This is a genomic window from Bacillus sp. GbtcB10, assembly GCF_019091365.1.
In the GTDB taxonomy this organism is placed as follows: Bacteria; Bacillota; Bacilli; order Bacillales; family Bacillaceae; genus Bacillus; species Bacillus altitudinis.
On sequence record NZ_JAGXJP010000009.1, the window covers coordinates 1 to 55392 of the forward strand.

Consider the following 55392-nt stretch of genomic DNA (forward strand, 5'->3'; position numbering starts at 1 on the left):
CTTCAGCGCCGATGGTAGTTGGGGGTTTCCCCCTGTGAGAGTAGGACGCCGCCAAGCTTTTCAAAGGATCAGTTCCAGTCGGAACTGGTCTTTTTTGTATTTTAAAAAAGGAACAAACACTCGATCTGGCATGGATACATATACTAAACTATCATCTAAAACATTCTTAATTTTGTATACAATTGAAAGCGCTAGGGCATACTGAAGCTATAAGTGGAGGTGTCACAATGAGCAAAAAAGAGCGAGAAGCAATTTGTTTGATTTGTGAAGAGAAAAAAACAAAGGGAATTTATTTATATCATCAGTTTTTATGCCGAGATTGTGAACGGAAGTTAATTTCTACATCAACCTCGGATCCTAGTTATGCTGATTATGTAAGAAAGCTTAAAAATCTTCATACGCCGCCTTTGTATTCATAGACCATTAGATGGTCTTTTTTTATGGGCAATCGGGGATTGGGCCTGTTTTTTGGAACTTAGTTTGGACATCAACCGTAATAAATAATAAGATAAACAGAGAGCCTGATTATTCATAGGAGTCGATGAACATGAAATCAATTTTTTACACATTTGTATGGGCCGTTCTCTCTACTCTTTTTTCGCTGGTGATTATAACTGTCAGTATTGGTGTTTTTCATCATCATGTTGGATTGTCGATACTGTATGCGATGATTGGGTGGGGTGTGATGTTTGCAGGAAGCCGATGGGCTGCCTTCCAGTTGTTTTTGAAGAAACACGGACTGTCTCGCAGTGATTATGTATATATTAAACAGCACTTAAAAGAAGCTGGGCAAAAGCTGGTTCGTTTGAAGAAAGCTTTATTTGCTGTGAAGAACGTACAGACGATCAAGCATAATTATGAAATTCTTCGGCTTGCACGACGCATCTATACGATAACAAAAAAGGAACCGAACCGGTTTTATGATGCACAGCGGTTTTATTTTGAGAGTTTGGATTCTGTTGTTGAATTAACTGAGAAATATGCACTGCTGTATAATCAGCCCAATCGTAGCCATGAGCTTGAAATGACATTAAGCCAAACTCGAGTCACGCTGACTGAACTGCAAAAGCAATTAACGATTGATTTACAGCAAGTTTTAGGAAGAGATATAGAAGCACTTCATATTGAACTTGAAGTGGCCGATAAAATGATTAAAAAATAGACATGAAAGGAGTCAAACTCGATGAAACCAGAAGATCAAGTCATACCACCAGCCCCATCTACTACAGATCTTCCGTTTCGGGTGTTTGATACCTTATCTGATGAGGAAAAGCAGGAGGCGCTACAGCGAGCTGAGAAGATCCCTGACCATCCACAAAAACTGCTTTTCTATGGCACACGTGTGCAGGAACGATTGTTAGAACAATCAAAACAAATGATGCAATATGTGGAGAAAAAAGATATTGAGCAAATCGGAGATGTTCTCGAGTCCTTTTTACAGCAACTGCATTTAGTGGAGCCAGAGGATTTATTGCCAAAGAAGCGAGGCTTTTTTTCAAGGTTGTTTCAGCGAGAAAAGCGTTCGACTCAGGAGATCATATCTCGTTTTAAACAAGCGGAAGCACAGATAGAAAGATTGTCAGCAAGGCTTCGTTACGCAAGAGGCGTGCTAATTTCGGACCATAAGTTATTAGAGCGTTTATTTGAAGAAAATCAATCATACTTTCAAGAGATGACGTTACAGGTTGCAGCAGTTGAAGCAAAATTGATTCTGTTAGAGCAACATGCCCTAACAGAATCACATTCACATGATCGGACATTAGAGGAACAATTGATGAGTCGGGAAGTCGATGAAGAAGAATATATGGAGAGATTAAAAGAACGGAAGTATGATTTGTTGTTGAGCCGTCAAATCGCACTGCAATGTAATGCCCAAATTCGAATGATTCAGCATACAAACCATACTTTAGCCAATCATATTCAATCAACTGTTTCCGCATCAATTCCTTTATGGATCAACCAAATGTCGATTGCGTTCAATCATATTCAGCAGCGAGCCAATTCAGCGCTTGAGCAGCGTATCCAGCAAACATATGAACAGGTATCGAAGCAGCAAGGACAGCTGCTTGAAGATGCATCCTTAACGCCTATAGATACGTTGAAAAAGGTTCAGCGCCAATTGGCCGAAACATTGCAGGAAACGTTGCAGGTAAAAGAACATGGGAGCCAAGAACGAGCTCAATTAAAAAGTAGCATGCATGAGGCAGAGCAAAAGCTGGTGAATCATAAACCAATAAAGGAATGAGAATCCATCTTTCAGTTCACTTGTTTGAACGTTATAATAGATATAAGATATCGTTTAAGTGAAAAGGGTCGATTTGTTTGAAAACACCTTTATATACAGCATTATCACAACATGCGGAAAAGAAGCCCTATTCTTTTCACGTTCCGGGACATCACAATGGAGATGTCTTTTTTGATGAGGCACGGTCCTATTATGAATCCATTCTTCAGCTGGATGTGACAGAACTTGAAGGTCTAGATGATCTTCACCATCCGACTGGGGTGATTCAAGAGGCAGAGGATTTATTGGCAAAGCTATATGGAGCTAAACAAAGTTTTTTCCTTGTGAATGGCACAACCGTTGGCAATTTGGCAATGGTGATGTCTGCGTGTCAGGCTGGGGAGGGCATTTTCGTTCAGCGAAATTGTCATAAGTCTGTGTTCCATGCGATTGAGCTTGCGGGAGCGACGCCTATTATGCTAGAAACCGAGAGTGATCCGTACTTGCACGTCCCAACCCATGTGACGGAGGAAACAGTCAAACAAGCTATGGCTACACATCCTAACTGCCGGGCAATCGTTTTGACATATCCGAACTACTACGGACATGCAGCTGATTTATCAGGGCTCATTCAAATGTGTCATGAAGCTGGCATCATTGTATTAGTTGATGAGGCACATGGTGCTCATTTTGTATTAGGCGGTGCCTTTCCTCCATCTGCCCTTTCCTATGGAGCAGACGTGGTGGTACAATCAGCACATAAAACCCTTCCGGCAATGACGATGGGGTCTTATCTCCATCTTCAAGGAGACCGAATGGATGTGAAGCGGATAAAGACGTTATTAACGATGCTTCAAAGCAGTTCACCTTCCTATCCAATTATGGCTTCGTTAGATGTGGCGAGAGCTTATGTGGAAGAGTTGAAGGGAAAAGGGTTAATGGATGAAATCATGAGAGACTTGGCAAAGCTGAAAGCACAGTTCAATATGATCTCCAATCTCGAAGTGGTTGAGTCTGACTCTTTACCTATGGATCCATTAAAATGTGTCATTCGTTCAACAAAAGGGCTGACAGGCTATGAACTAAAAAAGGTGCTTGAGTCGGTGGAGGTTCACCCAGAACTTGCGGATGAACATCAAGTGTTACTCGTTTTTGGTCTAAGACATACAAAGGACATTCCTTTTACAGCTATAGAGCAGGCTCTTCAGCAAAGTGATTCATTGCTTGTAAAAAAAGAGCCTCAAACGGGATCGCTCTTCTTAGAGGACGATCAGCAAAAGCGAGATGTAGAAGCTGTTCCATTCGAAAAAGCAGCAGGCCGGATTAGTGCAGAATCGGTCATTCCCTATCCGCCTGGCATTCCTTTGATGATCAAAGGAGAACCTATTGAATCAGATCAAGTTGCGACGTTAAGCCGTTTGCTTGGGCATCAAGTTCATGTGCAAGCAAGTCAGGTGATTCACCAGAGAAAATTATATGTTTATATAGAAGAGGAGACACTATGAGCGGTATGTTTATTACGTTTGAAGGGCCAGAGGGTGCTGGAAAAACGACAGTGATTCGAAAAGTGTACGAAGAAATGGAACGTCAAGGCTATGCAGTGATGGCGACACGTGAGCCCGGAGGCATTGATATTGCAGAGCAAATTCGTGAAGTCATTTTAAATGAAAAAAATACAAAAATGGACGCAAAAACAGAGGCATTGCTTTATGCAGCAGCTAGAAGACAGCATTTGGCTGAGAAAGTAGAACCGGCATTGAAGCGGGGGGAAACTGTTTTATGTGATCGTTTTGTAGACAGCTCCCTTGCTTATCAGGGCTATGCGAGAGGGCTTGGGATTGAAGAAGTCAAATCCATTAATGATTTTGCCATTAATGGCACGATGCCGCAAATGACCATTTACTTTTCCATTACACCAGAGGAAGGTCTAAAGCGAATTGATGCCAATCAAGGAAGAGAAAAAAATCGATTAGACATGGAAACACTGAATTTTCATCAAATGGTCAGAGAAGGATATGAGCAGGTGATTGCGCAATCACCAGAACGATTCCGTGTAGTAGATGCGTCTCAGCCTGTTCAGGATGTCTTTAATGAAGTGTTTCAGCTGGTTCAGGACACATTAAAGAAAAATCAAATATGACCTCATTCCCAATCGTTGTTATAATATAGAGGAAGACATCGGCATGTCACCTGTGCCTAAAATGAAGGAGGCCAATCAAATGAAATTAATTGTTGCCGTTGTACAGGATCAAGATAGCAGCAAGTTATTGAAAATATTGACCGAACATCAATTCGGCGTGACAAAATTAGCTTCGACTGGTGGATTTCTAAAGTCTGGTAATACGACTTTTATCATTGGTTGCGATGATGTCCGAGTGGATAAAGCGTTACAGCTAATCAAGGAAAATTGCCGTAAACGTGATCAAATGATCGCGCCTGTATCACCAATGGGTGGAAATGCAGATTCATATGTACCATACCCTGTTGAGGTTGAAGTTGGTGGAGCTACCGTCTTTATTCTGCCAGTTGAACAATTTCATCAATTTTAAGGATGGGTTGCTGTGAAAATTAATCAAGATATGCGGCTGCTTTTAGAAAAGCGTGAACTTCAAGCGATGAAAGGAAGCCAAACTTCAGCATCGTTTAAATCATCGATGGAGACACAAAGTGGTAAAATGCGTTTAGAGCAGCTGACAGTCATGCTGAGCGATATCGAAGTCTTCGGCAAGAAACTGACAAAGTCACGAAACCTTAAAGATTTGGCTAGGTTTAAAGGACTTGTGAAACGCTTTGTAAAAGAAACAGTCGATAATGGATTAAATATAGAGACATCAAGGAGCTTTGACATTTATGGCAACACACGAACACTCGCTTTAGTCAAAGCATTAGATGAAAAGCTGATTGAGTTAACAGAGGATATGATGAATCAGGAGAAACCCTCGATTGATTTGCTTGAACGTATTGGAGAAATAAAAGGTTTATTGATTAACCTTTACACATAGAGAGTGATAACATGGCAATTAGCTGGGATGACATGAATGATTTACAGCCGCGCGTCATGCGGCTGATTTTTAATAGTATTGATAAAGACCGACTGGCTCATGCTTACTTATTTGAAGGAAAAAAAGGGACCGGAAAGCTAGATGCTGCGATGCTTTTAGCGAAGAGCTTTTTTTGTTTGGAAGCAGGAGTGAAACCATGTGAGTCCTGTCAAAACTGCAAAAGAATTCAGTCTGGCAACCATCCAGATTTACATCTAGTGCAGCCTGACGGTCAATCAATTAAGAAGGCGCAAGTGCAGGCTTTGCAGGAGGAATTTACAAAAGCAGGCGTAGAATCGCATCGGAAAATGTATATCATTCTCCATGCGGACAAAATGACGGTCAATGCTGCGAACAGTTTATTAAAGTTCCTAGAGGAGCCCAACCGGGAAACGATGGCAGTTTTAATCACTGAACAATCGCATAAAATGCTGGATACGATTATTTCAAGATGTCAGATGCTTAGCTTTAAGCCGCTGCAGCCGCAATCTTTGGAGCAGCAGCTTTTACAAGAAGGCGTGTCTCAGGATCTTGCAAGGCTTTTGTCGAATTTAACCAATAATTTAGCAGAAGCACTCGAATTAAGTCGAAATGATCAGTTTGCAGAGTCTAGAGCGAAAGTGATAAAATTGTATGAAGTCTTACACCAGCGAAAAGAACATGCATTTTTTTATATACAAGATCAATGGATGCCTTTTTTCAAAGAGAAAGACCTTCAAGAAACTGGTCTTGATATGCTTTTATTTATATATCGTGATGTATTGTCGATTCAAATAGGAAATGAAGATAAAGTCATTTATCAAGACTTATTCCAGACAATGAAGCAGCACGCGCTGCATTCCACACAGCAGATGGTGACGAATCAGATCCTTGCTGTATTAGAAGCGAAAAAGAGACTTCAATCCAACGTGAATGCCCAAGGGCTAATGGAGCAATTGGTGTTGATGTTGCAGGAGGGATAAGCTTGTACAACGTAATTGGTGTTCGCTTTAAAAAAGCGGGCAAAATCTATTATTTCGATCCTAATGGATTTCATATAGAAAATGATAGTTGTGTCATTGTAGAAACAGTCAGAGGTGTTGAGTACGGGCAAGTGGTCATCGCCAATAAAAAAGTAGATGAACACGATGTGGTTCTTCCTTTGCGTAAGGTGATTCGCGTCGCAGACGAACGAGACCGGCTCATCGTTGAGGAGAACAAAGAAGCAGCGATGGCAGCCTTTGACACATGTCTTCAGAAAGTAAGTGAACACGGCCTGGAAATGAAGCTGGTCGATGTCGAATTTACATTCGACCGCAACAAGGTCATCTTCTATTTTACAGCGGATGGCAGAGTAGATTTCCGTGAGCTGGTCAAGGATCTTGCATCTATTTTTAAGACGAGAATTGAACTTCGTCAAATCGGTGTAAGAGACGAGGCAAAAATGCTAGGCGGCATTGGTCCGTGTGGACGTATGCTTTGCTGTTCAACTTTCTTAGGAGATTTTGAACCTGTGTCCATTAAAATGGCAAAAGATCAAAACCTCTCGTTAAACCCTACCAAAATTTCAGGGCTTTGCGGCCGTTTAATGTGCTGCTTGAAATATGAGAATGATGAGTACGAAACAGCAAAAGAACAATTACCGGACATCGGTGAAACGATTCAGACGTCTAATGGCTCTGCAAAGGTAGTAGGGCTTAATATTTTAGAACGAATTTTGCAAGTTGAATTAACCGGGCAAGAAAAAGTGATAGAATATACTTGGGAAGAATTATTACAAGAAGGCGTTGTATCTGCACAAACAACTGAGTAACGAGGTGTGCCACCTTGGATAAAAAGGAACTATTTGATACGGTGATTAATTTAGAAGAACAAATCGGTTCTCTTTATCGCCAGCTAGGTGATTTGAAAAATCATATCGGTGAAGTGATTGAAGAAAATCATCAGCTGCAGATGGAGAATCAGCACTTGCGTGAACGTCTGGATCAATCCGATCGAGATAAATCGTCTGAGGCAGAGCATGATTCTGCCCAGAAGCCAAGTCATTCTGATATAGGAGAAGGTCATGATAACCTAGCTCGTTTATATCAGGAGGGCTTCCATATTTGTAATGTACATTATGGGAGCATTCGGAAAGAGGGAGACTGTTTGTTCTGTCTGTCATTTTTAAATAAAAAATGAGAAAAGGCTTCCGCTGAATCGGGAGCCTTTTTCACAGGAAAAGAAAGGATACATCATGGTTTCGTTAAGAGAAGATGAACGTTTAGACTACTTGCTTGCAGAAGATATGAAAATTATTCAAAGTAAAACGGTGTTCGCCTTTTCATTGGATGCAGTGTTATTAGCAAAATTTGCGTATGTGCCGATTCAAAAAGGGGAGATTATTGATCTTTGTACGGGAAATGGCATTGTTCCATTGCTGCTTTCGACGAGATCTAAAGCCTCTATTACAGGGGTTGAAATTCAAGAACGCCTGTTTGATATGGCAAAGAGAAGTGTGGCGCATAATCAACTGGAGCAGCAGATTGAGTTGATCCATGGTGATTTAAATGATATGCCTAAACGGTACGGAAACCACAAAGTAGACGTGATTACTTGTAATCCGCCATATTTTAAGACTCCTTCTAAGGATGAAATCAATGAAAATGAGTATTTGGCGATCGCACGTCATGAGATTCATTGTACATTAGAAGATGTCATTCGTGTTTCTTCCACTTTGTTAAAGCAAGGAGGCAAACTGGCAATGGTTCACCGCCCTGGACGGCTGCTTGAGATTGTTGAAATGATGAAGAAATACCGAATTGAGCCAAAACGAATTCAATTTGTATATCCGAAACAGGGAAAAGAAGCGAATACCATTTTAGTGGAAGGGATGAAAGATGGAAAGCCGGATTTGAAAATCCTCCCGCCGCTTTTTGTTTATGGAGAAGACCAAGAGTATACAAAAGAAATCAGGACGATACTGTATGGAGAAGCATAGTCATTATTTCTATGTATTGAAATGTGCAGATGGCAGTTTGTACGCTGGGTATACAAATGACTTACAAAAAAGGCTGACTGCCCATAATAGTGGGAAGGGTGCAAAGTATACGAGAGCTAGACGGCCAGTGGAACTCTATTACCACGAATGCTTTTTAACCAAAAGAGAAGCCATGCAACAGGAATATCGTTTCAAAACGTGGACACGTCGAAAAAAGGACATGTATATAGAAGAAAAGCGAATCAAAAAGGAGGCGGCACATGAAAAAGACACAGAAAAGCTTTGATGGTCAATCAGAAATGGGTATTCTTTATCTCGTACCAACCCCGATTGGAAACTTAGAAGATATGACGTTTCGAGCGATACAAACGTTAAAAGATGTAGACTATATTGCCGCAGAAGATACGAGACAAACGAAAAAGCTTTGTCATGTCTATGAAATTGATACCCCTTTAACGAGTTATCATGAACATAACAAAGATAGCAGTGGTCATAAGTTAATCGAATGGTTAAAAGAAGGAAAGAACATTGCACTCGTGAGCGATGCCGGTTTACCGACGATCTCTGATCCAGGAGCCGAAGTGGTTCGCGACTTTACGAACATCGGAGGCTATGTCATTCCGTTACCTGGTGCAAACGCAGCACTTACGGCGCTCATTGCGTCAGGAATCGCACCACAGCCATTTTTCTTTTACGGTTTTCTTGATCGTCAAAAAAAGGAAAAGAAAAAACAGTTGGAAGCATTGAAGAAACGCCAAGAAACAATTATTTTTTATGAAGCGCCCCATCGGTTAAAAGAAACGCTGACTGTGATGAAAGAAGTGTGGGGGAACCGGAATATTGCCATTACGAGAGAATTGACAAAGAAATTTGAAGAGTTCATTCGTGGAGATTTAGAATACGCGTTGACTTGGGTGACAGAACAACAAATCCGTGGTGAGTTCTGTCTCGTCGTACAAGGAAATGATCAGGATGAAGAAGAACTGAATGAAGAAGCTTGGTGGAATTCTTTATCTGAAAAAGAGCACGTGATCCATTACATAGAGGAAGGGTTAACGTCAAAAGAGGCTATTAAACGTACTGCGGTCGAACGTGGTGTGCCAAAGCGGACGATCTATGATGCGTATCATATTGAATAATAAAGAAAGGTTCTTGCAAACGGTGCAAGAACCTTTTTATATAAAACTTATTTTTGTGATTGAAGTTGGTTTTGGATTTCGTTAATGATTTGCTCTGCACCTTCACGGCTAAGAACTAATTTACCATTAGCAAGTTTAAGGTTATCGTCTGATACTTCACCTGTTACTTGGCAAGTCATGTTTGGTTTATATTTTTTTAGGATAATTTTTTCATCATCAACATAAATTTCCAAAGCGTCTTTTTCTGCGATTCCTAACGTACGGCGAAGCTCGATTGGAATCACCACGCGTCCTAATTCGTCAACTTTACGTACAATACCTGTAGATTTCATCTTCATTCTCCTCCCAAAAAGTTCTTATTCTTAATATAATATTATCTTCGTCATTATTCGACAAATTCCTTACATTCCTAGCATAACAAGGTTTCCATAAATCGTCAATCATTTTGTTTACTATTGTTTGTAAAATATGACTCTTAAAGTCAAAGGACCTTGAAACTACCGGTGTATAAGGATTTTTCAGAATTTATCTATAAAAATATGAAAAATGACGATAACAGATTAACAAGACTTTTGCCCTAATTTAGCCAATTGTAAATCTGGAAATAGATTTCATACGACAATATTCGACAAAATGTCGACGGGTTTGTCGTTTTTTTCGAAAAACTCATCTTTTTCGTTCATTTCAATCTGTTCTATGTATATATGCTTGATCTTAAAGGCTAAGATGGTATCATAGAGAAAGCACAAGTGCAAAACATAATGAAATGATCTGACACATTTTAATGAAGTATGATGACCGCTCTCGTCCATTGGGCGGGAGTTTTTGACATTTACACACAAGCAGGAGGTTCCGACATGCCGGAAAAGAAAAAAACGTTTTATCTGACTACACCAATTTACTATCCGAGCGGAAAATTACATATTGGACATGCTTATACGACAGTGGCAGGGGATGCCATGGCTCGTTATAAACGTCTGCAAGGCTATGATGTGATGTATTTAACGGGTACTGATGAGCACGGACAAAAAATTCAGCAAAAAGCTGAAGAACAAAATATTACACCGATTGAGTATTTAGATCCGGTCGTTGCTGACATTAAATCATTATGGAAGAAACTCGACATTTCAAACGATGATTTCATTCGTACAACGGAAAAAAGACATACGAAAATCATTGAGCAAGTCTTTCAAAAGCTGCTTGATCAAGGAGATATTTATTTAGATCAATATGAGGGCTGGTACAGTATTCCTGATGAAACATTCTATACGGAAACACAGCTTGTTGATGTTGAGCGAAATGAGAAAGGGGAAGTCATTGGAGGGAAAAGCCCAGACAGTGGACACCCTGTTGAATTGATTAAAGAGGAATCATATTTCTTCCGTATGAGTAAGTATGCTGATCGCTTACTAGACTATTACGAAAAGAACCCGTCGTTCATTCAGCCTGAATCAAGAAAGAATGAAATGATTAATAACTTCATTAAACCGGGGTTAGAGGATTTAGCTGTATCAAGAACAACCTTTGATTGGGGCATTAAAGTACCTAATAATCCGAAGCACGTCATCTATGTATGGATTGATGCGTTATTCAACTACTTAACAGCGATTGGCTACGGAACCGATCAAGATGAAAAATATAAAAAATATTGGCCTGCCAACGTACACCTAGTCGGGAAAGAAATTGTACGATTCCATACAATTTACTGGCCAATTATGCTGATGGCACTTGATCTGCCGTTGCCAAAACAAATTTTTGCACATGGCTGGCTGCTCATGAAAGATGGCAAAATGTCTAAATCAAAAGGGAACGTAGTAGATCCTGTTACGTTAATTGATCGCTATGGTCTTGATGCTCTTCGTTATTATCTGCTACGCGAAGTACCATTTGGTGCAGACGGTGTGTTTACACCAGAAGGATTCGTGGAACGTGTAAACTATGACCTTGCCAATGATTTAGGAAACTTGCTTAATCGTACAGTGGCGATGGTGCAAAAATACTTCGACGGTACATTAAGCAGCTATAAGGGACCAGTCAATGAGTTTGATGAGGAACTAAAAGCTGTAGCTGAACAAACGGTGAAAGCCTATGAAGAAGCGATGGAGAACCTCGAATTCTCGGTGGCTCTTTCAAATGTTTGGACATTAATCAGCAGAACAAATAAATATATTGATCAAACAGCTCCTTGGGTATTAGCGAAGGATGAAACAAAACGAAAAGAATTGCATTCTGTAATGTACCATTTAGCAGAATCACTCCGAATCACAGCTGTATTGTTAACACCATTCTTAACAAAAACACCTGAGAAAATCTTCTTCCAGCTTGGAATTGAAGAAGAGAAACTCAAAAGCTGGGAAAGCATTCTTTCTTTCGGTGCGATTCAAAAAGCGACGGTTCAAAAAGGTGAGCCATTGTTCCCTCGTTTAGAAGTTGAAGAAGAAGTGGCATACATTAAAGAGAAGATGCAGGGAAGTGCGCCTAAGGTAGAAGAAGAGACAGTTGAAATAGAAGAAACTGAATTACCTGAGCTGGGTGCCGAAATCGCCTTCGATGATTTTTCGAAAGTTGACCTTCGTGTAGCACAAGTATTGGAAGCAGCACCAGTGAAAAAAGCTGACCGTCTCTTAAAGCTTCAGCTTGATTTTGGATTTGAAAAGAGACAAATTGTCTCAGGGATTGCCAAGCACTATCAACCAGAAGAATTGGTAGGGAAGAAGCTCGTCTGCGTAGCGAATCTCACACCAGTTAAACTAAGAGGGGAAATTTCCCAGGGAATGATTTTAACTGGAGAAACTAGTGGTAAATTGCAGGTTCTTGAAGTAGATCAATCTCTAGCAAATGGAACGAAAATTTTATAATTTAACAAAGGTGTTCCACGTGTAACATTTCGTCGAACACCTTTTGTTTTTCAGAAGAATTGTCGAAAGGAGCAATCAACCATGTTATTTGATACACATGCCCACTTAAATGCTGAACAATATAATGAAGACTTAGAGCAGGTGATTGAAAGAGCCAAAAGTGAAAAAGTAGAGAAGATTGTGGTGGTCGGGTTTGATCGTCCAACCATTACGAGAGCGATGGAGCTAATTGAAGCATATGATTTTATGTATGCAGCCATCGGCTGGCATCCTGTTGATGCCATTGATATGACAGATGAAGATTTGGCTTGGATCAAAGAATTATCTCAGCATGAAAAGGTTGTTGCCATTGGAGAAATGGGTCTAGATTACTATTGGGACAAGTCGCCAAAAGATGTGCAAAAAGAAGTCTTTAGACGTCAAATTGCTCTTGCAAAAGAAGTGAATCTGCCAATCATCATTCATAACCGTGACGCTACGGAAGATGTAGTGACGATCTTAAAAGAAGAAGGAGCGGCAGAAGTCGGAGGAATTATGCACTGCTTTACTGGCAGCCTCGAAATTGCAAAAGCGTGTATGGAAATGAACTTTTATATCTCATTCGGTGGACCTGTGACATTTAAAAATGCGAAAAAACCGAAAGAAGTTGTAAAGGATATTCCAAGTGATCGTCTTCTGATTGAGACAGACTGCCCGTATTTAACTCCAGCGCCATTTAGAGGGAAACGAAATGAGCCGAGCTATGTGAAATATATCGCAGAACAAATTGCTGAATTGCGAGAAATAAGCTTTGAAGAGCTTGCTGCATTGACAACAGAAAATGCGAAAAAAGTTTTCCGTATAAACTGACAGTATATGATGTCAATCCTTGTTTAAGCTTGTCCAATTGTGAAACATAACGAAAAAGTTCTACACGTTTGCGCCTCTTCATAGGATAAGTTGTCGATAAGTCTTTCTTCCCTTCCTTCCAAAAATCTCCCATAATAGGTTTACAATCGAGCATTTTTGTACAGTGGGTGGAAGGGTTGACAGGTTTTGAGATACTCTATATAATCTCTCCGAGGAGAAGGAGGCGTTTTTCATCGTACAAAAAATGAAAAATCTGTTTTCTGTCAAGCTAGGAAAAGGCAAGGTTTTATTTCTAGTCGCTTGCTTGCTTTTAGCTGGAACTGGGACGGCTTACGGTGCGCATGAGCTCACCAAGCAGTCTATTACCATTTCAATCAATGGCAAAGAGAAGACAATTCGTACACATGAAGAGACAGTAGCACAGCTGCTTTCAGACCTTGGAATAAGGACCAGGGCGGAGGATCATATCTCTCCAAGTCTAAATACAAAGATTCAAGACAACATGAACATTGTGTATGATGCGGCTATACCGGTTCATCTCACCCTAGATGGGAAAGAGAAAACGATATGGACAACAGATCAGACGGTTGGAGCATTATTGAAGAATGAGAAGATAGATATTAGGAAGCACGATCAAGTAACTCCAGGAAAGAATGACAAGATTAAAAAGAATATGGATCTTGTGGTTCAGCAGGCATTCCAGGTCAGCTTAAACGATGGAGGAAAGGATAAGAAAGTGTGGACCACTTCGACTACGGTCGCTGACTTTTTAAAGCAACAAGAGCTGAAGCTCAAGAAGCACGATAAGATCAAACCTGCGTTACAAAGTCACCTTTCTAAAAAAAGCGCAGATGTGAAGATCACTCGGGTGGAAAAAGTCACCGATGTAGTGGAAGAGAAAATTGCTTTTGATACCAAACATAAAAAGGATCGATCTCTTGAAAAAGGAAAAGAGAAGGTGCTTGAAAAAGGTGAAGAAGGTAAATTAAAGAAGCACTATGCCATTGTGAAAGAAAACGGCAAAGTGGTGTCTAAAGAATTAATTAAAGAGGTTACTGCAAAAGACAGCAAGGATCGTTTAGTGGCAGTTGGTACACAAGTGTCCAAGAAGGAACCTAAAGCGTCACCTGCGGTTTCAAGAAGTAATGAATCTTCAGGAAAAGAGTTCTATGTGACGTCTACAGCCTATACAGCGAGCTGTGCTGGATGTACAGGTAGAACGTCTACAGGCTTTAATTTAAAAGCAAATCCGGGTGCAAAGGTCATAGCAGTAGATCCGAGTGTCATTCCGCTGGGCTCTAAAGTGTATGTGGAAGGCTATGGGTATGCCGTTGCATCAGACACTGGATCTGCTATAAAAGGGAATAAAATTGATGTGTTCGTCCCAAGTAAGTCAGCAGCTTATCAATGGGGAAATAAACGAGTGAAAATTAGAGTGCTCAAATAAACACACCAAATCATTTATATGAACAGAGGGCTTTGCGCACCCTCTGTTTTTTTGGTTATAATAGAAGCACTGTTTTCTAATTAATTAGACGCAAAAACAGCGTGGAAGGTTTCATTTTTTGACAAAAAAATGTAGATTGTTTTTGCAAGCGGAGGAATACATGAAAATCAAAGAAATCATTGTGGTGGAGGGTCGTGACGACACTGCTAGAGTAAAGATGGCCGTTGATGCAGATACGATTGAAACGAATGGATCTGCCATTGGCGATACAGTCATTCAACAAGTGCGTCTTGCTCAGGAGACGAGGGGGGTTATCATTTTAACTGATCCTGACTTCCCTGGGGAAAAGATCCGTAAAACCATCGCAGAGGCTGTCCCTGGCTGTAAGCACGCCTTTTTACCAAAACACCTTGCGAAAGCGAAGCGGGACAAAGGAATTGGTGTCGAGCATGCTTCCTTGGATAGTATTCGAGAATGCCTTGCACATGTCCATGAGGAAATGGAAGAATCAGAAAGCGAGATTACGTTAGACGATTTATTTGACGCAGGCCTTATCGGAGGCGAAGCATCAAAACGCCGCCGCGAACGACTAGGTGTGCTTTTAAATATAGGATATACAAATGCGAAGCAGCTGCAAAAGCGTCTTCACATGTTCCAAATAACGAAAGAGGATTTTATTGCGGCCTTAAAGACCGTCATGCAGGAGGAAGCCGATGAATAAAGATATTGCGACGCCCATCAGAACGAAGGAAATACTGAAGAAGTACGGTTTCTCTTTTAAAAAGAGCTTAGGGCAAAACTTTTTAATTGATACGAATATTTTAGATCGCATTGTTGATCATGCAGAGATTACGGATGAGACAGGTGTGATTGAAATTGGCCCTGGTATCGGTGCGTTGACTGAACAGCTCGCTAAACGGGCAAAGAAAGTCACGGCTTTTGAAATCGACCAGCGCCTATTGCCGATTTTAAACGATACGCTTTCTCCATACGATAATGTCACCATTATACATCAAGACGTATTGAAGGCAGATGTAAGAAAGGTGATTGAAGAACAGTTTGCTGACTGTAAAGAAGTAATGGTCGTAGCAAACCTTCCTTACTATGTGACGACACCAATTATTATGAAATTGCTTGAAGAAAACCTTCCATTGAAAGGAATCGTTGTCATGCTGCAAAAAGAAGTAGCAGATCGCATGGCTGCTGTTCCTTCATCAAAAGAATACAACTCTTTGTCGATTGCGGTGCAATTTTATACAGAAACGAAGACGGTAATGGTTGTGCCGAAAACGGTTTTCGTCCCACAGCCAAATGTGGATTCAGCCGTGATCAAACTAACTGTTCGTGAAACACCTGCGGTCTCAGTAGACAATGATACGTTTTTCTTTCAACTGATTCGTGCGAGTTTTGGCCAGCGCCGGAAGACATTGATGAATAACTTGATGAACAATCTGCCAGATGGCAAGAAACATAAAGCCATCATTGAAGAAGCCCTTGTAACAGCTGAGGTTGATGGGAAACGCCGCGGTGAATCATTGTCAATCGATGAATTTGCCCGTTTGTCCAATGTTTTACACAAAGCCCTTTCATAAGGGCTTTTCAGCGTGTAGACAAACCCTCGCATTCGGTGTCAGTCCTGCGCGCTGGTACTCACGAATGTCAAATTCACTCGGCGCCAGTACTCGTCCTTCCTAGACTGCAAAGCCCTTTCATAAGGGCTTTTTTCTTTTGGTTTTCACCACTTCACCTGTTCAGGCATAGGCTAGAAAGAACAACACACCTGAAAGAAGAACAAGTGTAGCGTAAGACGATACCAACAGGATAAGAGCCTGATTGTGGAGTGAAAAGCATGCAATTTCAAATAGGAGATATGGTGACGAGGGCATCCTATCAGATGGATATTATGTTTCGTATCATTCGAATTGATGAGACAGACCAGCACGAAGCCACCGCCATTTTGCATGGGAATGAAGTGAGGCTGATTGCCGATGCGAAGATGTCAGATTTGGTCTTGATTCAAAAAGAGGAGCAGCTGACAAGAGAGAAGGACGATGAACGGAAAATTAACGAATCGCTCGACTTACTCAGGCAAGATTATCAGCTGCTTCGTGAAAAACAAGAGTATTATACGTCTGGACAATATCAGCATCAGGAGCAGTATTTTCATATGCCCGGAAAGGTTCTGCATTTAGATGGAGATGCTTCATACTTAAAGAAATGCTTAGATGTATATGAAAGAATCGGTGTACCTGTGTATGGTGTGCATTGCCACGAGAAGAAAATGCCAAGCATGATTGATTCATTAATTGATCAATACCGGCCTGATATTTTGGTCATCACAGGACATGATGCGTATTCTAAACAAAAGGGCGGTGTACACGATATCGGTGCATATCGTCATTCTCGTCATTTCGTTGAAACGGTTCAAAAGGCAAGAAGGAAGGTTCCGCATTTAGATCAACTCGTAATCTTTGCAGGTGCCTGCCAATCTCATTTTGAATCATTAATTCAAGCAGGTGCTAATTTTGCAAGCTCACCCTCACGTGTCAACATTCATGCACTTGACCCCGTCTATATTGTTGCCAAGATCAGCTTCACTCCATTTGTAGATCGAATCAACGTGTGGGATGTGCTCCGAAATACGCTGACGAGAGAAAAAGGTCTCGGAGGGATTGAAACAAGGGGTGTTTTAAGGGTAGGTATGCCATATAAAAGAGACCATGAATCGACATAACCCGACTGATTTCAGTCTGGTTTTTTTTATGCTCAAAAAGAAATTTCATATGAATACATAATTCACCGGAATTTGAGAAAAATAGTGAGGAGAAAAGGTAGAAGTTTGTCAAAATTATTTTGTTGACAATGGCTCGTGTTGGTTGATATAATTTAATTTTTATTTGACAAAAATGGGCCGTTGTTGTATAATTATCTCAGTGAGGTGGATGCAATGGCGAAGACTTTGTCCGACATCAAAAGATCGCTTGATGGTAACTTAGGTAAACGTTTGACGTTAAAGGCTAACGGAGGCCGCCGAAAAACAATTGAGCGTTCGGGCATTTTAGCTGAAACGTACCCTTCTGTTTTTGTGATTCAATTAGATCAAGATGAGAATTCGTTTGAAAGAGTTTCTTACAGTTATGCAGATATACTGACTGAGACGGTCGAATTAACATTCGATGATACCGCTAGCTCAGTCGCCTATTAATGGGCAGTGAACTTTTTGTTTACTGCTTTTTGTTTTGCCTTTTTTTCTGTATGGGAGGCTGTCCATTATTTGAAAGGGGTAAAAGGCGGGAAACGATGCAAAATAAGAAAGCCACAAAGGAGTGGCGATGATTCGAATTCTCGACCAAAGGGGCTGTTTCGTTTGGGTAGACGCCGAGGCATTATGTCAGATGAGTTCAAATACGAGCTGGCGAAGGATCTTGGATTTTATGATACCGTCAAAAATGGAGGCTGGGGAGAGATTCGTGCGCGTGACGCAGGAAATATGGTCAAACGTGCCATTGAATTAGCTCAACAGCACATGGCTCAAGAAGAGAATCAACGATAAAGAAATGATCAGGGATACCTCGGGTGTCTCTGGTCTTTTTTGCTTGAAAAAGTGAGTGTGCTGGGAGCAAAAGCCAATATTCATCAGATCCATCAAATGTGATACAATATTGATACTTATGTTTAGATGGAGAAGTAGGTGAAATGTTTGCGTATTTTAGAAAAAGCACCGGCAAAAATTAATCTCTCACTTGATGTTCATGGAAAAAGACCGGATGGATATCACGAAGTGGAGATGGTGATGACAACAATAGATCTTGCAGATCGACTAGAGCTGACGGAGCTGGACAAAGACGAAATCCGTGTATCATCTCATAATCGTTTTGTGCCAGATGATCAACGGAATTTGGCTTATCAGGCAGCTAAATTATTAAAAACAAGATTCGGTATTCAAAAAGGCGTATCGATTGTCATCACAAAAGCAATTCCCGTCGCAGCAGGTTTAGCTGGAGGCAGCAGTGATGCCGCAGCAGCGCTTCGCGGCTTAAACCGTTTGTGGAAGTTAAATCTCGCGTTAGATGAACTAGCTGAGCTTGGAGCGGAGATCGGCTCAGATGTCTCTTTTTGTGTACACGGAGGGACAGCGCTAGCGACAGGACGTGGAGAGAAACTAAAGCATATTGCGACACCGCCGCATTGCTGGGTGATTTTAGCGAAGCCGGTGATTGGGGTATCTACAGCTGAGGTCTACAGACAATATGACGCAAGCAAAGTAGAACACCCAAATGTACAGCGTATGATTGAAGCAATTGAAGCGAAAGATTATAAAGAGATGTGCGGCTCACTCGGTAACGTGTTGGAATCTGTGACATTAAAGATGTATCCGGAAGTCGATATGATTAAGAGACAGATGAAGCGTTTCGGAGCAGATGCTGTATTAATGAGCGGCAGCGGGCCAACTGTATTTGGCTTGATTCAATATGAATCGAAGGTACAAAGAATATATAACGGACTGAGAGGATTTTGTGATCAGGTTTACGCTGTCCGCATGATCGGCGAACAAAATACCCTTGATTAAATCCGTATATTAAGTTATATTATTCATAAATTATTCGGGTTCTGGGGGTAAGTTCATGAAGTTTCGTCGAAGCGGCAGATTGGTGGACTTAACAAATTATTTGTTAACCCACCCGCACGTACTAGTACCTTTAACTTTTTTTGCAGAGCGATATCAATCTGCGAAGTCCTCTATTAGTGAAGACTTAACGATTATCAAACAGACCTTCGAACAGCAGGGAATAGGGACTTTACTTACTGTACCTGGCGCTGCTGGCGGAGTGAAATATATTCCAAAGATTCATCTAAAAGAAGCAGACGAAGTCGTCAACGATATCGGAGAGGCATTATCAACTCCTGAACGTGTGCTTCCTGGCGGTTATTTATATTTAACTGATGTTTTAGGCAATCCATCGATTCTTGCGAAAATCGGTAAGCTTTTTGCGACCATTTTTTCGGATCGACCGATTGATGTTGTCATGACTGTTGCGACGAAAGGTATTCCGATTGCCTATTCTGTTGCAGGTTATTTAAATGTGCCTGTTGTGATCGTTAGAAAAGATAATAAGGTAACTGAAGGATCAACTGTGAGTATTAATTATGCATCAGGTTCTTCTAACCGAATTCAAACCATGTCACTTGCAAAGCGGAGCTTAGATAAAGGATCCAATGTGTTGATTATTGATGACTTTATGAAAGCAGGCGGAACCATTAATGGCATGATGAATCTTCTAGAGGAATTTAATGCAAATGTTGCAGGGATCGGTGTTTTATTAGAAGATGAAGGCGTAGATGAACGTCTAGTCGATGAATATGTATCACTTTTAAAGCTTTCAACCATTGATATGAAGCAGAAAATCATTGAGATTAATGAAGGCAATTTCCACGAGTTTTTTCATTCGAAAGCTTAAGCTTTGATCAAACATGTATTTGAATGGGAGAGATTGATATGACAAAAGTTGTTCAAACCAAAAACGCGCCAGCAGCCATTGGACCTTACTCTCAAGGGGTTATCGTCAATAACATGTTTTACAGCTCAGGGCAGATTCCGTTAACGCCAGCTGGAGATTTTGTGAATGGAGATATTAAAGAACAAACACATCAAGTGTTTCATAATCTTAAAGCCGTCCTTGAAGCAGCGGGTGCTTCCTTTGAAACAGTCGTGAAAGCAACGGTTTTCATTAAAGATATGGAACAATTCGCTGAAGTGAATGAAGTGTACGGTGAATACTTCCATACACATAAGCCAGCTCGTTCATGTGTAGAAGTAGCCAGACTTCCAAAAGATGCACTTGTAGAAATTGAAGTTGTGGCATTAGTGAAATAAACAGGCCATCTCTTTAGAGACCGTTTGGTTTCATTATATGTATGAAAAGGCATCGTCATGATGTCTTTTTTCACGCAACCGATGTAAGCGTCGTCATTAAAATGACAAAAAATGTATAAATATCCCGATATTTCAAAAAAAGTTTAAAAAAAGAGCAGGAGAATCACCACAATCGTTGAATACCTAATTAATGCTTTTATATTGGGAAAAGGTGGTGAACTACTGTGGAAGTTACTGACGTAAGATTACGCCGCGTGAATACCGATGGTCGCATGAGGGCGATTGCATCCATCACGCTGGACCACGAATTTGTTGTTCATGATATTCGTGTGATTGATGGAAACAATGGCTTGTTTGTTGCAATGCCTAGCAAACGTACGCCTGATGGAGAGTTTCGCGACATTGCACATCCAATTAATTCAAGCACTCGGGGTAAAATCCAAGATGCTGTTTTAAATGAGTATCATCGCTTAGGCGAAGAGGAAGAGACAATTGAATATGAAGAAGCTGGAGCTTCTTAAAGATATGTGAACCTAAAAAGACAGCTTTAAGAGAAAATGAATGTTTTCTTTTAAATGCTGTCTTTTTTGCGTTTTTTCTCTTGTTCCTTATGTCTCCCGTTCATTAGAAAATTAATGCACTTCCTCTTGTATCCTTGAAATCAGTCCTTATTTAGGATATATTTTTCTATGGATAATAGGGATATTGGAGGCCAATCAATGGATAAGCGGTTCGCAGTGATTTTAGCAGCGGGAAAAGGAACAAGAATGAAGTCAAAGTTATACAAAGTACTTCATCCAGTTTGCGGAAAGCCAATGGTCGAGCATGTGGCAGATCAAGCGTTAAAGCTATCTTTAGCCAAGCTTGTGACGATTGTCGGTCATGGAGCAGAGGACGTCAAGAAGCAGCTTGGGGACAGAAGTGAATATGCACTTCAAGAAGTACAGCTGGGAACAGCACATGCCGTCAAACAAGCCAAATCGTTCCTCGCGCAGGAAAAGGGAACAACCATTGTCATTTGTGGAGATACACCATTATTGACAGCGGAAACAATGGAAGCCATGTTAAGCGAGCATCAAAAACAACAAGCGAAAGTGACGATTTTGACAGCACACGCGGATGATCCAACAGGTTATGGACGTATTATTCGTGATGAAACAGGTGCTGTAGTAAAAATCGTCGAGCATAAAGATGCAAATGATGCTGAACGTCAAGTGAATGAAATTAATACTGGAACCTATTGCTTTTCAAATGAAGATCTCTTCCGTGTGATTGAGCAAGTGTCAAATGAAAATGCACAAGGTGAATACTATTTGCCGGATGTCATTGAAATTCTAAAGAATGAAGGACAGACGGTTGCAGCGTATCAAACACCACATTTTGAAGAAACACTTGGAGTCAATGATCGTATCGCTCTATCACAAGCAGAGCAATTCATGAAGCGACGTATTAATCATCAGCATATGAAGAATGGTGTAACCTTGATTGATCCTGAGAACACGTATATCTCGCCCGATGCAGTCATCGGTGAAGATACAATGATTTATCCTGGGACGGTCATCAAAGGGAATGTAAAGATTGGTGCAGATGCCACAATCGGTCCGAACACTGAAATTGTTGATAGCGTAATTGGAGATCGGACAGTCATTAAGCAGTCTGTTGTCTGCGATAGTGAAGTTGGGGTAGATGTGACAATTGGACCGTTTGCTCATATTCGCCCATTGTCGAAAATTGGCGATGAAGTGAAGATCGGGAATTTTGTCGAAATCAAGAAAACAGTTTTCGGTGACCGAAGCAAAGCGTCTCATCTCAGCTATATTGGAGATGCAGAGGTCGGAGCGGATGTAAACCTTGGTTGTGGATCTATTACAGTTAATTATGATGGGAAGAACAAATTCTTAACGAAGATTGAAGATGGCGCATTTATTGGCTGTAATTCAAATCTCGTTGCACCAGTCACTGTCGGAAAAGGGGCATATGTTGCAGCCGGTTCAACGGTTACAGAAGATGTACCGCAGGATGCATTGTCTATTGCTAGAGCAAGACAAGTCAATAAAGAAGATTATGTGAAAAATATTCATAAAAAATAATCCAAATACCCGGAGGTTTACCATGTCTAATCGTTATGCTGATGCGAATTTAAAGATATTCTCTTTGAATTCAAACCCTGAACTTGCCAAAGAAATTGCCGATCGTATCGGAGTTGATGTAGGAAAGAGCTCTGTTAAACGTTTTAGTGACGGTGAAGTCCAAATCAATATTGAAGAAAGTATCCGCGGCTGTGATTGTTATGTCATTCAATCTACTAGTGCGCCAGTCAATGAGCACATTATGGAGCTACTCATTATGGTAGATGCACTAAAACGCGCTTCTGCGAAAACGGTCAATATTGTCATCCCTTATTACGGATATGCACGTCAAGATCGTAAGGCGAAACCTCGTGAGCCAATCACAGCGAAGCTGTTTGCGAACTTACTTGAAACAGCAGGTGCTACACGTGTCATTGCACTTGATCTTCATGCGCCGCAAATCCAAGGTTTCTTTGATATTCCAATCGATAACTTAATGGCTGTGCCAATCTTAACAAACTATTTCGAACAGAAAAACTTGAATGATATCGTTGTTGTGTCTCCTGACCACGGTGGTGTTACGCGTGCGCGCAAAATGGCGGACCGCCTGAAAGCACCAATCGCAATTATCGACAAACGTCGTCCGAAGCCGAACGTGGCTGAAGTGATGAACATCATTGGGAACATTGAAGGCAAAACGGCGATTCTCATCGATGATATCATTGATACAGCTGGTACGATTACACTTGCTGCAAATGCACTTGTGGAAAATGGAGCGGCTGAAGTCTATGCTTGTTGTACTCACCCAGTATTGTCTGGACCAGCAGTAGAACGTATTACAAACTCTAAAATTAAAGAATTAGTTGTGACAAACAGTATTCACTTAACAGATGACAAGAAAGTTGGAAAATTCATTCCGCTTTCAGTTGGGCCTTTGCTTGCAGAAGCCATCATTCGTGTACATGAAGAAGAATCTGTGAGCTACCTTTTCAGCTAATTTTCTGATTGAAAAAGGCCCTAGGCATCAGCTTGGGGTCTTTTTGCTGTGATAAATGAAAGCCAAACATGTTTAAAATGATTCAGTTATGGGTATTTATGAAAGTAGTGACAAAAAAGAAATAGGATGGTGCTGAATATGGCAACTTTAAAAGCAAATAAAAGAACTGATTTCAAACGTTCCACACTGCAAAAAATCCGTCATTCAGGACACGTTCCTGGTGTCATATACGGAAAAAATACAGACAATCTGGCTGTTTCATTAGACAGCATTGATTTATTAAAGACATTACGTGATGAAGGAAAAAATACAATCATCACATTAGACGTTGGCGGTGAAACAAAATCTGTGATGGTGACAGAACTGCAAACAGATCCGTTGAAAAATGAGCTTGTCCACGCTGATTTCCAAGTGGTCGACTTACAGCGAGAAATTGACGCAGATGTACCTGTACAACTCATTGGCGAATCCAAAGGGGTAAAGGATGGCGGTGTGCTTCAGCAGCCACTATTTGAGCTATCCATTACAGCGAAACCAAAGGATATCCCGCAAAATATTGAAGCTGATATTACAAACTTAGAAGTAAATGACGTACTAACAGTTGGTGATCTGTCTGTTCAGTCTACGTATCAAATTAATAATGATCCAGAAGAAGTTGTTGCTTCGATCTTACCGCCTCAGCAATCAGAGGTTCCAGAGCCAGATAGTGAAGAGGAAACGCAAGAGCCTGAGGCCATTAAAGAAAAAGATGATAGCGAAGAATAACTGGTCAATTAGAGACGTAACCCTCCCGCGGTTACGTCTTTTGTGCTAGAATGAAAAGAATTCATATGTTTTGCATGAGGCAATCACATTGGCTCATTTTTTAGGCGTGTGCATGTGCGACAAAGGAGGTTATTGGTTTCATGATTGCGTTCGTTGGATTGGGTAATCCAGGAAAAGAATATGAAAAAACAAGACATAACGTCGGGTTTATGACAATAGATGAACTATCAAAAAAATGGGACATCCCATTAAATCAATCAAAATTCCATGGACAATATGGAACTGGGTTTGTTTCGGGGCAAAAGGTTCTACTTGTGAAGCCTCTTACATATATGAACTTATCAGGGGAATGTGTGCGTCCGCTGATGGATTACTATGAAATTCCCCTTGAACATTTGAAGGTCATCTATGATGATCTTGATTTGCCAACGGGCCGGATTCGTTTGCGTACAAAAGGAAGTGCAGGCGGACATAACGGAATCAAATCGTTGATTCAGCATTTAGGTTCACCTGAGTTTGACCGATTCCGTATCGGTATTGGCCGTCCACAAAACGGCATGAAGGTCGTCGATTACGTACTAGGACGCTTCTCAGAGGAAGAACAGCCTGATATCTCATCTGCTATTCAAGCATCCGTTGAAGCTTGTGAAGCGGCTTTAACAAAGCCTTTTTTAGAAGTGATGAATGATTTTAACAAGAAGGTATAAGAATGATAAGCAAAGCACATACTGATCATAAAATCTCAGCATGGGAGGATCACGTATGGCTTTGCACTATTACTGCCGGCACTGTGGTGTAAAGGTTGGCAGTCTAGATGAATCCGCTGTCCAAAGTGAAGCACTTGGATTTCATCACTTAACAAATGAGGAAAGAAACGATATGATTTCTTATAGGGAAAATGGTGATTTACATGTACAAACCATTTGTGAGGATTGCCAAGAGGCGCTCGAAAGAAATCCTGATTACCATCAGTATCATACCTTTATTCAATAAAAAGCTTTGGTGTAGATAATAGACCAAAGCGTTTTTCTGTTTTAAACAAGCAGGGAGGAGGAGCCAAATGAAAAATATACAATCATTTATCAAACAAAGTGATGATTTTCAGTCCATTTTCAATGGGCTAAAGGAAGGTTTAAAAGAACAACTGCTCGCCGGACTATCAGGCTCCGTCAGATCTTTATTTACAGCCGCCATATCAGACGAATTAAAGCGGCCGATGTTTATTGTGACACACAACTTATATCAAGCGCAGAAGGTCACAGATGATCTAGCAAGTGTGATGCCAGATCGCTCGGTCCTTCTTTATCCTGTCAATGAACTCATTGCATCTGAAATTGCTGTGGCAAGCCCTGAGCTTAGAGCGCAGCGTCTTGATGTATTGAATCGTCTCGCGAATGGAGAAAATCCGATTGTCGTGACCCCAGCAGCTGCAGTGCGTAGAATGCTTCCGCCTGTTGAGCTCTGGAAGGAGAGTCAGATCCATTTAAAGGTTGGTGAAGAAATTGATTTGGAGGCGTTTTCAAAACAACTCGTGCAAATCGGTTATGACCGGACGTCCATGGTCGCTGCGCCCGGAGACTTTAGTGTGCGCGGAGGCATCATTGACATTTATGCGTTAACGGAAGACCACCCGATCCGTATTGAGCTGTTTGATACAGAAGTGGATTCTATTCGGTCCTTCCACTCTGACACGCAGCGTTCATTGGAAACACTTCAAGAAATCAAGATTGGCCCGGCGAAAGAGCTGATTGTAAGAGGGCCTGAACGAGTGAGAGCGATTGAACAGCTTGACGAAGGTCTTGCCAGCAGCTTAAAGAAATTCAACTCGGATAAACAAAAAGAACTGCTCCATCAGAATATTTCTGCTGATCGTGAGCAGCTGCTAGAAGGTATTGTGACACAAGAAATGACGAAGTATCTGTCCTATTTCTATGAAAAGCCTGCTAGTTTGCTAGATTATACATCGCAGGATACGATAATCATTCTAGATGAAATCAGCAGAATTCAGGAGATGGAAGAACAGCTTGAACAGGAAGAAGCAGATTGGACAATTAGTCTGCTCGAAGAAGGGAATATCCTGCATGATCTAGCCCTTTCCTTCCCATTTCAAGAGCTGTTCAATCAGCAATCGAGATCGATTCTGTACTATTCCTTATTTTTGAGACATGTTCAGCAGACCAATCCGCAAAATATCGTCAATGTATCTAGTAAGCAAATGCAGAATTTCCACGGGCAGATGAATGTGCTTGCAAGTGAAATTGAACGCTACAAAAAGCAGAATTATACGGTAGTCTTTTTAGGTGCGGATGAAGAGCGGACAGAGAAGCTGTCATCTGTCTTGCATGATTATGACATTGAAGCAGCTCTTGCTAAACCTGATGCTGAGCTTGTCAGCGGGCAAGTATATATTTTACAAGGTGAGCTGCAAACCGGTTTTGAACTGCCTTTATCCAAAATTGCTGTCATTACAGAGGGTGAACTTTTCAAGAAACGTGTGAAGAAGCAGGCACGTAAGCAAAAGCTGACGAACGCAGAGCGAATCAAAAGCTATTCAGAGCTGCAAGTGGGCGATTACGTGGTGCACATTAACCACGGGATCGGTAAGTATTTAGGAATTGAAACGCTTGAAATTGGCGGCATTCATAAAGATTATTTAAATATTCATTATCAAGGAAGCGACAAGCTTTATGTCCCTGTTGAACAAATTGATCAGGTGCAGAAGTATGTAGGGTCAGAAGGAAAAGAACCAAAGCTATACAAACTAGGCGGCAGCGACTGGAAACGCGTGAAGAAAAAAGTAGAATCATCTGTGCAGGACATTGCAGATGATCTGATTAAGCTGTACGCAGAACGTGAAGCAAGCAAAGGGTATGCCTTCTCGCCTGACCATGAGATGCAGCGCCAGTTTGAATCTGCATTCCCTTACCAAGAAACAGATGATCAAATTCGCTCGATTCATGAAATCAAGCAAGACATGGAGCGGGAGCGCCCGATGGATCGTCTGCTTTGTGGAGATGTGGGCTATGGAAAAACAGAGGTGGCGATTCGAGCGGCCTTCAAAGCTATTGCTGACGGGAAGCAGGTGGCACTGCTTGTACCAACAACGATCTTAGCGCAGCAGCATTTTGACACGATTATGGACAGATTCCAAGACTATCCTGTTAAAATCGCTCAGCTTAGCCGCTTCCGTACACGAAAAGAAACAACAGAAACCTTAAAAGGGCTGAAAAACGGAACCATTGATATGGTCATTGGGACGCATCGTCTTCTTTCAAAAGACATTGTGTACAAGGATTTAGGACTGTTAATTATCGATGAAGAGCAGCGCTTTGGTGTGACGCATAAAGAGAAAATTAAGCAAATGAAAGCCAATATTGATGTGCTGACGTTAACGGCAACGCCAATTCCTCGTACGCTTCATATGTCGATGCTTGGCGTACGTGACTTATCTGTTATTGAAACGCCACCTGAGAACCGTTTCCCAGTTCAAACCTATGTTGTCGAGTACAATGGTGCGTTAGTTAGAGAAGCTATTGAGCGAGAATTGGCAAGAGGCGGTCAAGTGTACTTCCTTTATAACCGAGTGGAGGATATTGAACGAAAAGCAGATGAAATCTCGATGCTTGTTCCAGACGCAAAAGTAAGCTACGCACATGGGAAAATGAGTGAGAACGAGCTGGAATCCGTGATGATTAATTTCCTAGAAGGTGAATCGGATGTACTCGTCAGTACAACCATTATCGAAACGGGCGTAGACATTCCAAATGTGAACACGCTCATTGTTCACGATGCTGATAAAATGGGGCTTTCGCAGCTGTACCAGTTAAGAGGACGAGTTGGGCGCTCGAATCGTGTGGCCTATGCTTATTTCACTTATCGAAAAGATAAAGTTCTTTCTGAAGTAGCAGAGAAAAGACTTCAAGCTATTAAAGAATTCACCGAGCTCGGGTCAGGCTTTAAGATTGCGATGCGTGACTTAACGATTCGAGGAGCAGGGAACTTACTTGGTGCACAGCAACATGGATTTATTGATTCTGTTGGATTCGACCTTTACTCTCAAATGCTGAAAGAAGCCATTGAAGAAAGAAGAGGCGATACGACTGCTCAAGAAAAATTTGAGCCGGAAATTGATCTCCAAATTGATGCCTACATTCCAGATAGCTATATTTCTGACGGCAAACAAAAGATCGAGATGTATAAACAGTTTAGAGCGATTGGATCTATAGAAGAGCGGAAAGAGCTTCAAGATGAAATGATTGACCGATTCGGAGAATATCCGCAAGAAGTGGCTGATTTGTTCACGATTGCGACGATGAAGGTGTACGCTGTGCAGGAACGTGTCGAGTTGATCAAGATGGAGAAAGGCATTGTTAGACTCACTCTCGATGAAAAAGCAAGCAGCGACATCGATGGTCAAAAATTATTTGAGCTTGGCAGTCAATATGGACGTGATATCGGTCTTGGCATGGAAGGCAGCAAGCTGATTATTTCTGTCCAAACAAAAGGCAAGAAAACGGAGGAGTGGCTTGAAGTCATTCTTCGTATGCTTCGAGGTCTTCAAGATGTGAAAAAAGAAACCATTCCATCTTCATAAAATTTTGTTGGTCTCTCGTGTATATTACGTTTGATGTGACGGATACTAATCTCAGGGTCAAGTGGTGAATGTTGCATAAAGTGGACGCTTTTGTTCCATTCACCCAACACATCATCAAACGAAAGAGAGGCAGCAGTGAATGAAAGCAACTGGAATTGTACGCCGCATCGATGATCTAGGTAGAGTGGTTATACCGAAGGAGATTCGCAGAACATTGCGCATCCGGGAAGGAGATCCACTTGAGATTTTTGTCGACCGCGATGGAGAAGTCATTTTGAAGAAGTATTCACCGATTAGTGAGCTAGGAGACTTTGCGAAGGAATATGCTGATGCATTATTCGACAGTTTGGGTCATTCTATCCTCATCTGTGATCGTGATACGTATATTGCTGTATCCGGTAGTTCAAAAAAAGAGTATTTAAACAAATCCATTAGTGATTTACTTGAACGAACAATGGATCAGCGTAATTCTGTATTAGAGGACAGCAAGAAAGAAATTCAGCTTGTGGATGGTATTGATGATGATGTATCAGCTTATACCATTGCACCTATTGTTGCAAACGGAGATCCAATTGGCGCCGTCGTCTTATTTTCTAAAGAGCGTTCAATGGGAGAAGTGGAGCATAAAGCGGCAGAAACGGCAGCTGGCTTCTTAGCCCGTCAAATGGAACATTAGGTCTAATAAATCTATATCATTTTGATAAAACGAAAGAATGCCGATGAAATCATCTGATTTTGTCGGCGTTTTTTATATGGGATGAAACAAAACAATGAATGTATCGTCTACTCCTTAGAAAGAAACGGCTTGCCAGTCACGTATGATATAATGAGTGCGTTTAAATGCAGGTATATTTTTTGATTGAACATAAAGGAGTCATCCATGAAAAATGCTGTAAATCAGCCGCATTGGCTTTTCCAAGGTGCGGTGATTTTAACCATCGCAGGCTTGTTATCAAAGGTACTGAGTGCCGTATATCGTGTCCCTTTTCAAAATATCGTAGGAGACACAGGTTTTTATATTTATCAGCAGGTCTATCCCTTTCTTGGCATTGCGATCATGCTCGGCACCACTGGTTTTCCTGTGATGGTGTCCAAGCTCCTGAGCGAGCATGGTGAGGAGAATCGCCGAATCATTACAAAGGTATCCTTGGTGTATATCACTTTGCTGAGCTCGGTCTTATTTCTTTGTTTATACATAGGAGCAGGCACAATTGCGAATCTCATGGCGGACAGTCAATTAATGTTGCTCATCCAGATGAGTTCGTTTGTGTTTTTGTTTCTGCCGCTTACCGTGATGCTGAGGGGTGTTTTTCAGAGTGATGGGCTGATGCTCCCCACTGCGGTCTCTCAATTGGCTGAGCAGCTCATCAGAGTAGGCGTCCTGCTTGTTTTATCTTTCTATTTTGTGAGACATGGCTATTCGCTTTATGAAACAGGAGCGGGTGCGGTGTTCTCTTCTATAGCTGGAAGTGCGGCTTCACTCATTTTGCTTCTTTTCCTTTGGCTGACCTATCGGAAGCGGTCGTCAGCGAGCAAGACATTAAAACAGGCTACACTGCGGAAAAAAGATGTGCTGAAGAGTTTGGTGCTGTATACATTGACGATTTGTGTGAGTGGATTGCTGATCCTATGGATGCAAATGATCGATGCTTTTCACTTGTATGCGCTACTGCGCAGTGAGGGACTGAGTGAAGCAGCTGCAAAGGCGGCAAAAGGCGTGTATGACCGAGGTCAGCCGTTCTTGCAGCTCGGGACGGTGTTTGCAATTAGTATCGGGACGTCTCTTGTTCCGTTTTTGTCGTCGGCCTTAAGAAAAGGGCAGCATGAAGCAATTCGTGAAAAAGTACGTACATCGTTTAAGGCAACATCGGTGCTGGGGATTGGTTCAGCTGTCGGGCTTATATGTATTTTATCGTCTGTAAACATTATGCTTTTTCGTAATGACTTAGGGACAGATGCGCTGCAAATATTTTGCATATCCATTGCCTTTACATCAATGGCGATTACGCAAACCGCTTTGCTTCAGGGTCTCGGACATACCGTGTACCCGGCTGTTGTGGTCCTGATCAGTGTACTGGTGAAATGGGGGCTGACGCTGGCTCTTGTCCCGTTATTCGGCATTTATGGAGCTGCTTGGTCGACTGTTTGTGGGTTTCTCGCCGCCGCTGCGCTCAATGCGGTGTATTTGAAGCATAAAGGGTGGATTTCAATAAGAGAGCTATTCCCAGTGAAAATTCTTTTATCAGCAGCATTTATGGCTGTCGTTTTAATTGGATATCAGGCATTGTTTTCTTGGGTCATTCCCTTTGAGAAACGTCCGTTTTCTGTTTTAGAGAGCCTGACTTCAGTTTTTATTGGTGGTTTCGCCTTTTTATATAGTATTCTTAAGCTAGACGTATTTACGGAAGAGGAATGGAGACTCATTCCATTAGGAGAAAAGATTTTATATTTTAAACAGATGAGAGGGAATCGAAATGGCAGGTAAGATTACAGTCGTTGGTCTTGGGGCAGGCGACATGGATCAGCTGACGCTCGGTGTATATAAGCAGCTGAAGCAGGCGAAAGAAGTATACATGAGAACGCAGGATCATCCACTCACCGCAGAATTGATGCAGGAGGTCCCGTCTCTGACCTTTTTTGATGAGATTTATGAAAAGCATGATCAGTTTGATGCAGTGTATGAGGAAATCACAGACATTCTCTTCCGAGAGGCTGAGGAGAAAGACATTGTGTATGCAGTACCAGGTCACCCGTTTGTAGCGGAAAAGACAGTGCAGCTTCTTGTTTCACAACAGAAGGAGCGCGGGGTTGAGGTGTACGTGGCTGGTGGACAAAGCTTTTTGGATGCGACGTTTAATTCCTTACAGATTGACCCAATTGAAGGGCTGCAATTCGTTGACGCAGGGGATATGAGAGCGGATGATCTAAAGTTGACCCAGCATGTGCTGATCTGTCAAGTATATGATCAGATGACAGCCTCGAATGTGAAGCTGACCCTCATGGAAAAGCTACCTGACGATTATGAAGTCTTTATCGTAACGGCAGCTGGAAGCAGTCAGGAACAGATTACAGGTGTTCCTTTATTTGAACTTGATCGAGATGTGTCGATAAATAACTTAACGAGTGTTTATGTGCCTCCAATCCAAGATGAAAAGCTACTCTATCAACAATTTGACACTTTCCGTGAAGTCATTCGTACATTAAGAGGTCCTGGCGGCTGTCCTTGGGATCAAAAACAAACGAATGAGTCGCTCAAACCATATTTAATTGAAGAATGTTATGAGCTGCTGGAAGCCATAGATGAAGACGATCCAGATCATATGGTTGAAGAACTCGGAGATGTACTGCTGCAAGTTTTACTCCATGCCCAAATTGGTGAAGATGATGGTTATTTCTCAATGGATGACGTCATCCAGCATGTCACAGAAAAAATGATTCGACGACATCCGCATGTGTTTGGTGATACGGATGTGTCTGAAGCATCAGATGTCGTCGCCAACTGGGAAAAAATCAAGCAGCAGGAAAAACCGGAGCGTGCAGCTTCTATTTTGCAATCCATTCCAACGACTCTTCCAGCTTTAACAAAAGCCTATAAGCTCCAAAAGAAAGCAGCAAAAGTGGGCTTCGACTGGACAGAAGTAGAGGATATTTGGAACAAATACGAAGAAGAAAAGCAGGAATTCCTTGTGGAAGTGGCAGATAAGACGGATGAAGGTGCAACAAAGCAGATGAAGGATGAATTTGGGGATCTTTTGTTTGTTCTCGTCAACATTGGTAGATTTTATCATCTAGAGCCTGAAACCGCCCTCTCTTCTGCAAACACAAAATTCATGCGGCGCTTTCAGCATATTGAACAAAAAGCAAAGGACATAGGGCGTTCACTAGAGGACTTGACCCTAGAAGAAATGGACGATCTGTGGAACGATGCCAAACGCATAGAAAGAGGTGAACTTACATGAGACTAGATAAATTCTTAAAAGTGTCTCGTTTAATAAAAAGAAGAACATTGGCAAAAGAAGTAGCTGATCAAGGAAGAATTTCCATTAATGGCACGCAGGCGAAAGCCAGCTCTGACGTGAAAGAAGGGGACGAGCTTCAAATTCGCTTTGGCCAAAAGCTTGTGACTGTTCAAGTCAACGAGTTAAAAGACACAACGAAAAAAGAAGAAGCTGCTGGCATGTATACCGTGCTAAAAGAAGAAAAAACAGCAGAATAGGGCTTGTTCTAAATGTCCCGCCTGTCACATACAATGCAGTAACAATGCAAGTATGAGATATGGGGGATGTATAAATGAATCAATATTATAATCAACCTCAAGGCACGAAGTTGTCATCAGAAGCCGAGCATCATGTCACAATGCGCAACAGAAAGCATTTAGATATTACTGGGGTCAAACAAGTCGAGAGCTTTGATAATGAAGAATTTCTGCTTGAGACTGTCATGGGAGTCCTTGCCATTCGCGGAGAAAATTTGCAAATGAAAAACTTAGATGTAGAAAAGGGCGTTGTGTCCATTAAAGGGCGTGTCTTTGACTTAATCTATGTAGATGAGCAGCACGGGGAGAAAGCTAAAGGATTTTTTAGCAAGCTGTTTAAATGACACTGACGGTCCAGTTTTATACGATGCTTTCGATGGCGGCGATGGGCATCTGGCTGGGCGCATCGCTGGATACGTACAAGCTGTTTGTGAACCGGGAAAAAACAGCAAAATGGCTGCTGGTCATTCACGACCTCCTTTTTTGGGTGGTGCAGGGTCTGTTGTTCTTTTATGTCCTGCTGCTAACCAATGAGGGAGAATTCAGACTTTATATTTTTCTAGCTGTTGCTTTAGGTTTCTCGATGTACCAGGCATTGATGAAACAGCTGTATATGAACATCCTCAAGTTTGTGATGAGGTGTATTTATCAGACTGTTCTCTTCCTGAAAAGGCTGATCATGTCGATGGTTTTCCAGCCCATTCGCTGGATCGTCGGTTTGATCATAAGTGTTCTTCTGTTCTTGTTCCACTCGCTCTTACGCCTTGTTCGTTTTGCGTTTCGACTCGTGTGGAAGGTGCTGTATATTGTTTGTTATCCGCTTATTTGGTTACTCAATGTGACCATTATTCATCGAATTCCCGAAAAATGGCGAACATCAATGAGGTTGTTTTTCTCAAAAGGAGCAGGAATTTTACAAGGGATCAAGAAATTATCTCGTACCATGAAAACGAAATGGAAACAATTCTGGACAAAGTAAGAGAGGAGGCCTTCATCCTTGAACGAGAGAAAAAGAAATATCGCACAAATTCAAAATGATTATCAAAAACAAATGGAACAGCAAGCGCAGCGCCTAAAACGCAAACGCCGGGGACTCCTTAGAAGGCTTACCGTGTTTGGAGTCATTGTGCTCATGTTTGCTGTTTTGGTAACAAGTGCCCTCTGGTCGCAATCGTCTGCATTGAAAGAAAAAGAAGAGAAGAAGGTTGCGCTTGAAAAAGAATTGAAGCAATTACAAACAAAGCAGGAAGATATTTCTGATGAAATCAAAAAGCTGAAAAGCAAAGAATACGTACTCGAACTGGCACGACGGGACTATTATATGTCTAAAAAAGGCGAAAAAATCTTTGATGTGGGCAATAAGAGCGATTAGCCTTGTTGACACTTAAAATTCAGTTTATGTATAATTGAACAAATGAGATTTTTTTATAAGTCTAAGGAGGAGCACTTTTTTTATGTCGATTGAAGTTGGCAGCAAGTTACAAGGGAAAGTTACGGGCATTACAAATTTTGGAGCTTTTGTGGAGTTGCCAGGCGGTTCAACTGGTCTCGTTCATATCAGTGAGGTAGCCGATAACTATGTAAAAGATATTAATGAGCATTTAAAAGTCGGTGAACAAGTTGAAGTGAAAGTGATTAACGTTGAAAAAGACGGTAAAATCGGCTTGTCCATTAAAAAAGCAAAAGATCGTCCTCAACAACAACAATCAAGACCGAGCAGAAATGATTTCCGTCCGAAGGAATCGTTTGAGCAAAAAATGAACAAATTCTTAAAAGATAGCGAAGATCGCTTAACATCTTTAAAACGTAACACGGAATCAAAACGTGGGGGGCGCGGAGCAAGAAGAGGTTAACTTGTTGCTGCTTTCTATATATTTTTCACAACAAAGCATCTGCTGTTTAGCGGGTGCTTTTTTTTAATACAAATTCAACGTTTTTTGTGCATTTGCCATTTAATTTAAAACTTTCTATTGACGGACAAGCGAATCCTTTGTATTATAGTTCTTGTGCTTCTTAGCGCATTTTACATTATGGCGGTGTAGCTCAGCTGGCTAGAGCGTACGGTTCATACCCGTGAGGTCGGGGGTTCGATCCCCTCCGCCGCTATCCTTTTAAAAAGAACGATAAGCAAGGCCCGTTGGTCAAGCGGTTAAGACACCGCCCTTTCACGGCGGTAACACGGGTTCGAATCCCGTACGGGTCATCTTCAAAACAGCTTTCTATAGGAAAGCTGTTTTTTTGTGCTTTCGTAAAATTCTGATGAAAGACATCGACTTTCAAGAAAGTATGCATCTTTGGCAAATAAAGCGTCGAACGTTTTATGGAAACGACAACTTCTTTTGACAAAATTTCTTTTTCACCTTCGCTATAATGACAAGCAACGAATATCAGGTGGGGGATGAAAAGATGGAAAAACTAGAAAGAAGAACTGATTTAACGGGAGCCGGGTTTGAAAGAATCAGTGCAGGGTTAAAAAAGATGAAAAACCTGTTTCTTCATCATACGCATTCTCTTTTTTTCTATAAAGGGTTTATTTATGTTGTTCTGGGCTTTTTATTGGGACGAGCCTTTATCTTATCTGAAATTATGCCGTTTGCATTGCCTTTCTTTGGGTCCATGCTGCTCATTAAAAGGGATAAAGCGATGCTTGCTTGTCTTGCTTTACTCGCTGGAGCGATGACGATATCACCTCAAAATGCATTATTCGTGTTTGCGTCATTGATCGTGTTCCTCCTCATGTCAAAGGTCGTTTCATTTATCATCAAAGACCCGGTGAAAACATTACCGGTTGTGATTGTGCTCTCAATGCTGATAACCAGGGGAGCTTTTGTATACCTCGAGCAGGGTGCGGTTCAAAGCTATGACTATGTGATGGCAGGGGTTGAAGCTGGACTTGCCTTCATTTTGACACTGATTTTTCTTCAAAGTTTGCCGATTTTTACAGTCAGGAAAATCAAACACTCCTTAAAGGTTGAAGAAATTATTTGCTTTATGATATTAATCGCTTCAGTTTTAACAGGTCTGGCTGGGATCACATTTCAAGGAATGCAGGCAGAGCATATTTTGTCACGATATGTAGTGCTGAGCTTTGCCTTTATTGGAGGAGCGAGTATTGGTTGTACCGTGGGTGTTGTAACTGGATTAATTCTTGGTCTCGCCAACATTGGCAACCTTTATCAGATGAGTCTGCTTGCCTTTTCGGGCTTATTAGGCGGATTACTAAAAGAGGGGAAAAAAGCAGGAGCCGCCATCGGCTTGATTGTGGGTTCTTTACTAATCTCCCTCTACGGTGAAGGGTCAGCAGGGCTAATGACAACGCTATATGAATCACTCATCGCAGTTGCACTGTTTTTGCTCACACCACAGTCAGTAACGTCCAAGGTGGCAAAATATATTCCTGGTACGGTAGAGCATGTACAGGAACAGCAGCAATATGCCAGAAAAGTACGAGACGTGACAGCAAAAAAGGTAGATCAATTCTCTAATGTATTTCATGCGCTGTCTGAGAGTTTTGCGACATTTTACGAATCCATTCCTGAGGAAAAGAAGCAGGAAGAGGATGTAGATCTTTTTTTAAGTACGATCACAGAACGTTCCTGTCAAACGTGCTATAAGAAAAATAAATGCTGGGTGCAGAACTTTGATACAACCTATGAACTCATGAAACAAGTTATGCATGAATCTGATGAAAAAACGTACGAGCATAACCGGAAGTTGAAAAAGAAATTCAGTCAGCACTGCTCAAAATCAAAGCATGTAGAAGAATTGATTGAAGAGGAGATAGCTTACTATAAAGCAAATCAGACCTTAAAGAAAAAGGTCCAAGACAGCAGGCGCCTTGTGGCCGAACAACTGATGGGTGTCTCACAAGTCATGGAGGATTTTTCCCGGGAAATAAAACGAGAAAGAGAGCAGCATTTTATTCAGGAAGAGCAGATGATAGAAGCACTTCAGAACTTTGGAATTGAAATTCAGCAAGTTGAAATTTATAGCTTAGAACAGGGAAATGTTGATATAGAGATGAGAATTCCCTATTGCCAAGGTCATGGGGAATGCGAAAAAATCATCGCTCCAATGCTCTCGGATATTTTAGAAGAACAAGTTTTAGTCAAAGCAGAGCAGTGTGCGGAGCATCCAACAGGTTATTGTCATGTTGTATTCGGTTCTGCAAAATCGTATCGAGTGTCTACAGGTGTAGCACATGCAGCGAAAGGCGGAGGATTAGTATCTGGAGACAGCTACAGCATGATGGAGCTGGGTGCAGGTAAATATGCCGCAGCTATTAGTGATGGGATGGGAAATGGAGCAAGAGCCCATTTTGAAAGCAATGAAACGATCAAGCTGTTAGAAAAAATTTTGGCGTCTGGTATTGATGAAAAAGTAGCGATTAAAACAATTAATAGCATTTTATCTTTACGGACAACAGATGAAATCTATTCCACATTAGACTTATCCATCATTGATTTACAGGATGCGAGCTGTAAGTTCCTCAAGATTGGCTCCACCCCAAGTTTTATTAAACGTGGTGATCAAGTGATGAAGGTACAGGCCAGCAACTTGCCTATTGGCATTATTGATGAATTTGAAGTAGAAGTGGTGAGTGAACAGATGAAGGCAGGAGATCTCCTTATCATGATGAGCGACGGTATCTTTGAAGGACCAAAGCATATCGAAAATCATGATTTGTGGGTCAAACGAAAAATGAAGAGCTTTAAAACAGAAGATCCGCAAGAGATTGCTGATTTATTAATGGAGGAGGTCATTCGCACAAGAGCAGGTCAAATCGATGACGATATGACGGTTGTCGTCATTAGGCTCGACCACAATACACCAAAATGGGCATCCATTCCGACCGGTACATTCTATCTCCAGAAACAAGAGATTTCTTGAAATATCGTATAATATGAATTTCTTCTGGCGATGATGGGGATATAAGCATTCAGTTACAATCCCAGGAGGAATGAAGATGCGAAAAGGTCACGTAAACCAAATCTTACTGATTACAGATGGCTGCTCAAATCATGGGGAAGACCCACTTGCGATTGCCGCATTGGCAAAGGAGCAAGGGATCACAGTCAATGTCATTGGCATTATGGAAGAGAACAGACACGATCATGAAGCGATGAAAGAAGTAGAGGGGATTGCTCTAGCAGGCGGAGGCATTCATCAGGTTGTCTACGTTCAGCAATTGTCTCAAACCGTACAAATGGTTACAAAAAAGGCGATGACGCAAACGTTACAAGGTGTTGTGAATAAAGAATTGCAGCAAATTCTTGGCAAAGATACTGAAATTGAAGAACTCCCCCCAGATAAGCGTGGAGAAGTGATGGAAGTTGTGGACGAGCTCGGTGAGACGGTTCATCTTCAAGTGCTTGTGCTTGTGGATACGAGTGCAAGTATGAAACCGAAGCTGCCAACGGTCAAAGAAGCACTCATCGATCTCTCTATTAGTCTAAATTCGAGAATTGGTGAAAATCAGTTTGGGATGTGTGTATTTCCCGGGAAAAACTCAGATGCAGAAATTGTGTTGAACTGGACGCCTCGGTTCGATTCGTTATCATCAATTTTCCCGAAGCTGACAACAGGAGGAATTACACCGACAGGACCAGCAATTCGAGAAGCACTCCAGCATTTCAAATCAGTTCGTTCACGAAAAGGGCTGCTTGAAGCGAAGGAAAAACATGATGAATTCGGCTTCTAACATCCCATTAGGTACGATGATAAAGGGAAAGTGGCATCACCAACATTACCGCATTGTAAAAGAGCTGGGAAAAGGGGCGAACGGTGTGGTTTATCTGGCCGAATCGCCAAAGGGACAAGTGGCCCTTAAAGTGAGTGATGACAGTATGCTCATTGCATCTGAAGTCAATGTATTAAAATCCTTTTCAAAGGCTCCTGTGAAAACCATGGGGCCTTCTTTTTATGATATGGATGATGCTCTTTATCCTGGAATGTCAGAGAAACGGTCGTTTTATGTCATGGAGTATGTCAGAGGGCCATTGCTACTTGAATTTGTGAAACAAAAAGGCGATGAATGGATCGTCGTTCTCATGATTCAACTGTTGTCTAACCTTGCTCACTTACATAAGGAAGGCTGGATCTTCGGTGACTTGAAGCCTGATAATCTCATCGTTTCAGGCCCCCCAGCTACGATTCGATGTATTGATGTTGGAGGAACAACGAAGGCGGGAAGGGCGATTAAGGAATACACCGAGTTTTTTGACCGCGGCTACTGGGGCTTCGGTACAAGAAAAGCAGAACCTTCTTATGATTTATTTGCCTTAAGTATGGTCATGGTGAACTGTGCCTATAAAAAAGAATTTAAAAAAGGGGCAGAACCAGAAAAGCAGCTTTATCGAGCGATTGAAGGACATCCTTTATTAAAGCGATATGAGAGGGTGTTAAAAGCGGCTCTCCAAGGCAAATATCAATCAGCGTCAGACATGAAAAGCGCGATGCTGAAAGAAGGACAATTGCTTGCTTCAAGAAAATCACGACAGAAGAAGCCATCACAGCAAAATAGGCAAAAGCCAGCTGTTCCCCAACATCAACAGGCCGCACCTTCACGATCAAGAGTTGCTGCTGCGAAAAGAACATCAGTACGCAAAAAATCAGGCGGGCTTTTTGAAACCATTCTCATCTTATGCAGTGTGCTCGCTCTTTACTGTGCGTATGTGGTTTTATTCCTATTATAGAGCTGTAAAAAAGCAGGCTTCTTCTTTGCTTGGAGCTAATGAAAGTGATAGGATATGTATATCTTTAAATTACCTGCTCTTTGTGAGGAGGAAGTTGTGAATAGAATTGAATCTTTTTTGAAAAAACATGATGTTTTCCTTGAAAATACGACAGTCATTGTCGGGGTTTCTGGCGGACCAGATTCTATGCTCTTGCTGCATGAACTAAACAAACGTCGAAAAGGTTCCTTTCAGCTGATTGCAGCCCATGTAGATCACATGTTCAGAGGAGAAGAATCCTTTGCTGATTTGGCATTTGTTGAAGCGTATTGTAAAGAGCATGAGATCCTTTTTGAATCGGCTCGTATACAGGTCACCCAATATGCAAAAGAAAACCGCTTAAACAAACAGGCAGCTGCAAGAGAGTGCAGATATGCTTTCTTTCGTCAATTGATGGAACAGTACAACGCTCAATTTATAGCGCTTGCACATCATGGAGACGATCAAGTAGAAACAATGGTGATGAGGCTGACAAGGGGAACTGTTGGAATAGGACTCGCAGGTATGCAAGCAAAGCGACCTTTTCAAGAAGGGTGGCTGATTCGTCCGCTGATTGGATATTCTAAGGATGATGTACTCACTGCTTGCGAAAAAGAACAAGTTCCTTATGTCATTGATCAAAGCAATCACACCGATGACTACTTGAGAAACCGGATCAGAAGACACGTTCTTCCCGTGTTAAAAGAAGAGGCACCTCATGTGCATGAAAGCTTTCAGTTTGTAAGTGACATGCTGACTGAGGATGAGCAGTACTTGCAGGCATTAACAAAGGATCAAATGCATCAAGTCATTACGAATCAAACGCCTAAGCAAATTGAGATCAAAACGAAGCCTTTGCTTGACCTGCCTTTGCCTTTACAAAGAAGAGGCATTCAACTAATATTAAACTATCTTTATGAAAACACTCAATCAGCGTTTTCAAACCAGCATATTCTAGGGACTTTGGACTGGTTATCTCATACTGATCAACCGTCTGGATCATTAGATTTGCCAAAAGGTTTACAAGCTGTCAAATCTTATGATCACTGTATGTTTACCTTTGAACGATCGCTTGTCATAGATCAGTCATATACTCATCATTTAAAAGGTGAGCTTGGCGAGGAACTCTTTCTCCCGAATGGACAGTCTATCTTGGTATCAAATCATGTTCCGAAGGATGCACGGAACGGAAACCATTTTTTCTTGCTTCAAAAAGATCATGTTCGTCTTCCTTTGATCATTCGCTCACGAAAAAACGGTGATCGAATCAAACTTAAAGGGATGAATGGATCAAAAAAGGTGAAAGATATATTTATTGATAAAAAAGTGCCTCTTGCAGAAAGAGACAGCTGGCCGATCGTCACTGACTCGGATCATCAAATCATCTGGATCCCAGGTCTGAAAAAATCCGTTTTTGAAGAAATTGATATGACAAACAGCGATCTCATTGTATTACAATATAGACAGCACGAAAATTTGTAGGGGGCAAGCAAAAGCATGAAACAAGATATTGAAAAGATTTTGATCTCAGAAGAAGAGATCCAGCTAAAAGTGAAAGAACTGGGTGCAACATTAACCAGCGATTATGATGGTAAATTTCCCCTGGCTATTGGTGTTTTGAAAGGGGCTCTTCCATTCATGGCAGACCTGATCAAACACATTGATACATATTTAGAGCTTGATTTTATGGATGTATCTAGCTACGGAAAGTCTACCGTATCTTCTGGAGAAGTGAAGATCATCAAAGATCTAGATACTTCTGTTGAAGGAAGAGATATTCTAATTATGGAAGATATCATCGACAGTGGGTTAACTTTGAGTTATCTGGTAGAGCTTTTCCGATACCGTAAAGCAAACTCCATTAAAATTGTGACATTGCTTGATAAACCAAGCGGCCGCAAAGCAGACATCAAAGCAGATTATGTTGGGTTTGAAGTACCAGATGCATTTGTTGTTGGCTATGGATTGGATTTTGCCGAACGTTACCGAAACCTCCCGTATATTGGAGTGTTAAAACCATCTGTTTACGAAGGCTAATGAGCACACGTTTACATGAGGTTATTGGTTGTGTTGGAATGATTTTCTATGATACTATTGAACATAGTTGTGCTTACTGTGGGAGGAGGTAAGGAATGAATCGGGTTTTTCGTAATACGATTTTTTATATACTTATTTTATTACTTGTGATAGGGGTTGTCAGTTGGTTAGGATCCCCTAATCAAAAGCCTGAGAACATGTCTTACAGCAAATTTTCGCAAAATTTAAGTGCGGGAAAAGTGGAGAGTATCTCCATCCAGCCTGTAAGAGGGGTTTATGAAATTCGTGGTCAATTAGATGGCGCGAAGAAAGATGAATACTTCATTACCCACGTTCCAGACGGTCAAGGAGTTGACCAAATTTACAGTGCACTGAAGAATACAGATGTAAAAGTAGAACCAGCACCTGAAACAAATGGATGGCTGCAAGTTCTGACAACCATCATTCCATTCATCATCATCTTTATCCTGTTCTTCTTCTTATTGAACCAAGCTCAAGGCGGTGGAAGCCGTGTCATGAACTTTGGTAAGAGTAAGGCGAAGCTTTACACAGAAGAGAAGAAACGTGTGAAATTTAAAGATGTTGCCGGTGCGGATGAAGAAAAACAAGAGCTCGTAGAAGTGGTTGAATTCTTAAAAGATCCACGTAAATTTGCGGAGCTTGGCGCAAGAATCCCTAAAGGGGTTTTACTAGTAGGACCTCCAGGTACAGGTAAAACATTGCTTGCGAGAGCATCTGCAGGAGAAGCAGGCGTTCCTTTCTTCAGCATCAGTGGTTCTGACTTCGTCGAGATGTTCGTCGGTGTCGGTGCATCACGTGTACGTGATTTGTTTGAAAATGCGAAAAAGAATGCACCTTGCTTAATCTTTATTGATGAGATTGATGCAGTGGGTCGTCAGCGTGGAGCAGGTCTTGGCGGTGGTCATGATGAGCGTGAACAAACGCTTAACCAGCTTCTTGTTGAAATGGATGGTTTTAGTGCCAACGAAGGGATTATTATCATTGCTGCAACGAACCGTGCAGATATCCTAGATCCTGCATTGCTGCGTCCGGGACGTTTTGACCGTCAAATTACGGTTGACCGCCCAGATGTCATTGGCCGTGAAGAAGTACTGAAGGTTCATGCGAAAAACAAACCGCTTGATGATACAGTCAACTTGAAAGCCATTGCAAGCAGAACACCAGGGTTCTCTGGGGCAGATCTTGAGAACTTACTAAACGAAGCAGCACTTGTTGCTGCCCGTCAAAACAAAAAGAAAATTGATATGCGTGATATCGACGAAGCAACTGACCGTGTCATTGCTGGACCGGCTAAGAAAAGCCGTGTCATTTCTAAGAAAGAACGCAATATCGTGGCGTACCACGAAGCAGGTCATACCGTCATTGGACTTGTCCTTGACGAAGCTGACATGGTGCATAAAGTAACGATCGTTCCTCGTGGTCAGGCAGGCGGATATGCGGTCATGCTTCCAAGAGAAGACCGTTATTTCCAAACGAAGCCAGAGCTTCTTGATAAAATCGTCGGCTTGCTCGGCGGTCGTGTTGCAGAGGAAATTACGTTTGGTGAAGTAAGTACAGGCGCTCACAACGACTTCCAGCGTGCAACAGGCATTGCAAGAAGAATGGTCACAGAGTTCGGTATGTCTGATAAACTTGGTCCTCTACAATTCGGTCAAGCACAAGGAGGTCAAGTATTCCTTGGCCGTGATTTCAACAACGAGCCGAATTATAGTGAAGCGATCGCTTATGAAATTGACCAAGAAGTTCAGCGCTTCATCAAAGAAAGCTACGAACGTGCGAAACAAATTCTCACTGAGAATAAAGATAAGCTAGAAATCATCGCACAAGCTCTTCTAGAAGTGGAAACATTAGATGCTGAACAAATTAAATCTCTTTACGATACTGGAAAGCTTCCAGAGCGTGTATACGCAGATGACGAAGAGAAAAACGATGATGTGAAAGTGAACATCAAGAAAAAAGAAGAAGACGAGGAGATTTAATCTCCTTCTATAAAAAGCTGTCGGGCTCACCGGCAGCTTTTTTTATTTCGATTCATGAATGGATCGGTTTCGAATTGTTTACAAATGGAACTCAATTCGTGTATGGTATGATAGAAAGTCGAAAAATGCTCTTTTTGAGACACTATTCAAAGTGGTGATGAAGTTGTTACTCGTGATAGATGTAGGAAACACAAATACCGTTTTAGGTGTTTATCATAATGGCGATTTGAACTACCATTGGCGGATTGAAACAAGCCGTCATAAAACAGAAGATGAATTTGGTATGGCAATCCGATCCTTATTTGACTATGTAGGGCTGATGTTTGACCAGATAGAAGGGATTATCATTTCTTCTGTTGTCCCGCCAATGATGTTTGCTCTGGAAAGAATGTGCGAAAAGTATTTTCACATTACTCCTCAAATCGTTGGGCCTGGCATGAAGACTGGATTAAACATTATGTGTGACAATCCAAAGGAAGTCGGCGCTGATCGAATTGTGAACGCAGTGGCGGCCATTCACCTGTATGGGGCACCTCTCATTGTGGTAGACTTTGGAACAGCCACAACCTACTGCTATATCAATGAACAGAAACAATACATGGGTGGGGCGATTGCACCTGGTATTACCATCTCAACAGAGGCTTTATATACAAGAGCGGCAAAACTGCCGAGAATTGAAATTGTCCGTCCAGATCACATTGTTGGAAAAAATACCATCAGTGCGATGCAATCCGGCATCCTTTATGGATATGTTGGTCAAGTCGAGGGCATAGTGAAACGGATGAAGCAGCAAGCCAAACAAACACCGAAAGTCATTGCAACAGGCGGTTTGTCTACATTGATTGGAAATGAATCAGACTGTATTGATATTGTCGATCCGTTCCTCACATTAAAAGGACTTCAATTAATTTATGAACGCAATCGTGTCGGTGTATTATAGGAGGGTTTAATCAAAATGGATTATTTAGTTAAAGCGTTAGCATATGACGGGAAAGTCCGTGCGTATGCTGCGAACACAACAGATACAATCAACGAAGCGCAGAGAAGACACCATACGTGGCCAACTGCTTCAGCTGCAATCGGCAGAACCATGACAGCGACTGTCATGATGGGAGCCATGCTGAAAGGCGAGAATAAATTAACTGTCAAAATTGAAGGCGGTGGGCCGATCGGAGCCATCATTGCGGATGGAAACGCAAAAGGTCAGGTGCGCGGATATGTCTCAAACCCACAAGTTCACTTTGATTTAAATGAACATGGGAAGCTGGACGTTAGACGTGCTGTTGGAACATCTGGAACGTTAAGTGTTGTCAAAGATATCGGACTGAAAGACCACTTTACAGGGCAAACAGAAATTGTCTCAGGTGAAATTGGAGATGACTTTACTTATTACCTCGTCTCCTCTGAACAAGTGCCATCCTCTGTAGGTGTGGGTGTTCTTGTCAATCCAGATAACTCGATCCTTGCAGCAGGCGGTTTCATCATTCAATTGCTGCCTGGAACAGAAGATGCAGTCATCGAAAGACTCGAAAAGAGATTATCAACCATTGAACCAATCTCTAAACTGATTGAAAAAGGGATGACTCCTGAAGAAATTTTAGAAGAAGTGCTCGGTGAAAAACCTCAAATTTTAGAAACTGTACCTGTCGAATTTTCTTGTAACTGCTCAAAAGAACGGTTTGCCAACGGTATTATCAGCCTAGGGAAAGCCGAAATTGAGGATATGATTGAACAAGACGGACAAGCAGAAGCTCAATGCCATTTTTGTAACGAAACGTATGTATTTACAAAAGAAGAGCTAGAAGAGCTACGTGAAGAAATAACCCGCTAAGCTCTAAGCAGCGGGTTTTCTTTTTAGAATGGAAAGGAGACGAAAGATGAGACTGAAAGCAAGAGTGGTATGGACATTTATCCTCGTTCTGCTCATGATTAATGCCGTTGTCATTGCATATGTATTAACAAAATCACAAATGTCGCAGGCTTCTTCAAATGGGAAGAGCGGTGAAGAAATTGCTTCTATTGGGAAAGAGAAAGTCACACGTCAAGAATGGTTAACGAAAATGGAAGACCGCTACGGAAAGGCAACACTTGAACAAATGATCAATCAGAAGGTAGTCAATCAGCTTGCGAAAGAAAACAAGCTGGAGGTATCTTCAAAAGAGATCAATCGTGAGCTGCTGATGCTGAAAGCGGTATCTAATAATTTCTACGAAGACGGTCATACAAGTGAAAAGGAATGGAAAGAGCAGATTCGTTATCAAATTTTATTAGAACAGCTTCTAACGAGAGATGCGGTCGTTTCTGAAAAAGAAGCCAAATCCTTTTATGAAAAAAACAAAGACTTGTATCAATATGATGACTCATACCGAATTCGACACATTGTTGTGAAAACAAAAGACGAGGCACAAAGTGTATTAAAAGATTTAAAGGGCGGATCTAGTTTCGAAGCTGTAGCAGCTGAACGATCCACCGATCGATATACCTCTCCTTACGGCGGAGATCTTGGATTTGTCACAGAAGAACAAGAAAGCATCCCAGCCCTATACATACAAGAAGCCCAAAAGCTTCAGCCAGATGAATGGACGAAAGAGCCGATCGAGATCAAAAATGGTTATGCCATCATACAATTAAAAGAAAAATTAAATGGCCGCTCCTTCTCTTATGAAGAAGTCAAAGATCAGATCAAAAGGCAGATCGCCATGGAAGATCTGGGTGAAAAGGCGAATGTCAAAACCCTGTGGAAAGAAGCAAAAGTCACATGGTTTTACGATGGAGAGCAGGACTAAAAGCATTGACAAAATTTTTCGAAATTGATAATTTAATATTAATACAATAAAATTACTCGGAGATAGAGGTGTTAGTGATGGCTCGTATTGCAAATTCAGTTTTTGAACTAATAGGAAATACACCAGTCGTTAAATTAAACCGTTTAGTAGATGAAGACAGTGCGGATGTCTACTTGAAACTTGAATATATGAACCCAGGCAGCAGTGTAAAAGATCGTATTGCGTTAGCGATGATCGAAGATGCTGAAGCAAAAGGTACATTAAAAGCTGGTGACACACTCATTGAGCCAACAAGCGGAAACACAGGAATCGGTCTTGCGATGGTCGCGGCTGCAAAAGGAATCAATGCGATTTTAGTTATGCCGGATACAATGAGTCAGGAGCGCCGCAACCTTTTACGCGCTTACGGTGCAGAGCTTGTATTAACACCCGGTGCAGAAGGAATGAAAGGTGCCATCAAAAAAGCAGAAGAATTAGCAGAAGAGCACGGATACTTCATGCCTCAGCAGTTCAGCAATGAAGCCAATGCTGAGATTCACCGCCGCACAACAGGGAAAGAGATTCTTGAACAGTTTGACGGCGACCTTGATGCATTTATTGCAGGAGTTGGTACGGGCGGTACGATTACAGGTGCTGGTGAAGTCCTGAAAGAAGCCATTCCATCTATTCAGCTTTATGCGGTAGAACCAACAGATTCTCCTGTACTATCAGGCGGGAAACCAGGTCCGCATAAAATTCAAGGCATCGGAGCAGGCTTTGTTCCATCTATCTTAAACACAGAAGTATATGACGGCATTATCCAAGTGAAAAACGAAGATGCATTTGAACTTGCAAGAAAGGCAGCGAAAGAAGAAGGAATCCTTGGTGGTATATCTTCAGGAGCAGCCATTTATGCAGCGCTTCAAACAGCGAAGAAGCTTGGTAAAGGGAAAAAGGTTCTAGCGATTATTCCAAGTAACGGTGAACGTTACCTTAGTACGCCGCTTTATCAATTTGATTAAACAATACACCCCAGCATTTGCTGGGGTTTTTTCATGAATTCTGAAGATGGAAAGCAAATACTATTTTCTAATTAAAATGGATTGCATTACAATAAGATTAATGAAAATGAAAAAGGATGATAACATGACACAACGTAGGCCGATGGGCATCAAAATTCCTTTTACGAAAGATGCATTCTTGAAACGATACGAACAATTAACGGCTCATGAATCACATCACGTCCTTCTTGAAAGTGCACGTGGCGGAGAATACAGTATTGCCGGCATTCATCCGATCGCTAAAGCGAAAGGGAAGGACGGGATGACCACCATCCATTATCAGAATGAGGTGTTGTTCAAAGAGGGAGATCCTTTTAGGGCATTTGCTGATTGGTTTCAAACCCTACAAACCGAAACGAACGACGAATACCCTGACTTCCAAGGTGGAGCGATTGGATTTTTAAGCTATGATTACGCAAGATATATCGAGCATTTTAAAATGCTGTCCATCGATGATTTGAAGACGCCTGATTTGTATTTCCTCGTATTCAATGATGTCGCTGTCTTTGATCATAATAAAGACGTCCTCTGGCTGATGACTCATACAGAAGGAGACGAACCTGTCAGTGAAGTTCATCAAAGACTCGAAGAATTAAAGCAAAGCTGGACAAGCACATCAGAAGAGTCAGCACATTCATCTGTCAACGTGTCTTCTTCGGAATGTGTACCTGCTGCACCTTTTACTGAAGAAGCTTTCGGGGAAGCTGTAGAAACGATTAAACAATATATCGCGAACGGTGATGTGTTCCAAGTGAACCTATCCATTAGACAAGATGAACAGCTTCATACCCACCCATATCATTTATACAAAACATTACGTCACGTGAATCCATCTCCATATATGTCATATCTGCACACGCCAGATTTCCAAATTGTCTGTGGATCTCCAGAGCTGCTTATTAAGAAAAAAGGCATTCAGCTCGAAACAAGACCGATCGCTGGCACAAGATCAAGAGGCAAGGATGATGTGGAAGATCAAGCGCTGGCAAAAGAACTCATTGAAGATGAAAAAGAACGCGCAGAACATGTGATGCTTGTTGATCTTGAGCGGAATGATCTTGGACGAGTGTCTACTTATGGCTCAGTCAAGGTGAACGAGTTTATGGCCATTGAGAAATATTCACACGTGATGCACATTGTATCAAATGTCCAAGGGGAGCTGCGTGATGATTGTGATGCGGTAGATGTCATGAGAGCTGTATTCCCAGGCGGCACGATTACAGGTGCGCCAAAAGTGAGAACAATGGAAATCATAGAAGAACTTGAGCCAACAAGGCGTGGGCTTTATACTGGATCTATAGGCTGGTTTGGATTCAATCAAGATATGCATTTTAATATCGTCATTCGTACGGCTTATTGTACAGGGGGCAGAGCCTTCATGCAGTCAGGTGCAGGCATTGTCATCGATTCTGTACCAAAGCACGAATACAAAGAATCGATTAAAAAAGCCTATGCAGTGAAAAAAGCATTACAGTTGAGCAAAGAAGAGACTATTTTGAGTTAGAGGTGAGCAGAGTATGATATTAATGATTGATAATTACGATTCATTTACGTACAACCTGGTCCAGTATTTAGGTGAGCTTGGGGAAGAACTGATTGTAAAACGAAACGATCAAGTCACTATTCAAGAAATCGAAGAGCTCAAGCCAGACTTTCTGATGATTTCTCCAGGACCTTGCAGTCCGGATGAAGCAGGAATTAGTATGGAAGCGATCAAACATTTTGCTGGGAGGATTCCGATCTTCGGTGTCTGTTTAGGTCATCAATCCATTGCACAAGTATTTGGTGGAGATGTCATTCGTGCGGAGCGGTTAATGCATGGGAAAACATCAGAGATTGAACACGACGGCAAAGGTGTCTTCACGGGACTACAAAATCCGCTCGTCGCCACGAGATATCATTCATTAATTGTTAAAGACGAGACGCTGCCGGAGTGCTTTGTCAGAACAGCGAGAACAAAGGAAGGCGAACTCATGGCCATTCGCCATAAAGAACTTCCGATTGAAAGTGTTCAATTCCATCCAGAATCGATTATGACGTCCTTCGGTAAGGAAATGCTCAGAAATTTCATTGAAACCTATCGTAAAAAGGGGAATGAAGTAAACGCATGATCATTTACCTGAACGGTCAGTATATAGAGGAGAAAGACGCGACTCTTTCTCCTTTTGATCATGGTTTTCTATATGGCATCGGTGTATTCGAAACATTTACCTCTCTAGCAGGACAAGTCTTCTTGTTAGACTGGCATCTTGAAAGGCTCAATCAATCATTGCGTGACCTTTGCATCGAATCCACAATAGAGAAACCATTTGTACTCGACATCATTCATACATTATTCAATCAAAACCAAATAACGGACGGTTATGCGAGGATCCGCTTCAATGTTTCTGCGGGCAGAGGCAATGGATTTTCTGCAGACCCTTATGAGGAGCCTGTTGTTTTTGTGATGATCTCCCCATTCCGGCCCGAATCAATAGTAGATGAAAAACAGGGAATCATTCTTGATACAAGAAGAAACACACCGGAAGGTCCAAGACGGCTCAAGTCGCATCATTACATGAACAACCTGCTGGCGAAAAGAGAAGTAGGGAACGATCCGTCGATAGAAGGGATCTTTTTAACAAAAGAAGACGATGTGGCAGAAGGAATTACGTCAAATCTATTTTGGCGAAAAAAAGATGTGATCTATACACCTTCACTTGATACCGGCATTTTAAACGGGGTTACCCGTCGATATTGTATCGAAAAGCTGCAAGCTTCGGGGATCTCACTAATAGAAGGAAGATATCCACTCTCACACTTGCTCTCAGCTGATGAGGCGTGGATGACCAATTCGGTTCAGGGAATTGTGCCTTTTAAAAATATCGGAGACACCGTCCTGCAAAACCACAACCGAACGATTTCGACCAAGCTGAGAACAGAATATACAAAAGAACGTCTAGAACATAAAGAGTAGGTGGACACAATGACACAACAATTGATAAAACAGCCTAAAATCATACAAGCCAAGCACCATACCCTTAGTTATGAAGAAAAGACATTGGTCATGGGCATTTTAAATGTCACACCGGACTCTTTTTCAGATGGAGGAAAATTCAATCAAATGGATAAAGCGCTGGCTCATGCAGCGCAGCTCATAGAAGATGGGGCGCATATTATTGATATTGGCGGTGAATCGACTCGGCCGGGGGCGGCACTTGTCTCAGAGCAAGAGGAGCTTTCAAGGGTCATTCCTGTCATTGAGAAGATCACAAAAGAATTGGACATACCTATTTCTATTGATACGTATAAAGCCCATGTCGCAGATGAGGCAGTGAAAGCAGGAGCCTCAATCATTAATGATGTATGGGGGGCGAAAGCTGATCCTCAAATGGCGCATGTGGCAGCGAAGCACAACGTGCCAATTATCTTAATGCACAATCGACCAGAGCGGAATTACACCCATCTGATTTCAGATATGATTGCAGATCTGAAAGAAAGTGTTCAAATTGTGAAACAAGCGGGTGTCTGTGATGACATGATTATATTAGACCCTGGTGTAGGATTTGCGAAAAATAAAACTGACAATCTCATGGTCATGAATGAACTTGAACATTTTTGCCACCTTGGGTATCCGCTGCTTCTGGCAACATCCCGCAAACGATTCATCGGTGCAGTTTTAGACCTTCCGCCTGAAGAACGTACTGAAGGAACGGGTGCGACGGTCTGTCTTGGGATTCAAAAGGGCAGCGCGATGGTCCGAGTGCACGATGTAAAAGAAATCGCAAGAATGGCAAAAATGATGGATGCCATGCTGAATAAAGGAGGCGCTTATCATCGATAAAGTATATGTAAACGGAATGGAATTTTACGGCTATCACGGTGTATTTGCAGAAGAGAATAAACTAGGCCAGCGCTTTCGTGTGGACTTAACAGCTTCACTTGATTTAAGTAAGGCAGGACAAACGGATGACCTAAATGAGACCATCAACTATGCTGTGCTCTACAACATCTGCAAAAATATTGTAGAAGGGGATCCGGTGAACCTCGTTGAAACGCTGACAGAAAGAATTGCAAACCAAGTGTTAAAGGACTTTCCGACAGTTCAAGAATGTACAGTAAAAGTAATCAAACCAGATCCGCCAATTCCAGGACACTATCAGTCCGTTGCCATTGAAATGACGAGATCACGCGCATGAACAATACAGCATATATCGCTTTAGGCTCAAACATAGGAAAAAAGGAAACCTACTTAAAAGAAGCTGTCAAAAAACTTCACGAACACCCAGGTGTTCAAGTTGAATCCATTTCATCTATATATGAGACAACACCTGTAGGTTACGAGAATCAGGATGACTTCTTGAACATGGCTGTGAAGATTTCCACCTCGCTTCGTCCTGAAGAACTTCTATCACTGACTCAGAACATTGAGCAGGAGTTGGGCAGAACAAGAGAAGTGAGATGGGGTCCACGGACAGCTGACCTTGACATTTTACTTTATAATCGTGAAAATATTGAAACAGAACAACTTGTAGTGCCGCATCCTAGAATGTACGAACGTTTATTCGTTCTTGTTCCGATGAGTGAGATTTGCCCAGAAATCGGCGAAGCCCAGGTAAACGCCGTAACAGACCAAGAAGGTGTAAGCATATGGAAAAAGACATGTGGGGTAGAAGAATTCGTGCATACCGAAAGCTAAAAGGGTATACTCAGGAAGGGTTCGCCAAAAGACTGGGCATCTCTGTCTCTGTCTTAGGGGAAATTGAGCGAGGCAATCGATTACCAACAAACCAAATGGTTGGTCAAATAGCAGATGCTTTAAATATAACGGTGGAAGAACTTTCACCAATACTTGAAGAGGAAAGGAGGGGACTAGATGTTTAAAGTCGGAGATATCGAAATTAAAAACAAAGTAGTGCTCGCACCAATGGCTGGTGTGTGTAACTCTGCTTTCAGACTCACGGTGAAAGAGTTTGGAGCGGGCTTAGTCTGCGCTGAAATGGTCAGTGACAAAGCGATCTTGATTAATAATGCCAGAACGATGGGCATGCTGTACATTGATGAACGTGAAAAACCGTTGAGCCTTCAGATATTTGGGGGAGAAAAGGATACGCTCGTAGAAGCGGCCAAGTTTGTAGACCAGAATACAACGGCGGACATTATTGATATTAATATGGGATGTCCTGTACCAAAGATCACGAAATGTGACGCAGGAGCGAAATGGCTGCTGGATCCTAACAAGATTTACGAAATGGTATCTGCAGTCGTAGAAGCTGTAGATAAACCTGTTACTGTGAAAATGAGAATTGGCTGGGACGAAGACCATATCTTCGCTATCGACAATGCCCGTGCTGTTGAACGAGCAGGTGGACAAGCGGTTGCGCTTCACGGACGGACACGAGTGCAGATGTACGAAGGAACAGCGAATTGGGATATTATAAAAGAGGTCAAACAATCTGTTTCCATTCCAGTCATCGGCAATGGAGATGTCAAAACCCCTCAAGATGCAAAACGTATGCTTGATGAAACGGGTGCAGATGCTGTCATGATCGGAAGAGCCGCACTAGGAAACCCGTGGATGATTTACCGGACGGTTCATTATTTAGAAACGGGTGAACTAAAAGAAGAGCCTAATGTGCGTGAGAAAATGTCTGTGTGCAAACTTCACTTAGACAGACTTATAGACCTGAAAGGCGAGCATGTGGCTGTCAGAGAAATGAGAAAACATGCAGCATGGTACTTAAAAGGTGTCCGAGGCAATGCAGATGTAAGAAACCAAATCAATCAAAGTGAAACGAGAGCGGAGCTTGTAAAAGTTCTAGATGACTTTACGATCGAAGCCGAGGCAAAAGAGCTTCAAAGAATAAAAGTAGGATAAGACTATCTTTCTTTTTGTAGCTCACTGCTAGTGCACGTACTGGCAGTTTTTCTGCTTTTCTCTGCAAAATACATTAATGGAGTGATATAAGTGAGTAATGAAGGGCTTAATAACGAAGAATTAAATGATCAGTTCCAAGTAAGACGTGACAAAATGAATAAAATGAGAGAAGAGGGTATCGATCCATTCGGTGAACGATATGACCGTTCTCATCAATCCGCACAAATTATTGCTGAATATGACGAGTTTTCAAAAGAAAACTTAGAAGAAAAAGCAGCTCAAGTAACAATTGCTGGCCGTATGATGACAAAACGCGGAAAAGGGAAAGCTGGCTTTGCACACATTCAAGACTTAGAAGGACAAATTCAAATCTATGTGCGTAAAGATAGTGTAGGAGAAGAAGCTTACGAACTATTCAAAAGCTCGGACCTAGGCGATATTATCGGTGTGACGGGAACCGTATTTAAAACGAATGTAGGGGAACTTTCAATTAAAGCGACTAGCTTTGAGGTTCTGACAAAAGCACTTCGCCCGCTCCCTGATAAATATCACGGACTAAAAGATGTAGAACAACGCTATCGTCAGCGTTACCTTGACTTGATTGTCAATCCAGAAAGTAAGCAGACGTTCATCATGCGAAGCAAAATCATTCAATCAATGAGAAGATACTTAGATTCAAAAGGATACCTAGAAGTTGAAACACCAACAATGCATAGCATCCCTGGTGGTGCATCAGCTCGTCCTTTCATTACTCATCACAATGCACTTGATATGCCGCTTTATATGCGTATTGCGATCGAGCTGCATTTAAAACGTCTAATTGTCGGTGGTCTAGAGAAAGTATACGAAATTGGCCGCGTATTCCGTAATGAAGGAGTCTCAACTCGTCATAACCCGGAATTTACTATGATTGAACTGTATGAAGCATATGCAGACTATAAAGACATCATGAACCTAACGGAAAACTTGATTGCTCATATTGCCCAAGAGGTACTAGGAACAACAACGATTCAATATGGAGAAGATGAAATTGATCTAAAACCTGAATGGAAGAGACTCCATATGGTTGAAGCGGTCAAAGAAGCAACAGGTGTAGACTTCTGGCAGGAGATGTCTGTAGAAGAAGCAAAACAGCATGCTGCTGATCACGGTGTTGAAATCACAAAAAGCATGACAGTAGGTCATATTATCAATGAGTTCTTCGAGCAAAAAGTAGAAGAAACATTGGTTCAGCCTACATTCATTTACGGACACCCAGTGGAGATTTCTCCATTAGCTAAGAAAAATCCTGAAGATCCGCGCTTCACGGACCGCTTTGAGCTATTCATCGTGCGCCGTGAGCATGCAAATGCATTCACCGAGCTGAATGATCCAATCGACCAAAGAGAACGTTTTGAAGCTCAATTAAAAGAACGTGAAGAAGGAAATGACGAAGCGCATCTCATGGATGACGATTTTGTTGAAGCATTAGAATATGGCATGCCGCCAACAGGTGGACTAGGAATCGGTATCGACCGATTAATCATGCTACTAACAAATTCTCCATCAATCAGAGATGTACTGCTTTTCCCGCAAATGAGAAACCGTTAATACATCAACAAAAGCGCCATTTGATCTGTGGCGCTTTTTATTTTTCATAAAATGAAAATTTTTTTTAAAAAAACTATTGCAAGGAAAGAATCCAGATGGTATATTATTATTCGTTGCCGCAAAACAGCAACGAGGTTGAAAAAAGAAAATGAAAAAAGTTCTTGACTTCAACTGAAGCGAAATGTTAAGATATTAAAGTCGCTTACGAGCGATAACGAAAATGATCTTTGAAAACTAAACAAGACAAAACGTACCTGTTAATTCGAGTTTTTATAAAAAAATCCTATGATACATCAT

Annotated in this window: 58 protein-coding genes, 2 tRNA genes and 1 pseudogene; 60 read left to right on the forward strand and 1 reads right to left on the reverse strand. The window is 41.6% G+C overall.

Features of this window, described 5'->3' with window-relative positions; translation table 11 throughout:
- Positions 1-227: 227 nt before the first annotated feature.
- The 13 genes from KVT11_RS19085 (at position 228) to rsmI (ending at position 9363) form a co-directional block, all read left to right on the forward strand.
- On the forward strand, positions 228-419 hold the full coding sequence (locus KVT11_RS19085) for a sigma factor G inhibitor Gin (RefSeq protein WP_017359334.1): 192 nt from the start codon (positions 228-230) through the stop codon (positions 417-419).
- Between the two features lie 128 nt (positions 420-547).
- Positions 548-1162, forward strand: coding sequence for a 5-bromo-4-chloroindolyl phosphate hydrolysis family protein (locus KVT11_RS19090; RefSeq protein ID WP_116307716.1), 615 nt, complete (start codon positions 548-550; stop codon positions 1160-1162).
- A 21-nt stretch (positions 1163-1183) separates the two neighbouring features.
- A complete protein-coding gene (locus KVT11_RS19095) occupies positions 1184-2245 on the forward strand; it encodes a toxic anion resistance protein (RefSeq protein WP_099496223.1) in 1062 nt (353 codons plus the stop codon).
- Between the two features lie 77 nt (positions 2246-2322).
- Positions 2323-3729: an aminotransferase class I/II-fold pyridoxal phosphate-dependent enzyme gene (locus KVT11_RS19100; protein ID WP_099496224.1), complete on the forward strand. Its 1407-nt coding sequence runs from the start codon at positions 2323-2325 to the stop codon at positions 3727-3729.
- Complete coding sequence (gene tmk / locus KVT11_RS19105) at positions 3726-4364, forward strand: dTMP kinase (protein ID WP_017366431.1); 639 nt, start codon at positions 3726-3728, stop codon at positions 4362-4364. Before KVT11_RS19100 ends, tmk begins: the two co-directional genes overlap by 4 nt.
- Positions 4365-4443: 79 nt before the next feature.
- Complete coding sequence (locus KVT11_RS19110) at positions 4444-4773, forward strand: cyclic-di-AMP receptor (protein WP_012008640.1); 330 nt, start codon at positions 4444-4446, stop codon at positions 4771-4773.
- 12 nt (positions 4774-4785) lie between these two features.
- Positions 4786-5226 carry a YaaR family protein gene (locus tag KVT11_RS19115; RefSeq protein WP_008341898.1) on the forward strand — a complete coding sequence of 147 codons (441 nt, stop codon included), beginning with the start codon at positions 4786-4788 and terminating at the stop codon, positions 5224-5226.
- Positions 5227-5237: 11 nt separating this feature from the next.
- Entirely contained in the window at positions 5238-6227 is a 990-nt protein-coding gene (gene holB / locus KVT11_RS19120) for a DNA polymerase III subunit delta' (RefSeq protein ID WP_017359329.1), read from the forward strand.
- Positions 6228-6229: 2 nt separating this feature from the next.
- The gene (ricT, locus tag KVT11_RS19125; protein WP_007496230.1) at positions 6230-7057 is read left to right on the forward strand and encodes a competence/sporulation regulator complex protein RicT; all 828 of its coding nucleotides are present in this window, start codon (positions 6230-6232) and stop codon (positions 7055-7057) included.
- Positions 7058-7071: 14 nt separating this feature from the next.
- Entirely contained in the window at positions 7072-7425 is a 354-nt protein-coding gene (yabA, locus tag KVT11_RS19130; protein WP_007496228.1) for a DNA replication initiation control protein YabA, read from the forward strand.
- Between the two features lie 55 nt (positions 7426-7480).
- Positions 7481-8224 (forward strand): tRNA1(Val) (adenine(37)-N6)-methyltransferase, encoded by a 744-nt coding sequence (locus KVT11_RS19135; RefSeq protein ID WP_017359328.1) that lies wholly within the window; start codon positions 7481-7483, stop codon positions 8222-8224.
- Entirely contained in the window at positions 8211-8510 is a 300-nt protein-coding gene (locus KVT11_RS19140; protein WP_019744059.1) for a GIY-YIG nuclease family protein, read from the forward strand. Before KVT11_RS19135 ends, KVT11_RS19140 begins: the two co-directional genes overlap by 14 nt.
- Positions 8485-9363: a 16S rRNA (cytidine(1402)-2'-O)-methyltransferase gene (rsmI, locus tag KVT11_RS19145; RefSeq protein WP_217609110.1), complete on the forward strand. Its 879-nt coding sequence runs from the start codon at positions 8485-8487 to the stop codon at positions 9361-9363. The genes KVT11_RS19140 and rsmI overlap by 26 nt, the downstream gene beginning before the upstream one ends.
- Before the next feature lie 47 nt (positions 9364-9410).
- Here the strand turns inward: rsmI and KVT11_RS19150 are convergent, their stop codons facing one another.
- Positions 9411-9701: a transition state genes transcriptional regulator AbrB gene (locus tag KVT11_RS19150; protein WP_087975202.1), complete on the reverse strand. Its 291-nt coding sequence runs from the start codon at positions 9699-9701 to the stop codon at positions 9411-9413.
- 519 nt (positions 9702-10220) lie between these two features.
- Between KVT11_RS19150 and metG the strand changes: the two genes are divergently transcribed.
- The 47 genes and pseudogenes from metG to lysS all read left to right on the forward strand — a co-directional run bounded on the left by metG (position 10221) and on the right by lysS (position 55095).
- Complete coding sequence (metG, locus tag KVT11_RS19155) at positions 10221-12221, forward strand: methionine--tRNA ligase (protein ID WP_035704074.1); 2001 nt, start codon at positions 10221-10223, stop codon at positions 12219-12221.
- Between the two features lie 81 nt (positions 12222-12302).
- On the forward strand, positions 12303-13070 hold the full coding sequence (locus tag KVT11_RS19160; protein WP_017359325.1) for a TatD family hydrolase: 768 nt from the start codon (positions 12303-12305) through the stop codon (positions 13068-13070).
- A gap of 244 nt (positions 13071-13314) precedes the next feature.
- Positions 13315-14517: a resuscitation-promoting factor gene (locus KVT11_RS19165; protein WP_217609111.1), complete on the forward strand. Its 1203-nt coding sequence runs from the start codon at positions 13315-13317 to the stop codon at positions 14515-14517.
- A 160-nt stretch (positions 14518-14677) separates the two neighbouring features.
- On the forward strand, positions 14678-15238 hold the full coding sequence (gene rnmV, locus KVT11_RS19170; protein WP_008341876.1) for a ribonuclease M5: 561 nt from the start codon (positions 14678-14680) through the stop codon (positions 15236-15238).
- Positions 15231-16109 (forward strand): 16S rRNA (adenine(1518)-N(6)/adenine(1519)-N(6))-dimethyltransferase RsmA, encoded by an 879-nt coding sequence (gene rsmA, locus KVT11_RS19175; protein ID WP_217609112.1) that lies wholly within the window; start codon positions 15231-15233, stop codon positions 16107-16109. Before rnmV ends, rsmA begins: the two co-directional genes overlap by 8 nt.
- A 257-nt stretch (positions 16110-16366) precedes the next feature.
- Entirely contained in the window at positions 16367-17251 is an 885-nt protein-coding gene (gene yabG / locus KVT11_RS19180; RefSeq protein ID WP_007496216.1) for a sporulation peptidase YabG, read from the forward strand.
- Positions 17252-17464: 213 nt separating this feature from the next.
- Complete coding sequence (gene veg / locus KVT11_RS19185; RefSeq protein WP_003217979.1) at positions 17465-17722, forward strand: biofilm formation stimulator Veg; 258 nt, start codon at positions 17465-17467, stop codon at positions 17720-17722.
- A 162-nt stretch (positions 17723-17884) separates the two neighbouring features.
- Complete coding sequence (locus KVT11_RS19190; RefSeq protein ID WP_017366434.1) at positions 17885-18070, forward strand: small, acid-soluble spore protein, alpha/beta type; 186 nt, start codon at positions 17885-17887, stop codon at positions 18068-18070.
- 147 nt (positions 18071-18217) lie between these two features.
- Positions 18218-19087, forward strand: coding sequence for a 4-(cytidine 5'-diphospho)-2-C-methyl-D-erythritol kinase (gene ispE / locus KVT11_RS19195; protein WP_046527605.1), 870 nt, complete (start codon positions 18218-18220; stop codon positions 19085-19087).
- Positions 19088-19142: 55 nt separating this feature from the next.
- A complete protein-coding gene (purR, locus tag KVT11_RS19200) occupies positions 19143-19976 on the forward strand; it encodes a pur operon repressor (RefSeq protein WP_007496210.1) in 834 nt (277 codons plus the stop codon).
- Positions 19977-20014: 38 nt separating this feature from the next.
- A complete protein-coding gene (gene ridA, locus KVT11_RS19205) occupies positions 20015-20392 on the forward strand; it encodes a 2-iminobutanoate/2-iminopropanoate deaminase (RefSeq protein ID WP_046527604.1) in 378 nt (125 codons plus the stop codon).
- A gap of 224 nt (positions 20393-20616) precedes the next feature.
- On the forward strand, positions 20617-20913 hold the full coding sequence (gene spoVG / locus KVT11_RS19210; protein WP_008357439.1) for a septation regulator SpoVG: 297 nt from the start codon (positions 20617-20619) through the stop codon (positions 20911-20913).
- Between the two features lie 198 nt (positions 20914-21111).
- Positions 21112-22482 (forward strand): bifunctional UDP-N-acetylglucosamine diphosphorylase/glucosamine-1-phosphate N-acetyltransferase GlmU, encoded by a 1371-nt coding sequence (gene glmU, locus KVT11_RS19215; RefSeq protein ID WP_217609113.1) that lies wholly within the window; start codon positions 21112-21114, stop codon positions 22480-22482.
- A 22-nt stretch (positions 22483-22504) separates the two neighbouring features.
- A complete protein-coding gene (locus KVT11_RS19220; RefSeq protein ID WP_003217907.1) occupies positions 22505-23458 on the forward strand; it encodes a ribose-phosphate diphosphokinase in 954 nt (317 codons plus the stop codon).
- Positions 23459-23596: 138 nt separating this feature from the next.
- Positions 23597-24223: a 50S ribosomal protein L25/general stress protein Ctc gene (locus KVT11_RS19225; RefSeq protein WP_008341853.1), complete on the forward strand. Its 627-nt coding sequence runs from the start codon at positions 23597-23599 to the stop codon at positions 24221-24223.
- 140 nt (positions 24224-24363) lie between these two features.
- Positions 24364-24930, forward strand: coding sequence for an aminoacyl-tRNA hydrolase (gene pth / locus KVT11_RS19230; protein ID WP_008341851.1), 567 nt, complete (start codon positions 24364-24366; stop codon positions 24928-24930).
- 55 nt (positions 24931-24985) lie between these two features.
- Entirely contained in the window at positions 24986-25216 is a 231-nt protein-coding gene (gene fin / locus KVT11_RS19235; RefSeq protein ID WP_003217967.1) for an anti-sigma-F factor Fin, read from the forward strand.
- Positions 25217-25283: 67 nt separating this feature from the next.
- Positions 25284-28817 carry a transcription-repair coupling factor gene (gene mfd / locus KVT11_RS19240; protein WP_210552282.1) on the forward strand — a complete coding sequence of 1178 codons (3534 nt, stop codon included), beginning with the start codon at positions 25284-25286 and terminating at the stop codon, positions 28815-28817.
- Positions 28818-28956: 139 nt separating this feature from the next.
- Positions 28957-29493, forward strand: a complete 537-nt coding sequence (gene spoVT / locus KVT11_RS19245) for a stage V sporulation protein T (RefSeq protein WP_007496196.1) — start codon at positions 28957-28959, stop codon at positions 29491-29493.
- A gap of 204 nt (positions 29494-29697) precedes the next feature.
- Entirely contained in the window at positions 29698-31302 is a 1605-nt protein-coding gene (locus KVT11_RS19250) for a putative polysaccharide biosynthesis protein (protein WP_210552283.1), read from the forward strand.
- Positions 31292-32776, forward strand: a complete 1485-nt coding sequence (gene yabN, locus KVT11_RS19255; RefSeq protein ID WP_210552284.1) for a bifunctional methyltransferase/pyrophosphohydrolase YabN — start codon at positions 31292-31294, stop codon at positions 32774-32776. The genes KVT11_RS19250 and yabN overlap by 11 nt, the downstream gene beginning before the upstream one ends.
- Positions 32773-33033, forward strand: coding sequence for an RNA-binding S4 domain-containing protein (locus KVT11_RS19260; protein WP_008341839.1), 261 nt, complete (start codon positions 32773-32775; stop codon positions 33031-33033). The genes yabN and KVT11_RS19260 overlap by 4 nt, the downstream gene beginning before the upstream one ends.
- Before the next feature lie 74 nt (positions 33034-33107).
- Positions 33108-33416, forward strand: coding sequence for a sporulation protein YabP (gene yabP, locus KVT11_RS19265; RefSeq protein WP_007496190.1), 309 nt, complete (start codon positions 33108-33110; stop codon positions 33414-33416).
- A complete protein-coding gene (yabQ, locus tag KVT11_RS19270) occupies positions 33413-34051 on the forward strand; it encodes a spore cortex biosynthesis protein YabQ (RefSeq protein ID WP_060780672.1) in 639 nt (212 codons plus the stop codon). Before yabP ends, yabQ begins: the two co-directional genes overlap by 4 nt.
- Positions 34052-34069: 18 nt before the next feature.
- On the forward strand, positions 34070-34444 hold the full coding sequence (locus KVT11_RS19275) for an FtsB family cell division protein (protein WP_007496186.1): 375 nt from the start codon (positions 34070-34072) through the stop codon (positions 34442-34444).
- 82 nt (positions 34445-34526) lie between these two features.
- The gene (locus tag KVT11_RS19280; protein ID WP_003217901.1) at positions 34527-34925 is read left to right on the forward strand and encodes a S1 domain-containing RNA-binding protein; all 399 of its coding nucleotides are present in this window, start codon (positions 34527-34529) and stop codon (positions 34923-34925) included.
- A gap of 179 nt (positions 34926-35104) precedes the next feature.
- A tRNA-Met gene (locus KVT11_RS19285) sits at positions 35105-35178 on the forward strand.
- Between the two features lie 25 nt (positions 35179-35203).
- Positions 35204-35275, forward strand: a tRNA-Glu gene (locus KVT11_RS19290).
- Positions 35276-35478: 203 nt separating this feature from the next.
- Complete coding sequence (gene spoIIE, locus KVT11_RS19295; RefSeq protein ID WP_099496231.1) at positions 35479-37962, forward strand: stage II sporulation protein E; 2484 nt, start codon at positions 35479-35481, stop codon at positions 37960-37962.
- A 76-nt stretch (positions 37963-38038) separates the two neighbouring features.
- Positions 38039-38773 (forward strand): vWA domain-containing protein, encoded by a 735-nt coding sequence (locus tag KVT11_RS19300; protein WP_057078742.1) that lies wholly within the window; start codon positions 38039-38041, stop codon positions 38771-38773.
- Positions 38757-39767: a protein kinase domain-containing protein gene (locus KVT11_RS19305; RefSeq protein WP_080628715.1), complete on the forward strand. Its 1011-nt coding sequence runs from the start codon at positions 38757-38759 to the stop codon at positions 39765-39767. Before KVT11_RS19300 ends, KVT11_RS19305 begins: the two co-directional genes overlap by 17 nt.
- Positions 39768-39863: 96 nt before the next feature.
- Positions 39864-41286 (forward strand): annotated as a pseudogene (gene tilS, locus KVT11_RS19310) (tRNA lysidine(34) synthetase TilS).
- Positions 41283-41822: a hypoxanthine phosphoribosyltransferase gene (gene hpt, locus KVT11_RS19315; protein ID WP_007496175.1), complete on the forward strand. Its 540-nt coding sequence runs from the start codon at positions 41283-41285 to the stop codon at positions 41820-41822. The pseudogene tilS and the gene hpt overlap by 4 nt, the downstream one beginning before the upstream one ends.
- A gap of 95 nt (positions 41823-41917) precedes the next feature.
- Entirely contained in the window at positions 41918-43822 is a 1905-nt protein-coding gene (gene ftsH / locus KVT11_RS19320; protein WP_007496173.1) for an ATP-dependent zinc metalloprotease FtsH, read from the forward strand.
- A gap of 163 nt (positions 43823-43985) precedes the next feature.
- Entirely contained in the window at positions 43986-44762 is a 777-nt protein-coding gene (locus KVT11_RS19325) for a type III pantothenate kinase (protein ID WP_008341820.1), read from the forward strand.
- Positions 44763-44777: 15 nt separating this feature from the next.
- Positions 44778-45653: an Hsp33 family molecular chaperone HslO gene (gene hslO / locus KVT11_RS19330; RefSeq protein ID WP_007496169.1), complete on the forward strand. Its 876-nt coding sequence runs from the start codon at positions 44778-44780 to the stop codon at positions 45651-45653.
- A 46-nt stretch (positions 45654-45699) separates the two neighbouring features.
- Complete coding sequence (locus tag KVT11_RS19335; protein WP_099496232.1) at positions 45700-46608, forward strand: peptidyl-prolyl cis-trans isomerase; 909 nt, start codon at positions 45700-45702, stop codon at positions 46606-46608.
- A 77-nt stretch (positions 46609-46685) separates the two neighbouring features.
- A complete protein-coding gene (gene cysK / locus KVT11_RS19340) occupies positions 46686-47609 on the forward strand; it encodes a cysteine synthase A (protein WP_008341814.1) in 924 nt (307 codons plus the stop codon).
- A gap of 124 nt (positions 47610-47733) precedes the next feature.
- Positions 47734-49152: an anthranilate synthase component I family protein gene (locus tag KVT11_RS19345; RefSeq protein ID WP_025206606.1), complete on the forward strand. Its 1419-nt coding sequence runs from the start codon at positions 47734-47736 to the stop codon at positions 49150-49152.
- A gap of 13 nt (positions 49153-49165) precedes the next feature.
- On the forward strand, positions 49166-49759 hold the full coding sequence (gene pabA / locus KVT11_RS19350) for an aminodeoxychorismate/anthranilate synthase component II (RefSeq protein ID WP_025206607.1): 594 nt from the start codon (positions 49166-49168) through the stop codon (positions 49757-49759).
- Positions 49756-50604 (forward strand): aminodeoxychorismate lyase, encoded by an 849-nt coding sequence (gene pabC, locus KVT11_RS19355; protein ID WP_191219272.1) that lies wholly within the window; start codon positions 49756-49758, stop codon positions 50602-50604. The genes pabA and pabC overlap by 4 nt, the downstream gene beginning before the upstream one ends.
- A gap of 9 nt (positions 50605-50613) precedes the next feature.
- The gene (gene folP / locus KVT11_RS19360) at positions 50614-51471 is read left to right on the forward strand and encodes a dihydropteroate synthase (RefSeq protein ID WP_217609114.1); all 858 of its coding nucleotides are present in this window, start codon (positions 50614-50616) and stop codon (positions 51469-51471) included.
- Positions 51464-51826: a dihydroneopterin aldolase gene (gene folB, locus KVT11_RS19365; protein WP_129548027.1), complete on the forward strand. Its 363-nt coding sequence runs from the start codon at positions 51464-51466 to the stop codon at positions 51824-51826. The genes folP and folB overlap by 8 nt, the downstream gene beginning before the upstream one ends.
- Positions 51823-52326 (forward strand): 2-amino-4-hydroxy-6-hydroxymethyldihydropteridine diphosphokinase, encoded by a 504-nt coding sequence (gene folK / locus KVT11_RS19370; RefSeq protein ID WP_129548028.1) that lies wholly within the window; start codon positions 51823-51825, stop codon positions 52324-52326. Before folB ends, folK begins: the two co-directional genes overlap by 4 nt.
- Entirely contained in the window at positions 52278-52511 is a 234-nt protein-coding gene (locus KVT11_RS19375; protein WP_017366448.1) for a helix-turn-helix domain-containing protein, read from the forward strand. The genes folK and KVT11_RS19375 overlap by 49 nt, the downstream gene beginning before the upstream one ends.
- Entirely contained in the window at positions 52504-53505 is a 1002-nt protein-coding gene (dusB, locus tag KVT11_RS19380) for a tRNA dihydrouridine synthase DusB (protein WP_129548029.1), read from the forward strand. The genes KVT11_RS19375 and dusB overlap by 8 nt, the downstream gene beginning before the upstream one ends.
- 90 nt (positions 53506-53595) lie before the next feature.
- Positions 53596-55095, forward strand: a complete 1500-nt coding sequence (gene lysS, locus KVT11_RS19385) for a lysine--tRNA ligase (protein ID WP_217609115.1) — start codon at positions 53596-53598, stop codon at positions 55093-55095.
- Positions 55096-55392: the final 297 nt, after the last annotated feature.

Excerpts from the sequence above, each read along its gene's own strand:
- KVT11_RS19085 (WP_017359334.1), top strand. The coding sequence starts at position 228 with ATGAGCAAAAAAGAGCGAGAAGCAATTTGTTTGATTTGTGAAGAGAAA.
- KVT11_RS19090 (WP_116307716.1), top strand. The coding sequence starts at position 548 with ATGAAATCAATTTTTTACACATTTGTATGGGCCGTTCTCTCTACTCTT.
- KVT11_RS19095 (WP_099496223.1), top strand. The coding sequence starts at position 1,184 with ATGAAACCAGAAGATCAAGTCATACCACCAGCCCCATCTACTACAGAT.
- tmk (WP_017366431.1), top strand. The coding sequence starts at position 3,726 with ATGAGCGGTATGTTTATTACGTTTGAAGGGCCAGAGGGTGCTGGAAAA.
- KVT11_RS19110 (WP_012008640.1), top strand. The coding sequence starts at position 4,444 with ATGAAATTAATTGTTGCCGTTGTACAGGATCAAGATAGCAGCAAGTTA.
- holB (WP_017359329.1), top strand. The coding sequence starts at position 5,238 with ATGGCAATTAGCTGGGATGACATGAATGATTTACAGCCGCGCGTCATG.
- KVT11_RS19135 (WP_017359328.1), top strand. The coding sequence starts at position 7,481 with ATGGTTTCGTTAAGAGAAGATGAACGTTTAGACTACTTGCTTGCAGAA.
- KVT11_RS19140 (WP_019744059.1), top strand. The coding sequence starts at position 8,211 with ATGGAGAAGCATAGTCATTATTTCTATGTATTGAAATGTGCAGATGGC.
- rsmI (WP_217609110.1), top strand. The coding sequence starts at position 8,485 with ATGAAAAAGACACAGAAAAGCTTTGATGGTCAATCAGAAATGGGTATT.
- KVT11_RS19150 (WP_087975202.1), bottom strand. The coding sequence starts at position 9,701 with ATGAAGATGAAATCTACAGGTATTGTACGTAAAGTTGACGAATTAGGA.
- metG (WP_035704074.1), top strand. The coding sequence starts at position 10,221 with ATGCCGGAAAAGAAAAAAACGTTTTATCTGACTACACCAATTTACTAT.
- KVT11_RS19160 (WP_017359325.1), top strand. The coding sequence starts at position 12,303 with ATGTTATTTGATACACATGCCCACTTAAATGCTGAACAATATAATGAA.
- KVT11_RS19165 (WP_217609111.1), top strand. The coding sequence starts at position 13,315 with ATGAAAAATCTGTTTTCTGTCAAGCTAGGAAAAGGCAAGGTTTTATTT.
- rnmV (WP_008341876.1), top strand. The coding sequence starts at position 14,678 with ATGAAAATCAAAGAAATCATTGTGGTGGAGGGTCGTGACGACACTGCT.
- rsmA (WP_217609112.1), top strand. The coding sequence starts at position 15,231 with ATGAATAAAGATATTGCGACGCCCATCAGAACGAAGGAAATACTGAAG.
- yabG (WP_007496216.1), top strand. The coding sequence starts at position 16,367 with ATGCAATTTCAAATAGGAGATATGGTGACGAGGGCATCCTATCAGATG.
- veg (WP_003217979.1), top strand. The coding sequence starts at position 17,465 with ATGGCGAAGACTTTGTCCGACATCAAAAGATCGCTTGATGGTAACTTA.
- purR (WP_007496210.1), top strand. The coding sequence starts at position 19,143 with ATGAAGTTTCGTCGAAGCGGCAGATTGGTGGACTTAACAAATTATTTG.
- ridA (WP_046527604.1), top strand. The coding sequence starts at position 20,015 with ATGACAAAAGTTGTTCAAACCAAAAACGCGCCAGCAGCCATTGGACCT.
- glmU (WP_217609113.1), top strand. The coding sequence starts at position 21,112 with ATGGATAAGCGGTTCGCAGTGATTTTAGCAGCGGGAAAAGGAACAAGA.
- KVT11_RS19220 (WP_003217907.1), top strand. The coding sequence starts at position 22,505 with ATGTCTAATCGTTATGCTGATGCGAATTTAAAGATATTCTCTTTGAAT.
- KVT11_RS19225 (WP_008341853.1), top strand. The coding sequence starts at position 23,597 with ATGGCAACTTTAAAAGCAAATAAAAGAACTGATTTCAAACGTTCCACA.
- pth (WP_008341851.1), top strand. The coding sequence starts at position 24,364 with ATGATTGCGTTCGTTGGATTGGGTAATCCAGGAAAAGAATATGAAAAA.
- fin (WP_003217967.1), top strand. The coding sequence starts at position 24,986 with ATGGCTTTGCACTATTACTGCCGGCACTGTGGTGTAAAGGTTGGCAGT.
- mfd (WP_210552282.1), top strand. The coding sequence starts at position 25,284 with ATGAAAAATATACAATCATTTATCAAACAAAGTGATGATTTTCAGTCC.
- spoVT (WP_007496196.1), top strand. The coding sequence starts at position 28,957 with ATGAAAGCAACTGGAATTGTACGCCGCATCGATGATCTAGGTAGAGTG.
- KVT11_RS19250 (WP_210552283.1), top strand. The coding sequence starts at position 29,698 with ATGAAAAATGCTGTAAATCAGCCGCATTGGCTTTTCCAAGGTGCGGTG.
- yabN (WP_210552284.1), top strand. The coding sequence starts at position 31,292 with ATGGCAGGTAAGATTACAGTCGTTGGTCTTGGGGCAGGCGACATGGAT.
- KVT11_RS19260 (WP_008341839.1), top strand. The coding sequence starts at position 32,773 with ATGAGACTAGATAAATTCTTAAAAGTGTCTCGTTTAATAAAAAGAAGA.
- yabP (WP_007496190.1), top strand. The coding sequence starts at position 33,108 with ATGAATCAATATTATAATCAACCTCAAGGCACGAAGTTGTCATCAGAA.
- yabQ (WP_060780672.1), top strand. The coding sequence starts at position 33,413 with ATGACACTGACGGTCCAGTTTTATACGATGCTTTCGATGGCGGCGATG.
- KVT11_RS19280 (WP_003217901.1), top strand. The coding sequence starts at position 34,527 with ATGTCGATTGAAGTTGGCAGCAAGTTACAAGGGAAAGTTACGGGCATT.
- spoIIE (WP_099496231.1), top strand. The coding sequence starts at position 35,479 with ATGGAAAAACTAGAAAGAAGAACTGATTTAACGGGAGCCGGGTTTGAA.
- KVT11_RS19300 (WP_057078742.1), top strand. The coding sequence starts at position 38,039 with ATGCGAAAAGGTCACGTAAACCAAATCTTACTGATTACAGATGGCTGC.
- KVT11_RS19305 (WP_080628715.1), top strand. The coding sequence starts at position 38,757 with ATGAATTCGGCTTCTAACATCCCATTAGGTACGATGATAAAGGGAAAG.
- hpt (WP_007496175.1), top strand. The coding sequence starts at position 41,283 with ATGAAACAAGATATTGAAAAGATTTTGATCTCAGAAGAAGAGATCCAG.
- ftsH (WP_007496173.1), top strand. The coding sequence starts at position 41,918 with ATGAATCGGGTTTTTCGTAATACGATTTTTTATATACTTATTTTATTA.
- hslO (WP_007496169.1), top strand. The coding sequence starts at position 44,778 with ATGGATTATTTAGTTAAAGCGTTAGCATATGACGGGAAAGTCCGTGCG.
- KVT11_RS19335 (WP_099496232.1), top strand. The coding sequence starts at position 45,700 with ATGAGACTGAAAGCAAGAGTGGTATGGACATTTATCCTCGTTCTGCTC.
- cysK (WP_008341814.1), top strand. The coding sequence starts at position 46,686 with ATGGCTCGTATTGCAAATTCAGTTTTTGAACTAATAGGAAATACACCA.
- KVT11_RS19345 (WP_025206606.1), top strand. The coding sequence starts at position 47,734 with ATGACACAACGTAGGCCGATGGGCATCAAAATTCCTTTTACGAAAGAT.
- pabA (WP_025206607.1), top strand. The coding sequence starts at position 49,166 with ATGATATTAATGATTGATAATTACGATTCATTTACGTACAACCTGGTC.
- pabC (WP_191219272.1), top strand. The coding sequence starts at position 49,756 with ATGATCATTTACCTGAACGGTCAGTATATAGAGGAGAAAGACGCGACT.
- folP (WP_217609114.1), top strand. The coding sequence starts at position 50,614 with ATGACACAACAATTGATAAAACAGCCTAAAATCATACAAGCCAAGCAC.
- folK (WP_129548028.1), top strand. The coding sequence starts at position 51,823 with ATGAACAATACAGCATATATCGCTTTAGGCTCAAACATAGGAAAAAAG.
- KVT11_RS19375 (WP_017366448.1), top strand. The coding sequence starts at position 52,278 with ATGGAAAAAGACATGTGGGGTAGAAGAATTCGTGCATACCGAAAGCTA.
- dusB (WP_129548029.1), top strand. The coding sequence starts at position 52,504 with ATGTTTAAAGTCGGAGATATCGAAATTAAAAACAAAGTAGTGCTCGCA.